Here is a 55,561-nt window from a genome sequence, read left to right as displayed (position 1 = left end):
CCGAGGCGAAGCCGCATGGCCTCGCTCAACAGATCGGTCACGTCCGGGTCGTTGACCACGGGCGGAACACCGCGGATGTAATTGACCTCGGACTTGGCGCGGTACAGGTCGGCGATCTCCTGGATCGCGCCGTGCACCAGGTCGGGCGCCTTCCGCCAGGCGGCCAGGTCCAGGCAGCGGACGGTGCCGGAGAGTTCGGCGTGCTGCGGGATGACGTTGCAGGCGTGCCCGGACTCGATGCGGCCCCAGGTCACCGCGAGCCCCGAACGGGCGTCGATGCGCCGGGCGACGAGCGCGGGAACCTCGGTGACGACCTTGGCGGCGGCAGTGACGAGGTCGGTGGTGAGGTGGGGGCGCGCGGTGTGCCCCCCGGCCCCGTCGAGCGAGACTTCGAGCCGATCACACGCGGAGGTGATGGCACCATGTCGCAGCCCGATCTTCCCGGCGTCGACGCGGGGATCACAGTGCACGCCGATGATGCGTCCCACCCCTTCGAGCACCCCCGACTCGATGGCGTCGGGCGCCCCGCCGGGCAGCACTTCCTCCGCCGGCTGGAAGATCAGCCGCACGGGCTGCGGCAGTTGCCCTTGCTTCGCGAGCTCGGCGAGGACGAGGCCCGCCCCGAGCACCACCGTGGTGTGCACGTCATGACCGCAGGCGTGGGCGCGGTCGGGCACGGTGGAGCGGTACGGGACGCCGAGCTTGGTGTCGGGGATGGGCAGCGCGTCGATGTCGGCACGCAGGGCGAGCATGGGGCGGACGCCGCCGCCACGCTGCTCCTCGTCCCCCACCCCGATGTCACAGACGAGTCCCGTGCCGATGGCGAGTACGCGGGGTTCGAGCCCCGCGCGCTCCAGCCGGGCCTTGAGCGCCGCGGTGGTGCGGAACTCCTGGTTTCCGAGCTCGGGGTGCATGTGCAAGTCGCGGCGAAAGTCGATGAGTTCAGCGCGGAGGTCTTGCGGGAGCGCACCGGGGAGTACGGCTTCCCCGGAAGCTTCCCCGGGGGCGTCCCCCGCTGCTTCCCCGGGCAGATCGGCCCCGGACCCTCGCTCGGACTCTTGCGACATCAGTTGGTTCACCCTCTGAAGGGTAGGGCGGCGCAGGGTCCAACTGACCCACGATCAACAAAAGTTCAGCCCGATAGGGTAAGAAAAAGTGGCCGGGTGGCGCATGGCCGCTAGTTGAGCTGGGTAGGATCTGGGGCTTCTCGGTGTGGGGCGAGGGGTGACTTCGGTGGGCCGGGGGCTTCGATGGGTACCGGGGCCATCCGGTGTCCCGAGGTTGGCGGTTCCGGGCCGGGAGTCAAGGGCGCTCCTGCGTCGCGTCGGCTACGCCGATTCCGCTGCGCTCCACCCTTGACACCCGTCCCTCCACCGCGCGAGGGAAGACGACCGGACGGCCCCAGGGGCGGGACTCTCGGGGACTCCCGTGGGTGGGGGCGGCGTGCGTGCCGGGTGCGGACCAGTCCGTCGCAGGGCACCCGGCGGCGGACGGGGTGCGCGGCCACTCCGGGGTGACTCCAGCTCTCGTCAAGCGGCTGCGGACCGGATCGTCGGGAGTGACCGACACGGATAGGGACACGCGGGCCGCTCCCGAGGCGAGTGAGGGCCTCATCAAGCAGGCGCAGACGTGCGGACTGGTTCGTCTGGGGTGGCCGCCACGCGCTGGGGGGTGCGGCACCTAATTCGCAGAAGGCGCGTTAGCCATCCCGCGCGCCCCCTGACTGCCAGAACACAACTTTCCCAAAGTAGGTCCCGGCCCAGGCGCCGAAGCCATCACCGGCCCCATCCCCTCAGGCCCTCCCCATGCGCCTGGGGGGCCGCTTGCAAAGAACTCCCACGCATCGCGCCCCCAAACCCCCTCCTCGCGGGACTTTCCTGCAATCCGCTGCAATCCGCCGTATCCATAGCGCGCTTCGGCCCCATTCCACGTAGCGTCCACCCCCTACGAACCGATCCGCACCCGCTTGACGAGACCCTCATCCATCCCCGGAGCGGCCGCGCACTTCGCCCACCCCGGGTGCGCTGCGACGAACTGGTCCGCACTCGGCACGCACACCCCAAGAAGGTGCCGGCCCTGGTCGAGAGTCCCGCCCCTGGGCCGTCCGGTCGTCTTCCCTCGCGCGGTGGAGGGACGGGTGTCAAGGGTGGAGCGCAGCGGAATCGGCGCAGCCGACGCGACGCAGGAGCGCCCTTGACTCCCGGCCCGCAACCGCCAACCTCGCGACACCGGATGGCCCCGGCGCCCATTCACCCGCCGGTGCAGCGCAGCCCCCGTGGTGCCGCGTAGCGGCATTCGACCCACAGCACCTTCCCCCGCTGGCCGGACAAGTCATCGCCCAGAGGGAATCCGCCCCACGCCGTGGCCCACTCCGCCACCAGGCGCAGCCCCCGGCCGCTCTCCGCTCCCGGGGACATGGGCCGCAAGCCCGTCGGCGGCCTGTCGAAAAGGGGCGGGACGTGCGGGTTCGTATCCCATACGCCGACCCGTACGCCACGCCCCTCGCGCCCTCCGGGCAGCCCCCGGAGGCGTAGAGCAGCGGGGCCTCTCGTGTGCCGGTAGGCGTTCGTCACCAGCTCTGAGGTGAGGAGTTCAGCGGGGTCCGTCAGCTCACCCAAGCCGTATCCGGACAACACCGCCCGCAGCGTGTGTCGTGCGATGCGGGGGGCTCGGGGGTCGTGCGGCAAGTGGAGGGCGTACGACCAGTCCTCGGGTGCGGCTGGATGGGGTGTGGGGGGAGCTAGCGTGACGGTGACCATGCGTGCCTCCGTGCGTTGTGCGGTACGCCGTGCGCGGTGCGCCGTGCGCGGTGCGCGGTGCGCGGTATGCGTGGACGGACTCGATCGGCCTCGGAAGCCTCGCCTCGGCGGTGGCAGTGCCGCGCGCCCTTGCGGGACGCGCGGTGCGCTTCCGCCTTGCGGGGCAAGGCCGTTGGAGCGAACACGCCTCACGGTAGGCCCAGCGATGGCCTATATTCCATCGCTAGATGGAAAGGGAGGCCATAGCCACTCGTGTGAGTGACCCGGTCGCCCCGCGTTCCGCCGTGAAGGGAGATTGATGCCGTCCAGCAAGACACCCACGCTGCGCCAGCAGCGGCTCGGCTCGGAGCTGCGAAAACTGCGTGACCGCGCCGGGCTCTCCACCGTCCAGGCCGCGGCCCTGCTCGGCGTCAACCAGTCACGCATCAGCAATATCGAGGCCGGCCGGTACGCCGTCGGTGCCGACCGTGTCCGCGCCATGGCCCGCAACTATGCCTGCACGGACGAGGCTTTTATCAACGCCCTCGCCGAGATGACGGGCGGCCGCACCCGTGGTTGGTGGGAGGAGTACGTGGGGCAGCTCCCGAACGCCCTGCTCGACCTCGCCGAGTTGGAGCACCACGCCGCCGCACTCCGCGTGGCCCAGGCTCTGCACATTCCCGGGCTGTTGCAAACACCCCAGCACGCTCGCGCGCTTTTCGGCGATGCGGTACCGCCCCTGCTCCCCCATGAGATCGAGCACCGGGTCTCGTACCGGATCAAGCGCCAAGCGGTGCTGTACGGGGACGCACCGCTTCGCTACACCGCCCTCATACATGAGGCCGCACTCCGCATGTGCGTCGGAGGCTCGGCTGTGGCCACGGAACAGCTCTCGCACCTCGTGGAGATGAGCGGCCTAGCCCACGTAAGCATCCTGGTCATCCCCTTCGGGCGGGGCGCATTTCCGGGATCGGGGCAAGGCATCGATTACGCGAGCGGCTCCGTCGCCCAACTCGACACCGTGCAGATGGATACTGAACACGGGAGCGAATTCATCGATGCGGCAGCGCAGTTGGACCGCTACGCGACTGTTCTGGACCGGCTCGAAAAGCTCGCCCTGACCGCCGAAGAGTCACGCGACCTCATCCAGCGCACCGCCCGACAAGCCTGAAGGACCACTCCCTCATGCCCGTTGAACCGACCGCCGCCTGGCAGAAGTCCTCGTACAGCTCCGAGGCATCCTCCTGCATCTACATAGCCCCCGGCCCCACCCCCACCATCCACCTCCGCGAGAGCGACACCCCGCAGGAGATCCTCACCACCGCCCGGCCCCAGCTCGCCGCACTCATCGCGGTGATCAAGGCAGGCTCCCCCGGCGTCACGCCGTAGCCGCGACCCCCTGTGTCGGTGCGGCAAGCGAGGCCAGACGGTGTACGTCCCTTGCCGTTCCCGTGACGCCTGACAAGAAGCCCTGGGCTCTCGGTGAGGCGTTTTCCGTGAGCCAGGCCGGGTCGATGTCGCAGACCGCGACGCGGACCTCCGTGCCCGCCAGGGCCAGGGGGAGGGTGTGGACCACCGTTGAGGGGAAGCTGAGGATCGTTCGGCCGATCGGGCCCCGTCGTGCGATCAGTTCCAACGGCAGGTCCGGGCGGACCACCTGGAGGCCCGTTTCCACCGCCAGGCGGTGGAGCTTCTCGGAGCTTTCGCGGCGGTGGGCGAAATAGCGTGTCGCGCCGTGGGCCGCGGACAGGGTGCGGACCGCTTCCAGGTAGCGGTCCGGGTCCACCACGCCCGTCTCCACGAGCGACGTGCCCACCAGGTCCGCGCCCTTCGACACCCGCGGCGGACCGAAGCGGTCCCGCGTCCAGGCGAAGGTGTTGGCCGTGACGACGACACCGTCCGGCGCCGACTCGATCGGCATGGACGAGAAGACCTCCACCGTCCGCTTGCCGCCGGGCGTCAGGCGGCGGCGGGCGGAGGACGAGACCGGGGCGAAGGCCAGGTCCCGCATGCCGGGGCGGCCGCCGCGCCGGTGCCAGCGCACCAGGCGCTCGCCGGCCGCCAGTTGGGAGATGAACTCCATCGTGGCCGTGCCGTCGTCCACGACCACCAGCGAGCGGGCCCGCGTGATCGTCAGGAGCAGTTGCACGTAGCGCGAGAACGGGTCGCCGATCACGATGCGGTCCGCCGCCCGCAGCGCGCCCGTCAGGCCGCCGATCGTCTGGAAGGGAGCAGCCGCGCCGCCGCGCGCCTCCTCCCAGCGGACGTTCAGGCCCTCGTCGCGGGCCAGCTGGGCCATGCGGCGCAGCTGGCCGCGGGTCATGGGGTCGTTCGGGGAGAGGACGACGACGGTGAGCCCTCCGGCCGGGCGGGCCGGGCCGATCCCCCCGCCGGCCGGGCCGAGCGCCCCCGCCGAATGCGCCCACTCAAGGACGTTCAGGAGCTGCACAGGGCTCTCTACGAACGCCAGGGTGGTGGGCGCCGCAGCGGTGGGGGCCGTCGGCCCGGTTCGGGGGCTCATCGTCGTATGACCGTGTCCTGTCCTGGTGGGTGGTCTCGCGCTCAGACCGCGACCGGCTCGCGGTCCGCCGCCTCGGCCGCGTCGGCCTCGGCGACGACGCCCGTGACGCGGCGGAGCTTCTTCATCGGGCCGAGCTCCGACTCGTAGACCTTCTTGACGCCGTCACCGAGGGAGGCCTCGATGGTGCGGATGTCGCGGACCAGGCGGGTCAGGCCCTGCGGCTCGACGGAGGCGGCCTGGTCCGAGCCCCACATGGCGCGGTCGAGGGTGATGTGGCGCTCGACGAAGGTGGCGCCGAGGGCGACCGCGGCGAGCGTGGTCTGCAGGCCCGTCTCGTGGCCGGAGTAGCCGATCGGGACGTTGGGGTACTCGGCCTGGAGGGTGTTGATGACGCGGAGGTTGAGCTCCTCGGCCTGCGCCGGGTACGTCGACGTGGCGTGGCACATCAGGATGTTGTCCGAGCCGAGGACCTCGACCGCGTGGCGGATCTGCTTCGGGGTCGACATGCCCGTGGACAGGATGACCGTGCGGCCCGTGGCGCGCAGGGCGCGCAGCAGCTCGTCGTCCGTCAAAGAAGCGGACGCGACCTTGTGGGCCGGGAGGTCGAACTTCTCCAGGAAGGCGACGGCCTCGGTGTCCCACGGCGATGCGAACCAGTCGATGCCGCGCTTGGCGCAGTGGTCGCTGATCGCGCGGTACTCGGACTCGCCGAACTCCACGCGGTGGCGGTAGTCGATGTACGTCATCCGGCCCCAGGGGGTGTCGCGCTCGATGTCCCACTGGTCGCGCGGGGTGCAGATCTCCGGGGTGCGCTTCTGGAACTTGACCGCGTCGCAGCCGGCGTCGGCGGCCACGTCGATCAGGGCGAGGGCGTTGTCAAGCTCGCCGTTGTGGTTGATGCCGATCTCGCCGGTGATGTAGACGGGCTGACCGGGTCCGGCCGTCTTCGAACCGAAGCTGCGCAGACGGGAGTTGGAGATCGTAGAGCTCATGGCAGGAACGTTCCTTACTTGTTGAGGGAGGGGCCGAGAATCCATGCGGCGATCTCTCGGATCGCGCCGTCACCGCCGGGGAGAGCGGTGACCGCACGTGCGGCGCCGCGCACGACGTCGTGGGCGCTCGCGACCGCCACGGGCCAGCCGACAAGGCCGAAGCACGGGAGATCATTGACGTCGTTGCCGACGTAGAGCACGCGCTCGGGAGCGATGCCCTGCTCCTCGCACCACTGCTTGAGTGCGAGGTCCTTGCGGTCGATGCCGTGCAGGACGGGAAGCCGCAGCTTCCGGGCCCGCGCGGCGACGACCGGGTTCTGTTCCGTGGACAGGATCAGCAGCGGGATGCCCGCGTCACGCAGGGCGGCGATGCCGAGGCCGTCCCCGCGGTGCACGGAGACGAACTCCCGTCCTTCGGAGTCGATCAGCACCCTGTCGTCCGTCTGGGTGCCGTCGAAGTCGAGTACGACCGCGTCGATGTCGTCGCGGGTCGGAAGGGCGTCGGCCCGGCCGGAGTCGAAGAGCGGCGCGAGCGCCCTGGCGCGGGCCAGGTCGTGCGGGTCGTCGATCTCCAGGACGCGGGCCGGGTCCGTGCGGACCAGTTCGGTACGCCCGAAGAAGCGGTGCTTGTGCTCGCGGAAGCCGGCCACGTCCATGGCGTAGACCGCGCCGGTCTCCAGGAGGTCCTGGGGGCGGTCCTGGCGGCGCGGGCGGAAGGACTTGTCGTGGTTGATGCCGTAGCCGCCGTCGGTGGCCGTGGAGCTCGCCACCTTCGTGGTGCCGCCCACCTCGCCGGTGCGGCGCGCGTCCAGGGCCTTGGGCTCGTCGTCGGCATCCCGCCAGACGAAGCCGTGGAAGGGCGCCACGGTCAGCGCGGTGTCCGCGCCGCCGTCGACGATCGAGCCGACCACGCCGTCGACGTCCTCACGGACGATGAAGGGGCTGGTGCACTGCACGAGCAGGACGACGTCCACGGAGGTGCCGTGCAGCGCCTCGTGGGCGTCCATGGCGTGCAGGACCGCGGCCTCGCTGGTCGCGGTGTCCCCCGCGATCGCCGCGGGCCGCAGGACCACCTCGGCGCCGGCCGAGCGCGCGGCCTCGGCGATCACGTGGTCGTCCGTGGAGACGACGACGTCCGTGACGAGCCGCGCTGCCAGGCACTCGCGGATGGCGCGCGCCACCAGGGGCACGCCGCCGACCGGGGCGAGGTTCTTGGCGGGCACGCCCTTGGAGCCGCCGCGGGCCGGGATGACGGCCAGGACGCGGCGTACGGGGGTTCCCGCTGGGTGGGGGTGGGACATGGGGGCTCCTTGGGGGCCGGGGAGAGGGCCTTGAGCAGGACGGAGGCCTTGCGGGGGGATCACAGCTCGCCCATCCGCCGGATGACGGGGGCCACGCGCTGCACCCCGTGCCGGTAGGCGCCGCGTGCCGCGCTGCGGACGGCCTGGCGCACGGGGCCGGGCTCGCGGTCCGCGGCGGGCGCGCCGGGCAGTGGGGCGCCGTCCGGGCCGAGGTGGTGGCGGGCCAGGATGCCGGGGAGGTATCCGGGAGCGGTGGTGAGGCTGTAGTACGGGGCGATCGCGGGCAGCGAGGGCCTGGCCAGCAGCGAAGCGACACGCTCACGTGCCGCGTCGAACGCCGTGGCGTACGTCCCGTCGGGCGCGACGCCCTGCCGTGCGACCCAATCCGGAGCAGCCTCGGGGCTGTGCCCGGCGTCGATCTCGTCCCAGGACGCCAGGCATCCGGAGCCGATGAAGTGGTGGTTGCCGAGCGCCTCGCGCACCCCGAGGTCGGTGAGGACCGCGGTGGGGATGCGGCGGTGCAGGGATTCGAGCGCGGCGGTGGAGCTGACCGTGACGAGCAGGTCGGTGCGGTCCAGGACCTCGCCCATGTTCCCGTACACGAGACGGCAGTTGGGCGGCAGGTCCTCGCCCTTGGCGAGCTTCTGGTAGGGCAGTTCCTCGATGTGCGTGGTGTGTTCGCCGGGCTTGCTGCGCAGCTTGATCAGGACCTCGCGGTCCGGGTGGAGCCGTGCGTGCTGGACCATGCGGCGCAGCAGGTACGTGCGGTGTGCGCGGCTGTCCGGCACAGAGGGCTGCGCGGCGAAGACGACCGTGTACGGGTCGTGCTGCCGGCCCCCGTCGAGATACGCGGCGCCGCCGAGGAACGGCAGAGCGCTCTCCACGACGCCCGACGCGTCGGCGCCAACTCCCTCGTACACGGCGCGGAAACGTTCCGCGTCCTGCCGGGAGTTGGCGAGGACGACGTCCGCGCCGTGGCGGAGGAGCAGACCGTCGGCGAGCTTCTCGTAGACGACGCCGACATAGCCGGTGACGACCACGGGGCGCCGCTTCCCGGACCCCGCCGACACCGCCACCCGGGCGAGCCCGTGCAGCACCGCCTGGACCGCGCCGCCCACGAGGGCGAGCACGATCACGTCGGGCGCGTCGCGCTCCACCTCGCGCAGGAATTCGACGGCGGTGACCTCGCGGAGGGAGTCCGCGCGCACCCCGACCTCTTCGAGCTGACGGACGGTGGGCGTGGCCCGGCCTCTCAGGAGGCGTCCGTCGAGGCGCATGTCCGCTGCCTCACCCGAATCCGCTCCCTCGCCGGTGGGGCGGTTCGCGATGAGGCGGCTCGCGGTGAGCGCACCCCATTTCCACCGGGTGTCGGAGTCGGCGAGCACGGTGATCCGTGTCGTCCCGCTGTTGCTTGCTGGCACAGCCAAGACGCTAGGAAGGCATTCCGATTGGCGGCCCAACTCAGGTGCAACAAACGGTTAACAGCACGCCGACGAATGGCGAATCGGCCCGGGAAATCACCGGTCAGCAGGCGGGTTAACCATTCCGCCATGCGTCGTTCACCTGGCATCTCACCTTCGGCCAAGACGAATGCCGGGCCGACACCTAACGTCACCCACGTGGTTAAGCTCTCCGTCATCGTGCCGTTCTACAACGTGCAGCAATACGCGCCCGACACCTTGAGGAGTCTGCGGGCGAACGCACGCGAAGACTTCGAATTCATTCTCGTCGACGACTGTTCGAAGGACGAGACTCCAGAGATCCTGGAGCGTGCCGCGCGCGAGCTGCCCGGTGCCGTCCATCTCCGACATGAGACGAACGGCGGTCTGGCGACCGCCCGCAACACGGGCCTTGACGCGGCGCGCGGCGAGTACCTCACCTTCCTTGACGGTGACGACTGGCTCGCCCCTGGTTATTACGCACGACTAGTCGCCGCCATCGAGCAGTTGGGCTGCGACTTCGTGCGTACCGACCATGTGCAGTGCACCGCTCGGGCCCGCTCCGTCCACCGTGTCCCGCACGGCAGACGCGGTGTCGTCATGCCGCCGCGGGACGTCATCCTGCCCGCCGACCGGTCGACGTCCGTCGACTACGCGTACGCCTGGGCGGGCATCTACCACCGGCGCCTGGCCGACCAGGGCCTGCTGCACTTCACGGACGGTCTGCGCACCGCGGAGGACCGGCCGTGGATCTGGCGGCTGCACCGCGAGGCGGAATCCTTCGCCGCGGTGGGTCTGCTCGGCGTGTTCTACCGGCGCGGGGTCGCCTCGTCACTGACACAGATCGGCGACGTACGACAGCTCGATTTCATTCGGGCATTCGACCAGGTGGTCCGTGAAACAGCGGCGGACCGGGACGCGGACAAACTCCTGCCGAAGGCAGTCCGTACTTACTGCGCGATCATTTCCCACCATCTGGGATCCATCGAAAGGTTCGAGCCACAAGTGGCGCGGAAATTGAAGTCACTGAGTGCGGCCGCCCTGAAGCGGATGCCGCAGGGCGTTCTCGACGACGCCCTCGACTCCATGGACATACAGCGGGCGACCCGCCTGCGCCGCCTTCGCCGGCGCCCGGTGTCGGCGGAGGTGGCCGCGTAATGGCGACGACGCAGATCTTCCTCGCGTCCACGCTGTACGGCACCGCCACGCTGGCCGCCGCGATCGACGCCGACCGCTTCGGCCCCGCCGACCGGCGGATCCTCCTGGTCAGCAACAACGCGGCGACGCCGGAGACGACCCCCGCCGTGGACGAGATGCCGGGATTCGACCGCCTGCGGGACCGGTTCGACGACGTACGGTCCTGGAACGAGGCCATCTCCCCCTTCCACCCGGGCGGTTGGGCTCCCCGCGCCGACGACATCCCGATGTGGGAGCGGTACATCCGGCTCCTGTGGGACCTCGGTGACGACGACATCGAGCTGGCCGTCGAGTCGATCCAGGTCAACCCGGCCCTGGCCCTGACGCAGATCTTCACGGGCGCGCCCGTGGACGTCTACGCGGACGGCCTGATGAGCTACGGCCCGACCCGCAACAAGATCGACCCGCTGGTCGGCACGCGCGTGCGCCGCCTCCTCCACCTGGACCTGGTGCCGGGCCTGACCCCGCTGCTCCTGACCGAGTTCGACGTCGAGCCGGAGATCGTGCCGACCGAGGCGTTCGTGAAGGTGCTCGACCGCCTCGCCGTCGGTGAGGACGAGGTGCCGGACCTGCACGAACCCGCCCTGCTCCTGGGCCAGTACCTCTCCGCCCTCGGCATCCTGACCGCCGAGGAAGAGGAGGAACTGCACGTACGCATGGTGCGCGGCGCCGCCGAACTCGGCCACACGCGCGTGGTGTTCAAGCCGCACCCGACGGCCCCGGCCCGCTGGTCGCGCATCCTTGAGAGGGAGGCGGAGGCGATCGGCGTGGAGCTGACCGTCCTGGACTCGCCGGTCCTCGCCGAGGTCCTGTACCAGCGGATGCGTCCCGCGCTCGTCATCGGCTGCTTCTCGACCGCGCTGCTCACCGCCTCCGCGCTGTACGGCCTGCCGGTCGCCCGCACCGGCACGGAGACCCTTCTGGAGCGGCTCGCGCCCTACCAGAACAGCAACCGCGTCCCGGTCACCATCGTGGACGCGCTGATCCCGGACCTCGCCGACAAGGGTGCCGTCACCGGGCGGCAGCCCGGCATGCCGGTCGCCGACCTGGGCGAGCTGCTCGTCGCCGTGGGCTTCGCCATGCAGCCGCAGATCTACCCGCGCCGCCGCCAGGCCGCCGAGCGGTATCTCTCGACGCACCTGACCCCGCACACGTGGCGCTACTTCAAGCGGCGCCGCCTCACGGCCCTCGCCCTGCCCGGAGCGCTGCCCACGCAGCTCTCGTTCATCCCGCGCAACGCGGCCGTACGCCGGGTCGCGCGCCGCGCCCGCTCGGTCCAGCGCTCCATCAAGCGGACCGCACTCGGATGACCTCTCCCACCACCACGCTCCCGAAGGAATCCCCGGGGGCGGACGCTCTCGCGCTCAGGATCACGACCCCCGCCGTCCGGCGCGCCCGCCCCCGCCTCAGGGCCCTGGACGGTCTGCGGCTCATCGCGGCCCTGATGGTCGCCGCCTATCACTACGGCGGACGTGACGGCGAGATCAGCGAGGCCTGGGGCAGCTCACCGCAGCTTCAGTTCCCCACGGCGCACGGCTGGTTCGCGTACGGCTGCCTCGGCGTGCAGATCTTCTTCGTGATCAGCGGCTTCGTGATCTGCATGAGCGGCTGGGGGCGTCCGCTGCGCGCGTTCTTCGCCTCACGCGCCTCGCGTCTGCTGCCCTCGTACTGGGCCGCGATCATCCTGGTGACGGCGGTCTTCGCGCTGCCTGTCGTGACGTACAAGGCGGTCTCGCCGAGCGACGCCCTGGTGAACCTGACCATGCTGCAGCAACCGCTGGGCGTGGACCGGGTGCTCGGGGTCTGCTGGACGCTCTGGGCCGAGCTGCGTTTCTACGCGCTGTTCGCGCTCTTCGTCGTCATGCCGGGCGCGAACCGGGCCCGCGTCATCCTGTTCTGCGCCGTGTGGACCCTGGCGGCGGTCATCGCGGAGGGTGTGGACGAGCCGCTGCTCGATCTCGTCCTCATGCCCGAGTACGCGCCCTTCTTCATCGGCGGCATCGGCATCTACCTCGTCCACCGGGACCGCAAGGACCTGACGGCGTGGGGCATCGTGGCGGTGAGCTGGCTGATCGGCCAGCACTACGCGGTGGACCGGCTCTGGCACGCGCCGAACCCGGACTTCTTCTCCTACCGCACGTCCTTCGGCATCATCGCGGTCGTGACGGCGGGCTTCGCGGCCGTCCTCCTCATCGCGCTCGGCGCCCTGCACCGGGTCGACTGGAAGTGGCTGACGGTGGCCGGCGCCCTGACGTACCCGTTCTACCTGGTGCACGAGCACCTGGGCTGGGTGACGGTGGCCGCGCTGCACCGGGGGCTCGGGCTCCCCTCGTACGCGACGCTCGCTCTGACCGTCGCGGCGATGCTGCTGCTCGCGTGGCTCCTGAACCGTTTCGTGGAGGAGCGGCTCACGCCGCTGATCCGCAACGGGCTCATGACCCGGAAGTGACGTCCCCCGTGGCGCCCGTGTCCGCCGCGGTGTCGGCAGAGCCGCCCGCCGACACCGCGCGGGCCACGTCCATGGCCTCGTCCATGACGGCCCCGGCTTCCCCGATGGCGTCCACCAGCTCCTGGACCAGCCGCTCCAGCGTCTCGCCTTCATCCATGGGGGCAAGAGTACGGACAGTTGACCTCAATCAAACTTGAGGTTCTACCTTCTGGGCATGGACACTTTCACGTACTCCCACAGCGACGAAGACCTCATCAACCAGCCCATCGGCTACTGGGCATCGGCCACGGGCGACGCCGTCGTCCACCACATCCGGACCATGCTGGCCGAGGCCGGGCTCACCCAGCCGCAGTGGTGGATCCTGAACCAGCTGCTCACGAGCGATGCCCGCGAGCGTGCGGAAGTCGTGGGAATCCTGCGCGGTTACCTCGACGTCGGCGACGGCAAGCTGGACCACGACATCGACGCCCTGCGCGACCGCGGTCTCCTGGCCGAGGAGGCCGACGGCCGCATCCGCATCACCGACGAGGGCCGCGCCGTCCGGGAAAGCGCCGCCGTGCGCCAGCAGAAGCTGCGCGCGGAGATCCACGCGGGCATCCCGGAGGAGGAGTACATCCGCACCCTCAAGGTCCTCCAGCGCATGATCCACAACGTGGGAGGGGCGGCCTGGCACCACTGAGCACCGCTCAGCGGTGGCCGGCTCTCAGCACTCACCCACTGGCGAGCGACAGCTTCGCCGCGAAACCGAGGAACAGCGCGCCCGCCGCCGAAGTGGCTCCCGCCGAGAGCCGCTTGCGGCGGCGGAAGGCGGCCGACAGCCTGGTGCCGCTGAATATCAGGGCGGTCAGATAGAGGACGCTCGCCAGCTGGGCGAGGGCGCCGAGCACGAGGAAGGACAGCGCGGGATAGGCGTAGCCCGGGTCGACGAACTGAACGAAGAAGGCGATGAAGAAGAGGATGGCCTTCGGATTCAGCAGGCTGATCACCAGGGCCCTGCGGAACGGCCGCTCGGCGGCGCCTTCCTGGGTCTCGGCGCCCGTCTCGGTCACCGGCTGCCGCCGTTCGCGCCACAGCCCCCAGGCAGCCCGCAGCATCCCGATCGCGAGCCAGGTCAGATAGCCGGCACCGGCGTACTTCACGATCCCGAACAGCAGCGCGTTGGCCTGCAGCAGGGAAGCCACACCGGCCGCTGACAGCGTCATCAGGACGGTGTCACCGCACCAGACGCCCGCGGCGGCGGTATAGCCGGTGCGTACGCCGCGGCGCGCGGCGACGGACAGCACGTACAGCGAGTTCGGCCCCGGCAGCAGAATGATCAGGGCGAGGCCCGCGAGATAGGTCGGAAGATCGGTGACACCCAGCATGGGGCGGAGTGTCGCACGCGCGTACGACATGAGGGATCAGGTGTCCGCACATCGGACACCGCGCTGCTTGTGACGTCAGTCAGACGACGGGCGGACGGGGGCGTGCGTCAGAAGACGTCCGACGGCTCGTACGCCCCCCACACCTCTCGCAGCGCGTCGCACACCTCGCCCACCGTCGCCCGCGCCCGCAGCGCGTCCTTCATCGGGTGGAGGACGTTGGCCTCCCCCTTGGCCGCCTCCTGGAGCGACGAGAGCGCCGCGTCCACCGCCGCCTGGTCGCGTTCCGACCGCAGCTTGGCGAGACGGGCCGCCTGCTGGGCCTCGATGGCGGGGTCGACGCGGAGGGGTTCGTAGGGCTCCTCGGCGTCCAGCTGGAAACGGTTGACGCCGACCACGACGCGCTCGCCGGAGTCGGTCTCCTGGGCGACGCGGTAGGCGCTGCGCTCGATCTCGCCCTTCTGGAAGCCGTTCTCGATGGCGGCCACCGCGCCGCCCATGTCCTCGACGCGCTCCATGAGTCCGAGCGCGGCGGCCTCGACGTCGTCCGTCATCTTCTCGACGACGTACGACCCGGCGAACGGGTCGACCGTGGCGGTCACGTCCGTCTCGTACGCCAAGACCTGCTGGGTGCGCAGGGCCAGGCGCGCGCTCTTGTCGGTCGGAAGCGCGATCGCCTCGTCGAAGGAGTTCGTGTGCAGGGACTGGGTGCCGCCGAGGACCGCGCCCAGGCCCTGGACCGCGACCCGGACCAGGTTCACCTCCGGCTGCTGGGCGGTGAGCTGGACCCCGGCCGTCTGCGTGTGGAACCGCAGCATCAGCGACTTGGGGTTCTTCGCGCCGAACTCCTCGCGCATCACGCGGGCCCAGATGCGGCGCGCGGCACGGAACTTGGCGACCTCCTCCAGGAGCGTCGTACGCGCCACGAAGAAGAAGGACAGGCGGGGGGCGAAATCGTCCACGTCCATGCCCGCGGCGACCGCCGTACGGACGTACTCGATCCCGTCGGCGAGGGTGAAGGCGATCTCCTGCGCGGGCGTCGCGCCCGCCTCGGCCATGTGATAGCCGGAGATGGAGATGGTGTTCCAGCGCGGGATCTCGGCCCGGCAGTACTTGAAGATGTCCGCGACCAGACGCAGCGACGGCTTGGGCGGGAAGATGTACGTGCCGCGGGCGATGTACTCCTTCAGGATGTCGTTCTGGATCGTGCCGGTCAGGGCGCCCGCGTCGACTCCCTGTTCCTCGGCGACCAGTTGGTACATCAGGAGCAGCAGGGCGGCCGGGGCGTTGATCGTCATCGAGGTCGAGACCTTGTCCAGCGGAATGCCGCCGAACAGGATGCGCATGTCGTCGATCGAGTCGATCGCGACACCCACCTTGCCGACCTCGCCCGAGGCGATCGGGGCGTCCGAGTCGTGGCCCATCTGCGTCGGCAGGTCGAAGGCGACCGACAGGCCCGTCGTGCCGTTCTCGATGAGCTGCTTGTAGCGGGCGTTCGACTCGACGGCCGTACCGAAGCCGGCGTACTGGCGCATCGTCCAGGGGCGGCCCGTATACATCGACGGGTAGACGCCACGCGTGTAGGGATACGCGCCCGGGGCGCCCAGCTTCACCTCGGGATCCCAGCCGTCGAGGGCCTCGGGGCCGTACACGGGCTCGACGGGCAGTCCGGACTCCGACTCACGCGTCATCGCTCTGTGCCTCCTGGCAGAGATCCTTCGTTACTTCTCCGGTATAGCGGTCATCCACCAGCATGCGGCAACGTGCAGGAGTGGTCACTCGCTGGGAACACTCTCGGTGAGTCTGTCGATCGGTGGAGCGATGGCGGGGGTCATTGTGCGCAAAGGTGCGATAGCCGTGGGAGCCGTGATGACGGTCGCCCTGGTGGCCGGCTGCAAGGCGCAGGCCGTCGACTCGGACGGTAAGGCGCAGCCGATCCGGATCTCTCCCACGAAGACGGACGCGGGCGGCGGCGGACAGGACAAGACGTCCGAGAAGCCGGGAACGGAGCGGGCCCCGACCCCGAAACCGCCCCCGAAGGCGCCGCCGAAGACCCTGCTCGCCCCGGGACAGCGCGGTGACCAGGTGCGGGAACTGCAGGCCAGGCTCCGCGAGGTCGAGTGGCTCTACGAGGACCCCTCGGGCACGTACGGCGATGCCACGACCACCGCGGTCAAGGGATTCCAGGAGAAGCGCGGGCTGCCCGCCACGGGCACGACCGACACCGTCACCTGGCAGCGGCTGCTCGGCATGACGCACGAGCCGACGAAGTACGAGCTCTACTCCGGGGGCGGCATCCCGCCCTCGAAGCCCGCCAAGGCATGCCTGACCGGTCGCGTCCTGTGCATCAGCAAGGAGAGCCGCACGCTGACCTGGATGATCGACGGCAAGACGGTCTCCACGATGGACGTGCGCTTCGGCTCGCAGGGCACGCCCACCCGCGAGGGCACCTTCACCGTCTACTGGAAGTCCCGCCACCACGTCTCGACGCTGTACGACTCGTCCATGCCGTACGCGTTGTTCTTCAGCGGCGGCCAGGCAGTGCACTACTCGACGGACTTCGCGGCGACGGGGTACACCGGCGCTTCGCACGGCTGTGTGAACGTACGGGACGAGCAGAAGATCGCGAGCCTGTACGCGCAGGTGAGGAAGGGCGACAAGGTCGTCGTCTACAAGTGACCGACCGGCGTCTGCGTCTTCAGGTGATTAATCAGCGTGGGCGGGATCGGGGGAACGTCTCCCGCCCACGCTGGTGGCACTGAGCCAAAGGTACGGGGGGAACCCCTGGCTCGTGCGCGGGCCGATGACCAGTCGGCTCACTTCTTACTGCGTCACTGCCTCAAAAAACGTCACACCCACGCTGACCTCGTTCTTTGAGCAGCTCAGGAGCCGGGCAGCACGGGCTGTGCGCTGTAGGAGGCGGTGGGGGTCGGCGTCGGCCGCGGGACGGGGGGCCCGACGACCGGCGGGACGGGCTTGCTGCCGCCGTTGCCCCAGTGGTCGTTGCCGCCGCCCGATCCGTCGCCGTCGCTGTTGTCGCCGTCGCCGCCCTTGTCGCCGTCGTCGTCACCGCCACCGCCACCGCTGCCGCCGCTGCCGCCGCCGTTGTGCTCGCGGTCGCTGCCCGATCCGTCCAGGACGCGACCGCAGAACTCGGTCACCCGCTGGGATCCCTTGGCCGCCTCCTCCAGGCGGCGCCTCTTCTCGCCCTGGAGTTCTCCGCTGCGGTAGTCGCGGCAGGCGGAGACCACCTTGCGGTACCAGTCCTTCGCCTCGTCCTGGCGCTGCGGGTCGCCGGAGCCGGGCTGCTTGGTGCCCGCCGTGCCGCCCTTGGACGCGCCCGCGGAATCCTCGGTCGCCCGCGGCGGGGCGCTGCTGCCGGGCTCGCGCGTGGGGTCATCGGGGGTGGTCGTCACGTCGTCGGGCTCGATGTCCGGGGTGCTGCTCGCCCCCTTCGACGGGGACGCGAGCGGCTCGGGCGAGGCGACGGAGGACGCGGAGGCCCCGGGGCCCGGCTGGTCCCGGTCGCCGAACGGCGAGGGCAGCACGCCCGTACCGGCCGCGACGGCGACCCCGCCGATCATGCAGCCGGCGAGCACGGCGGCGAGGCCGTAGCGCAGGGGGCGGGCCCAGCGGGCGGGGGGCGGCGGCGGCGCGGCCGAGCGGCCGATATGTACGGTTTCGCCCGCTCCCACGCGCGTAGAAGCCGCCCGGGGGCCACGGGCCTCCCGGAACGCCGCGAGCGCGGCGGCCTCACCGGGGAGCTCGGCGGAGACGTCGGCGGGTACGACGGAGCCCGCGCGGTCGTCCGGCGCGAGCGCGGCCAGGGCCTTGGCCAGCCGTGCGGCCTGTTCCTTGGTGTGAGGGTCGGTGCCGTCGATGGACTCACCGCTCAGCAAACGCTCCGCCGCGTCGCGGTCCAGCCACCTGTAGTCCTCGTCGGCCATCACATGTCCTTCTGCGCCCGCGAACGCGAATGCGTCACACCGGCGGATGTCACCGCGCGCCCGCGCCGCTCCCTCTGAGGGGGTACGGCGTCCAGCGCGCCCTCGCTCGACGGGCCCTCGGCGCCGAGCAGTTCGGCGAGCCGCTTCAGGCCGCGGTGGGCGGCGGTGCGGACCGCGCCGGGGCGCTTGCCGAGGGTCTGGGCGGCGCTCTTGGCGTCGAGGCCGACGACGACCCGGAGCACGACCGCTTCCGCCTGGTCCTGCGGGAGCTGGGCTATCAGGGCGAGGGCGTCGCCGGTGGCGAGGGACTCCATCGCCTCGTCGGCGGTGTCCGCCTCACCGGGCTTTCCGGTCAGCTCGGTCTCGTCGCCGCCTATCGCCGGGCGGCGGCCCCGCATGCGTATGTGGTCGAGGGCACGGTTGCGCGCTATGCGTGCGGCCCAGCCGCGGAACCGGTCCGCGTCGCCGCTGAACCGGTCGATGTCACGGGCTATCTGCAGCCAGGCCTCGGACGCGACGTCCTCGGCGTCCGGGTCTCCGACCAGCGTCCGTACGTAGCCGAGCAGCCGCGGGTGCACGGCGCGGTACACAGTCCGGAACGCGGTCTCGTCCCCGTCCTGCGCCGCAAGCACCGCGGCGGTCAGTTCCGCGTCGTCCCCCAGCACAACTTCTCCCTATGCGCCTACACCGGCGGCGGTCCTGCCCCCGCAGCCTGGCGCGAAGCAGCACGCTACGGGCTGAAGTGGGCTCACGTCCATGTTTGGTACAACGTGCAACTAGCGCGTGACAGTACGCGGTGTGACAGAAAACGCACGCGCGGCGCTGAAGGAAGTACGGGCCGCGTGCGGTCCGTCCGCGTGACGGCCGGGGTCTCTCCTGTGGGGGGTGGCGACCCCGGCCGTTCACCTTGGCGGAGCCCCAGAGGGGCGCCCCTTCAGGGGCGCGGGGAACTGCGCGACAAGCCCTCACGCACGTGCAGACAAACACGGCGGGCACGAGGCCCCTTCAGGGGCGCGGGGAACTGCGCGACAAGCCCTCACGCACGTGCAGACAAACACGGCGGGCACGAGGCCCCTTCAGGGGCGCGGGGAACTGCGCGCTCAGCCCCCACGCACGTGCAGGCGAAAGATCACGCGAGCCCCCCTCCCCCCGCCCCCCTCAACCGCGCCAGTCATCCCCGGGACGGACACACGGGGGATCCTCCGAGGACACCCCCTCGCGAGCCGAGCGAAACGCGGCGAGAGCCCGCCCCTGAGCCTCCACGTCAACACGCTCCGCGCGAATCGCCTCCGCCAGGAGCAGGACGAGGCGGGGCACTCCGGCGGCCACTCCGGCGGCCACCCCAGACCGCCGGATCACCCCGCACCCCCCAACTGCCGGGCAAGCCGCCGAAGCCCCCGATACGCAGCAGTCCGTACCGCCCCGGGCCGCTTGCCGAGCACCCTCGCCGCCGCACCCGCGTCCAGACCGACCACGACCCGCAACAGAACCGCCTCCGCCTGATCCCGCGGCAGCCCGGCGATCAGCGCGAGCGCCTCTCCCGTAGAGATCGACTCCAGCGCCTGCTCGGAGGTGCTGAGCGGTCCGGGAAGATCGAGCACGTCCTGGTCGAGGGCGGACGGCCGCGGCCGGACCTTCTGGCGCCGCAGGTGATCAAGGGCCCGGTGCCGCGCGATCGTCGCCGTCCAGCCGCGAAAGCCGGCACCGTCACCGCGGAACCGCCCCAGATCACGGGCGATCTCCAGCCACGCCTCGGCCGCGATGTCCTCCGCGGTCTCCCCGTCGTGGCCGACCAGACCCCGCAGATAGCCGACGAGCCCCGGCTGCACCAGCCGGTACGCGACCGCGAAGGCCGCCTCGTCGCCCTCCTGCGCCCGCGCGACCGCGGCGCCGAGCTCCTCGTCCCGCGCCCGTGCGCGACGGGGTTCCCCTCCTCGACCCACGCTTTCCCATCCGTACCGACGCGACACAGCTCACCGTGTCCGTGCCCCCACGCTGAGCTGCGCCAGAGCGGACAGAAATGTCACAGGTGATGGTCACGGATGCGGACGGCGTCTCAGACCTCGAACAGCCTCAGCCTCGAACGGCCTCAGACCTCGAACAGCCTCAGACCTCGAACAGCGAGCCGCCGCCCGGGCCCATGCCGAGCGCCTCTATGTCGATGACGAGGGAGGGGTCGGGGGCCTGCGCGGCGACCGGCTTGTCGTAGTCGGACATCCGCATCTCCATCAGCTCCTCGCCACGCTCCTGCGTCATGCCGACGATGTACGGCTTGTCGCCCGTCGCCAGATAGGCCGTCATGTCATGCCCGCCGTCCGTCGCGGCGAGCGGCGTGACCTTCTCCCCGTGCCACCGCCTCTCCGGCAGCGCGCGGGCGCCTTCCATGTCGGCGTCCGACCCCGAGCCGCCGAGCTGACCGAACGCCTTGTCGAGGTCGCACATCTTCGTCGGCGAGGCAACGCCCGAACGCGCGCCTCCCTTCGGGAGTTTCATGTACTTGCCGCGGGCGAGATCCGTCCGCTCCCTGGCCGTGGCCGCGATCCTCGGGCCACGCTCCACGGCGGCGTCACGGATCGCGTCGAGCGACGCGTCCGAGAAACGGATGTACGTGTCGCCGCCGCCGATCATCAGCAACTCACCCTGCTGCATGGGCCCCGAGTCGAAGGTGCCCGTGCAGTTGCTTTGGCGGTCCATGTGCACGGAGACCTCTTGGTGGCCCTTGGGGCTGTTCATCTCGACCCCGATGCGCACGGAGTCGGCGTTCTTGAGGAGCTCCATGGCCTCGCGTGCGAGCCGCCCGCCCCGCACCTCGTCGGCGGCAGCCGAAGGCTCCGCGGGCGTCCGCTCGACCAGCCCCTCGTACACCTTCCCCTTCGCACCGCAGGCCGCGAGCGCCCCCATGGCGAGGCAACACGCAACTCCCCGCACCCACCGGCGTCGTCTCTTCCCCACCCCTGAAATCCCCACCCCTGAAACCAAGGCCCCCACCCACACTCCTCCACACTCCTCGTTCACACCTGTCAGGTGACTCAGCGCAATGATCCGTCCATCTGTCACACCCCTGAGGTGCGGGATACGTCACGTCACATTTCACCCTCCCTCGTACAACCGTTTGACCCTTCGGGCAGTCGTACGCACTCGCTTTGGTCAACCGGGACAGCCGGCAATTTCGTTGAGGGGTGGGGCATTTGAGCCCGCGCAAACCGCGCGAAGCAGCGCGAAGCACGCACGCGTACAGACCGCTGAGTCTCAAGCGCAGGGCGTGGCTGACGATCGGGGCCGTCGTCCTTGGCGGCGCGGGGGCCGTCACGTACGCGATGGCGGATCCCTCGGCCGAGGGCCGCCCCGGCGGTGTCTCCCGCGACAAGCGCCCGGTGAGCGTGCACGACATCGCGCTGAAGGCGGACGGCGCCAAGGAGAGGGAGCTGCCGCGCACGTCGACGGAGCAGTTCTCGCTGCTCGGTGTCTCGTGGACCGGCGTGACGAAGGAGCTCGAGGGCACGGCCCAGGTCCGCACGCGTTCCGTCGAGAGCGACAAGTGGACCGGCTGGCAGCACCTGGACCTGGAGCTGCACCTGCCCGAGAAGGCCGAGGCAGGCATGCGCGCCGCGTCCGAGCCGCTGTGGGTCGGCCCGTCGGACGGCGTGGAGGTCCGCGTGGTCGCGGCCGACGGCACGGCGAGTGCCGCGCTGCCCAAGGGGCTTGAGGTCAACCTCGTGGACCCGGGCGTGACGTCCAAGGAGGCGGGCAACCCGGCGCTCGACGGTTCGGCGATGGCGCCGGTGGCGTTCGCCGAGGACGAGACTCCGGTGCCGCCGGCTCCCGAGCCGGAACCGAGCGCGCCCGACCCGACGGACGCCCCCACGGACGCCCCGAGCGAGGCACCCACGGACGCGCCCTCTTCCCCGGCCCCTTCGGACCCCGGCACGGAGCCGCCCACGTCCCCCGCCCCCTCGGGCTCTGCGTCCCCCGACCCGGAGCCCACGGTTCCGCCCGCTCCCCCGTCCACGGTCACCAAGCCGCCCATGATCAGCAGGGCGGGATGGGGCGCGGACGAGTCCCAGGTCGAGGATCCGCCGGAGTACATCGAGAAGGTCAAGGCGGTCTTCGTCCACCACACGGTCGGCACGAACGACTACAGCTGCGCCCAGTCGGCGTCCCTGGTCCGCGGCCTCATGACGTACCACGTGGAGACCGAGGGCTGGAACGACCTCGGCTACAACTTCCTCGTGGACAAGTGCGGCCAGGTCTTCGAGGGCCGCGGCGGCGGCACCGACCTGCCGGTGCGCGGCGCGCACACGTTCGGCTTCAACGGTGAGTCCGCGGGCATCGCGGTCCTCGGTGACTTCGAGGGCAACGAGAACCCGGCCCCGGGCGAGACGTACAAGAAGGCGGGCAAGCCGACCCGCGCCGCGCTGGAGTCGGTCTCCCGCGTCGCGGCCTGGAAGCTCGGCCAGTACGGAGGCGACCCGTCCGCCAAGGTCACGCTGACGGCGGCCGACGACACGGGCGTGTGGAAGAAGGGCGACACCCCCTCCCTCAACACGATCTCGGGCCACCGGGACGGCTTCGCGACCCTCTGCCCCGGCAAGAACCTGTACTCCAAGCTCGGCGAGATCCGCCGTCACGCGGCGAGCGCGGGCCGCAACTCGGCCATCCCCACCTCCGACTTCAACCGCGACGGCATCACGGACCTGGTGGCGGGCACGCCCAAGGCGTCCGGCGGCGTCGGCAGCCTGACGATCGTCCCCGGCGGCCTCGACGGCCCGGTGGCCGGCTCCAAGAAGACCCTCACCCAGTCCAGCCCCGGCGTCCCCGGCGCCTCCGAGGCGGGCGACAACTGGGCCGCGGCCACGGCGTGGGGCGACATCAACGGCGACGGCCACGCGGACCTGGCGATCGGCGCCCCCGGCGAGGACGACACCTCGAACAAGGACCGCGGCGCGGTCACGATCCTCTACGGTCCCGCCTTCGACACCGGCACGGACATGCAGCTGGCGGACGACTTCCACTACCCGGGCGCCAAGTTCGGCTCGGCCGTGGCGGTCGGCGACTTCAACGCCGACGGCAAGGCGGACGTCTTCTCGGCGTCCACCGGCACGGGCGGCACGTGGGCGGCGCGCTTCAAGGCGGGCAGCGAGGTGGGCGGCACGCTCACCTCGGGCGACACGGCCATCTCGTACGCCGATGCCGCGTCCGGCGACTTCAACCGTGACGGGTACGCGGATGTGGCGCTGAACTACCGCGACCAGGCCGGAGTCGGCAAGGTCCAGTGGTTCAAGGGCACGAAGTCGGGCCTGAGCAGGGTCGGTTCGCTCTCCGTCAAGGGCGGCCGCTCCCTCGCCGTCGGCGACGTGAACGGCAACGGCTACGACGACCTGGTCATCGGCCAGCCGTACACCGCGGAGTCCGGCGCGCACGCGGGCGGGCAGGTCACGGTGGTGCCCGGCACGTCCACCGGCTTCACGACCACCGGCCTCAAGACCATCCACCAGGACACGTCCGGAGTCCCGGGTGCTGCCGAGTCGGGCGACGCGATGGGCTGGTCGGTCTCGGCGGGCGACTTCAACCTGGACGGGTACGCGGACGTCCTGACGGGCGCCCCGAACGAGGACATCACGCGGTCGGGTGCGGCGAAGAAGGACGCGGGCACGAGCCTCCTCCTGAAGGGCACGTCATCGGGCCTGACAGGCACAGGCGCCCAAGCCTTCTCCCAGGACACCGAGGGCATCACGGGCTCCACGGAGTCCGCCGACCGCCTGGGCGCGTCGGTGGTCCTCGCCGACCTCTCGGGCTACGGCCGCGCCGACCTCGCCATCGGCGTGGACGGCGAGGACGAGGGCAACGGCACGCTCCTCCAACTGGACAGCGGATCATCGGGCGTCTCGACGTCGACCGGGGTCTACTACGGACGCACGCAACTGGGCACTCCGGCGGCGTCCCACTTGGGCCAGACGCTGACGCCGTAAGCAGTGCAGAAAAATCCCGCGGATACGCCGGTCGCACCGGAATCCGCGGGATTTTTCTGCGGTCAGACCTTGCTGCCCTTGCCGACCTTGTTCCCCCGCTCCCGCCGTGACACCACGGCCCGCAAAACCCGGCGGCCCTCCGTCGACACCGCCAGCGCCTGCCGTAGGCCGCCCGCGCCCGCGCCCCGGTTCGCCAGGAGTTCCAGGACCTGGACCTGGCGCCTCAACTCGGCGGCCACCAGGGGTGACATCCCCTCCGTGAGGCCCGCGCGGCGCGCGCTCAGGGCCGACGAGCGGGCGCCCCCGTCCGGCCCTGTGTCCAGCAGTCGGTGGATCTGCAGTGCGGCCACGGAGCAGGCGTCGGCCCACTCGCGGAGTTCGGCCGCGGAACGCCGGGAGGGCATCGCGCCGAGCATGCGGTAGGCGAGGGTGCTCGCCTCGTCGGCTGAGGGGTCCTCAAGGACGTCCGCGCCGCCCAGCCTCACCCGCGCCTCCGCGAGCGCCACGTCCCAGGCCCCGCCTTCCGCGAGGCTCCCCCACAGCGGGCGCAGCACCTCGTCATCACCGCCGAGCAGCGGCACACAGCGGTCGAGGCAGGCGAGCCCGCTCGCCGCCAGACCTCTCTCGTCGGCTTCGGCAATCAGCTCGACCAGACTCGCGCCGCTCATGTCGTACGCCTCCCGTCGGGGACCATGCATGTCCCCTACTGCGTGCGCGCCCCCGGTAACGTCACTGCGGCACCACGCCGAGCCGGTCCAGGAAGCGGAAGAAGAGCTCTTCGGCCGACGGTTCCGCAGCGGCGTTCAGCACGTCGAGCAGCGTGCCGGGCGCCACGGTCCGGCCCGACTCCGCCGCCCACGTCACCGCACGGTCCGCGGCGTCGCGCGGCTCCAGGAAGTAGTCGTCGAGGCTCAGGCCGTCGTCGCCGAGATACCCGGCCATCGCCTCGCGGGCCAGGCACGTCGTCCACACGCCGCTCTCCGGGGCCGCCGCCTCGACGACCACGCAGTCGCTGTCCATGACGTATCCGAAGAGGGCGGGCGAACCCGTCTCCAGGGCCAGGGTGTTCATGTTGCCGACGTCGCGCGTGCCGTCGCCGCCGGGCACTTCCCACACCTGCCAGCCGTCGTCCCGCTGGACGAGGAGGCTGAGCTCGTCCCGCACCCCGGCCACCGCCGAGAGCTCGACGAGCGGCCGCTCGCTTCTGCCCACGACGTAATAACCCCAGTAGCCCATGCCCGCGTCTCCCCGTGTACTCGACCCTGCTCGATCGCGCGCGTCGACCGCGCTCTTCTTTGGGCCGAATACACCACAGACATAGGCAAGTTCGCCACCAGAAGGCGGAAAACGGATCTCTTGGACGGAGGACCGGCTCAACCCACCCGGTCGGCCAGCTTCACGAACTCCGCCCAGGAGAGCTGCGGGTCGCGTGCGTCCCACAGCTTCTGGACCGTTGCCTTCAGCGGCATCCGGATGCCCTGCGCCACCTGCTCCTGCGTCTGTGAGCCGGCCAGGTCGCACCAGACCGCGAGGGAGCCGCCGAGGATCTGGTCGTCGTACTTCGCGTCCACCGGCTTCGTCCCGCGGATGACCAGCGGGGTCCACTGCTCGTAGATCCGCTGCCCGGTGGGATAGCGGAAGTCGTTGGGCTGGCCGAGGACGTAGTAGAGGTACTCGTCGTTGTAGTTGATCATCTTCCGGCCCTCCTTCAGGTACTCGGCCGGCTCCCTCGACCCGATCTCCTTGCCCGTCCAGTACGCGACGTCGATGTCGTCGTCGGCCTTCTCGACCCCGCCGCGGAAGAACCCGTCGTTCCACGCCCTGAGCCCGCGCTCGTAGGGACGCATGGTCTCGGCGCGGTCGTTGAGCCAGCCGGTCGCGAGATCCTGCACGCGGGCGTCGGGCCCGTACTTGTCGCGGGCCGCGGCGGCCAGCTGCGGATAGCTGGCCTCCAGGTTGCTGACCGTCAGGGCCTGGTACTCGTCGGCGCCGAGATGCCAGTAGCGCCCCGGGAAGAGGTCCGCGTACTCCTCCAGGAGGTCGTCGACGATCTCAGCGGCCAGCGGCTTGGAGATGTCGACCGCGCCGCGCGTGGCGACGCCACGGGTGTCGCGGAGCTGGAGGGAAGGGTGCGCCTTGATGACCGTGCCGAGGTGGCCCGGTGAGTCGATCTCCGGCACGACGGTGATGTGCCGGCTCGCCGCCAGCTTGAGGATGCGGCGGACCTGCGCCTTGCTGAGGTGGTCGCCCGAGACGATCTCGGGGTGCGATTCGGACTCGATGCGGAAGGCCTGGTCGTCGGAGAAGTGCAGGCCGAGCTGGTTGTACTTGAGGTCGCCGAGCTCGCGGATGCGGTCCTCGATCCACTGCGCGTCGAAGTGCTTGCGCGCGATGTCGAGCATGAAGCCACGCTGCGGCTTGGCCGGCTTGTCGCGCACGACGCCTTCGGGCGCGGTCCCGCCGCCGCGGACCTCCTGCTTCAGGGTGCGGGTCCCGTAGAAGACGCCCGCTTCCTCGGGCGCGGAAATCTTCACCCGCTGGGCCTTCACGGAGAGGCTGTACGACTCGTCCCTGCCGTCGGAGGCGTCGGCGTCGTCCGGGTCGAGCGCAAGCTGCACATCACCCCTGCGGGGCTTGGCGTCCCCCGCGTACGAGAGCTTCAGCTCGCCGGCGAGCAGCTTGCCCTCGTCGGCGAGATCTTCGTCACCGATGACGACGCGCCCGCCGCTCCCCGGTTTCCACCCCGGCCCGCGCGCCGCGCTGTGCTCGCGTACGGCGGGGATGGTGGCGGGGGCCTTGGAGAGGGGGTACGACTTCGTGGGCGAGGGGGTCGGGGCGACGGCGGCCTTGCTGTCGGACGGCGAAGCCGCGGGCGCACCCCCGCCCCCGCCCCCGGGCCAGACGGCCACGGCAAGCACTACGGCCCCGGCAACAAGCCCGGCGGAGGCAAACGCAAATCGCCGCTGCTGCTTCACCACTGACCACCTTCGACTGCCGGGCAAACGGGTGGGTGGGCAGGCGCAGACGGCCGCGCAGCGGCGGCACGGGGACCAGCCGCCGGGTGAACGGGTGGGTGGGCGGGAAACATCCGCCGCGCAGCGGCGGCACAGGAACCGGCCGCCAGGTGAACGACCGGTCGGGCAGGCGCAGACGGCCGGGCAGTGGCGGCACGGGGACCAGCCGCCGGGCAAACGGGTGGGTGGGCGGGAGACATCCGCCGCGCAGCGGCGGCACAGGCACCGGCCGCCGGGCAAACAACCGGTCGGGCAGGCGCAGACGGCCGGGCAGTGGCGGCACGGGAACCAGCCGCCGGGTGAACGGGTGGGTGGGCGGGAAGCATCCGCCGCGCAGCGGCGGCGTACAGACCCCCCCACCGGCCGGCGGGGACAAGACGAGCAGCGGGAGCACAGCAGGCAGCGGGGACAAGACGAACAGCAGCGCAGGCGGCAGTCATCCGGCCACGGTAAAACGGCCCCCGCACAGGTACCGTCCACCACGCGAAGCGAAACTCTCCCATCCGGGTGAAATTCACGCATCCGTCAGACAGCCCCCACCAAGCCTCGCTAGCGTTACGACAAATCCCCCACGCCTCCCTTGTCGCTGCCCCCTGCCCAGGAGCCCCCGCTGTCCCCGCACCGTTCACCGAGCCCCGTCCCGGAGCAACTGAACACAGCCGAGCCCGGCGCCGCCGAAACCGCGCTGCTCACCTGCTGCGGCAGCCACCTCTGGGCCCGCCGACTGGTCGACCACCGGCCGTACCCCGACCTGGAAGCGCTGCTCGCCGCGTCCGACGAAGCGGCGTACGACCTGCCGCCGGGAGACCTCGCCGAGGCCCTGGCCTGCGAACCTCTGCGTCCGGTCCTCCCCCGGCAGGGGACGTACACCGCGGCCCACACCGCCCTGCGCGCCGCGCACGCCGCGTACGAAAGCCGGTTCGGTCACGTGTTCGTCATCTGCCTGGACGACGTCCCGCCGACCCAGGCCCTGGACCATCTGCTCGCCGGAATCCGCGCCCGCCTCACCAACGACCCGGAGGAAGAGCGGGTCATCGCGGCCGAGGAAATGCGGAGGCTGGCCCGCGGACGGCTCGCCCGGCTCGTGCACGACCTGAATAGCCCGTACGTGCCTGTTTGATTGCCTGTTTGATCACACCTGGCTACCCCGCGCGAGCGAACCGACAACTCGTCGATACGATGACGAGCGGCCGGTGGACCGTACCCGGCCGGGCCCGTCCGACCACCCAAGCCGGCTGGCCCCAATCCCCGCTCCCGGAGGGTTCTGCCGTGCCGGCTGGAACGCTGTACCGCGGCCGGGAAGGAATGTGGTCCTGGGTGGCTCACCGAGTCACCGGCGTCCTCATCTTCTTCTTCCTGTTCGTGCATGTGCTGGACACCGCTCTCGTCCGCGTCTCCCCGGAGGCGTACGACGATGTCGTCAGCACCTACAAGACCCCCCTCGTCGCACTCCTTGAGTACGGCCTGGTCGCCGCCATCCTCTTCCACGCGCTGAACGGCCTGCGTGTCATCGCCGTCGACTTCTGGTCGAAGGGCCCGCGCTACCAGAAGCAGATGCTCTGGACCGTCGTGGGCATCTGGGTCGTCCTGATGGTGGGGGCGCTCTACCCGGTCCTCGGCCACGCCGTCCGCGAAGTCTTCGGGAGCTGACGCCAGACATGTCCGACACCACGCTCGAGAAGTCCGGCGGGTCCGGAGTGGGCCCCGTCGAAGGCGCCTCGCTCTATGACGCCGACAACCCGGCCCCCCTCATCGAGGCGCCGCGCAAGCGCACCTCCAAGACCCCGCGCTCGACCCGCGGCAACTTCGAGATGGCCGCATGGCTCTTCATGCGCCTGTCCGGCGTCGTCCTCGTCGTCCTGGTCCTCGGCCACCTGCTGATCCAGCTGGTGCTCGACGGCGGAGTGAGCAAGATCGGCTTCGCGTTCGTCGCCGGTCGCTGGGCCTCGCCGTTCTGGCAGGTCTGGGACCTGCTGATGCTGTGGCTCGCGATGCTGCACGGGGCCAACGGCCTGCGCACGGTCATCAACGACTACGCGGAGCGCGCCAACACGCGCCTGTGGCTCAAGGGCCTGCTGTACACCGCCACGGTGTTCACCATCCTTCTGGGCACGCTGGTGATCTTCACCTTCGACCCGAACATCCGCTAAAGCCGAGGCGAACCCAGTGAAGATTCACAAGTACGACACTGTCATCGTCGGCGCCGGCGGCGCGGGCATGCGCGCGGCCATCGAGTCGACGAAGCGCAGCCGCACCGCGGTCCTGACGAAGCTCTACCCCACCCGCTCCCACACGGGCGCGGCGCAGGGCGGCATGGCCGCCGCGCTCGCCAACGTGGAGGAGGACAACTGGGAGTGGCACACCTTCGACACGATCAAGGGCGGCGACTACCTGGTCGACCAGGACGCCGCCGAGATCCTGGCGAAGGAGGCCATCGACGCGGTCCTCGACCTGGAGAAGATGGGCCTGCCGTTCGGCCGTACGCCCAAGGGTGAGATCGACCAGCGCCGTTTCGGCGGTCACTCCCGCAACCACGGCGAGGCCCCGGTCCGCCGTGCCTGCTACTCGGGCGACCGCACCGGCCACATGATCCTCCAGACGCTCTACCAGAACTGCATCAAGGAGGGCGTGGAGTTCTTCAACGAGTTCTACGTCCTGGACCAGCTTCTGGTGGAGGTCGACGGCGTCAAGAAGAGCGCGGGCGTCGTCGCCTATGAACTGGCGACCGGCGAGATCCACCTCTTCCAGGCGAAGGCCGTGGTCTACGCCTCGGGCGGCACCGGCAAGTTCTTCAAGGTGACGTCGAACGCGCACACGCTGACGGGTGACGGCCAGGCGGCCTGCTACCGCCGCGGTCTGCCGCTGGAGGACATGGAGTTCTTCCAGTTCCACCCGACCGGCATCTGGCGCATGGGCATCCTTCTTACGGAAGGCGCCCGTGGTGAGGGCGGCATCCTCCGTAACAAGGACGGCGAGCGCTTCATGGAGAAGTACGCGCCGGTCATGAAGGACCTCGCGTCGCGAGACGTCGTGTCCCGCTCCATCTACACGGAGATCCGAGAGGGCCGCGGCTGCGGCCCCGAGGGCGACCACGTGTACCTGGACCTGACGCACCTCCCGCCGGAGCAGCTGGACGCGAAGCTTCCCGACATCACGGAGTTCGCGCGTACGTACCTCGGCATCGAGCCCTACACGGACCCGATCCCGATCCAGCCGACCGCGCACTACGCCATGGGCGGCATCCCGACGAACGTCGAGGGTGAGGTCCTGGCGGACAACACCACGGTGGTTCCCGGCCTGTACGCGGCGGGCGAGGTCGCCTGCGTCTCCGTGCACGGCGCCAACCGCCTGGGCACCAACTCGCTCCTGGACATCAACGTCTTCGGCAAGCGCGCGGGTGTCGCCGCCGCGGAGTACTCGGCGAAGAACGACTTCGTCGAACTCCCCGAGAACGCCGAGGAGCTCGTCGTCGCCCAGGTCGAGCGCCTGCGCGACGCCACGGGCAACGAGCGGGTCGCCGAGCTCCGCAAGGAGCTGCAGGAGACCATGGACGCCAACGTCATGGTGTTCCGCACTGAGCAGACGATCAAGACGGCGGTGGAGAAGATCGCGGAGCTCCGCGAGCGCTACCTCAACGTCTCGATCCAGGACAAGGGCAAGCGTTTCAACACCGACCTCCTTGAGGCCATCGAGCTGGGCAACCTGCTCGACCTGGCCGAGGTCATGGCGCAGTCGGCCCTGGCCCGCAAGGAGTCGCGCGGCGGTCACTACCGCGAGGACTTCCCGAACCGCGACGACGTCAACTTCATGCGCCACACCATGGCGTACCGCGAGGTAGGCGACGACGGCACCGAGTCGATCCGACTCGACTACAAGCCGGTCGTGCAGACCCGCTACCAGCCGATGGAGCGTAAGTACTGATGGCAACCCCGACCCTCGACAAGGAAGACGCCAAGCCCGAGGCCGGCTTCGCCGACTCCCCGTACATCACGGTCACCTTCCGCATCCGCCGCTTCAACCCCGAGGTCTCGGCGGACGCGACGTGGGAAGACTTCGAGATCGAGATCGACCCGAAGGAGCGTGTCCTCGACGCCCTTCACAAGATCAAGTGGGACATGGACGGGTCGCTGACCTTCCGTCGCTCCTGCGCCCACGGCATCTGCGGCTCCGACGCCATGCGCATCAACGGCCGCAACCGCCTTGCCTGCAAGACCCTGATCAAGGACATCAACCCGTCCAAGCCGATCACGGTCGAGGCGATCAAGGGTCTGACGGTCCTGAAGGACCTGGTCGTCGACATGGACCCGTTCTTCCAGGCGTACCGCGACGTCATGCCGTTCCTGGTCACGACGGGCAACGAGCCGACGCGTGAACGCCTCCAGTCCCCGGAGGACCGCGAGCGCTTCGACGACACCACAAAGTGCATCCTGTGCGCCGCGTGCACGTCGTCCTGCCCGGTCTTCTGGAACGACGGCCAGTACTTCGGCCCGGCGGCGATCGTCAACGCGCACCGCTTCATCTTCGACAGCCGTGACGAGGCGGGCGAGCAGCGCCTCGAAATCCTGAACGACAAGGACGGCGTGTGGCGCTGCCGCACGACGTTCAACTGCACGGACGCGTGCCCCCGAGGCATCGAGGTCACGAAGGCGATCCAGGAAGTAAAGCGCGCACTGATCACGCGCCGCTTCTGATCACGCCGCCGGCTGTACGTGGGCCCCGTTCCCGGTTTCACACCGGGGGCGGGGCCTTCGCTGCGTGCGAAATGAGCTTGAATCACCGCAATCCCCATTCCCGATGACTGCCTGTCGGCGCAATCCCGCGTGATCTCCTCGCAAGTCGCAGAGATAGCGTTTGGTTCGCTTGCGTAACCCCCCACCCCCACAGGGAGCCCAGAGTGAACCGCCCCACCCGTCTCGTGTCGACCGCGCTCGCCACATCTGCCGCCCTGTTGTTGACCGCGTGTGGTTCGGGAAAAGGCGACGACTCGTCCTCCGACAAGATCGAGGGGGCGGGTGACGGCGGGTCGAAGGCTTCCGCGAGCGCGTCGGCGAAGCCGGGCGGTACGGCGCGGCCAAAGATCAAGCTCCCGACCGAGTTCCGGGCGGACTTCGCGGGCTGGACGAACAGTGATCCGAAGCTGCAGGCGGTGCTTGACGACGGCAAGGAGGAGCTGCGGGCGAAGTACGCGGCGATCATCGAGGCCAACCCGGAGTCGGAAGCGGTGGCGTTCTACGACGCGGGCAGCTCACTCGCCACGGCCCGTAAGTGGATCAAGGGATTCGTCGAGACCGACGACAGCCTGATCGGCGAGATCAAGGCTTACGACCCGAAGGTCAACGTCAGCGGCAAGGACGCGGCCGTGTTCTTCTACTGCGTCGACGAACGCCAGTCGTCCACGAAGAACCGCAAGACCAAGAAGGTCACCGACACCCCCGACACTCCCGAGTCCGTACTCCAGTACCGGGCCAGGCTTACCAAGTCCGAGCAGGGAGTGTGGCAGACCGTCTCGCTGGAGACCGTCCCCGGCGGTTGCAAGTAATGCGGACCACCGCGAAGGCAGGCGCCGTCCTGCTCGCCACAGTTCTCGCCCTCGGCCTCTCCTCGACGGCCGCGTACGCCATCGGGGACAAGAACAACCAGAACCCGCCCGGGCCTTCGGGCGGCGCGCACAACAACACCCTGACCGCCGGGGTCGGCGCCACGAACATCAAGGTCAGCCAGGTCAGCGGCGGCAAGGGCGGCTCTTCCGCCAAGGGACTCGCCCCGGTGGACCCCAACTGGAAACCCCCGGCCTGCTGGTACGAGCCCGTGGCGACGTCCGAGGAGGTGAAGGCGGCGACGGACCAGCTCAAGAAGACCCCCAACGAGAACTTGGTACCCGTCACGCCCTCGCTCAGCTGGGGGCAGCAGCTGATGGTGGACTACTACGAAAAGGGCAAGCCCCAGAGCGACGGAACGAAGAGCTACACGAACTTCAACCTCGGCAAGGACGGCAAGTTCTGGCGCGGTGTCGTCAACCCGGACATGGAGGACGACCCGGGGGCCTACGACTGCGAGGAGACCCTCTTCTGGCAGGACGCCGGGACGCTCCCGAAGATCGACAACGCCCCCACGCCCGAGGTCCTCGCCTCGTACGCGTATGACAAGGTCAAGGTCCCGGACACCAAGGTCGAGCTGAAGCCGGAAGGCAGGTCGACGGTGAACCTGCCCACGTGGATCTGGCTGGACAAGGGCAAGTTCGAGGACGTCAAGGTCCGTGCGGAGCTCCCCGGCACAGGCTTGTGGGCGGAGACCACGGCCAAGCCGGTCAGCCTGCACCTGGAGCCCGGAACCGCTGACGCGACAGTGTTTCCGGCGTCCGGCGAGTGCAAGGTGAACGAGGACGGCAGCATCGGCACTCCCTACACGAAGGGCTCGTCCGACGAGGATCCGCCGTGCGGCATCGCCTACCTGCGCTCGACGGGCGACAGTGCGTTTCAACTGAAGGCGTCCATCACCTGGGAAATCACCTGGGAGGGTTCGGGCGGCACCGGCGGCGATCTCCCGAACGGCACGTTCGACGGGACGCAGGACGTCGAGGTTCAGGAGATCCAGTCGATCAACCGGTAGCCGGTCGAAAGGCCCACCCGTAGCCACCCGTACGGGTATCGGCTTCGCCAACCGGGTGACATGACCTGACAGGTCACGCCCGGCCGCTCGCGGTACGTCAGAACTCGACCTCGGAGATCTACTCTGACGAAATGTCAGACAACCAGTCGGTCGGCCTGTCCGTTGAGCAGCCCGTTCGTCAATCCGTTGACCAGTCGGCCGAAGACCGGTCGATCGAGTTGCTCGGCTTCGACAACGTCCTGTTTCCCGTGGGTGACCTCGGTGAAGCCGTTGCCTTCTACGAGCGTGCCGGGTTTCCCGTGACGCACCGGATCGATGAGATCGGGCTCGCGATCCTGAAGGTGGGCAAGGAGACGCCCGGGATTCTGCTGCGGGTGGAGGAGGGGGTCGAGCATCGGCCCACCGCGTGGGCCATGCCGCGGGTGTGGCTCGAGGTGGGGGACGCCCGTGCCGCCGGGCGGGCGCTGGAGGCCGCCGGGATCGAGGCGCTCGCGCCGCCCGCCTCCGTGGCCACGGGGTGGACCGTCGAGGTCGCCGATCCGTGGGGGAACGTCATCGGGTTCACCGACTACCGCAAGCGGCCCGAGCTGGCGCGGAGTTGAGCCAGGGGGCGCGCGTCAGTTCCAGCGCGCCCCGCCGTCCGCCTCCGCCACCACCATGATGCGGCGCAGCATGTCCGAGAGCTGCGCCCGCTCCTCCTTGGAGAGCAACCCGAGGAGGCGGTACTCCTCGTGGCCCAGTACGTCCATCGCGCCCAGCCAGATCGACCGGCCGGACGCGGTCAGTTCCACGTCCACCCTGCGGCGGTCCGCCTTCGACGGCGTGCGGTGGAGCAGGCCGCGTTGCTCCAGACCGTCCAGGCGGCCGGTCACGGAGGCCGGGGCCAGGTCCAGGTCCGCGGCCAGTTCGGAGGGGGTGGCCCGGCCACCGCGGCCGGCCAGTTTGTGCAGGGTGTCGAACTCGTGGCGTTCCAGGTCGAAGTCGACCAGGGACTGTTCGCGGACGCGGCGCAGATGGACCGTCAGCTTCTTCATGCGCGTGACCGCACCCTCGATGTCGGCGTCGAGGGCGGGCAGCACGGGGAGCCAGCGCTCCACGTGGTCGTCCGTCCAGTCGCGGGCTGCCGGTGCGCTCTCCCCCGGCTCCCCCGACTCCCCCGGCTGACCGTTCCCGTCCCGGCCCGTGCCCCCGCTCGCGCCCGCGCCCGCGTGACCCTTTTCGCGCCTCTTCGCCATACACAGCAGCCTACTTCGGCATCCTTCGCTTCCGTAAACTTCGGTTCCGTAGGGTTCGCTGACGAACATTTCGGTGACAGATATTTCGCTGGCGAATAGTTCGGTGCCGAAATATAGTACGCCTCATGCTGTCGCACCCCCTGCTGCGCAACCGCTCCTTCCGGCTCTTCTTCCTCGGCCGCTCCCTCTCCCTCATCGGCGACGCCGTCATCCCCGCCGCCCTCGCCCTCGCCGTGCTCCGCGTCACCGGATCCACCTCCGCGCTCGCGCTCGTACTCGGCTGCGCGATGGGAACGAAGTTGCTGTTGCTGCCCCTCGGGGGAGTCGTGGGCGACCGGTTCGATCCCCGTACCGTCGCCCTCGCCTCCGACCTGGTGCGATGCGCGACCCAGCTCTTCGTGGGCGTACAACTGCTCGGCGGCGATCCGCAGTTGTGGCACATCGCCGTCGCCGAAGCCATCGGCGGCGCCGCCTCCGCCTTCGGCATGCCGACCCTGTCGCCGCTCATCACGACCACGGTCGCACCGAAGGACCGGCACGCGGCCAACGCCGCCCTCGGCGTGGTCGGCAGCGGCGCCCGCCTCGGCGGCCCCGCCCTCGCCGGGCTGCTGATCCTGGTCGCGGGGCCCGGCTGGGCGTTCGTCCTGGACGCCGCCTCGTTCGCGGTCAGCGCCTGCCTCCTCGCGGCGGTCCGTACCCACCGCACGGCCGAGAAGCCCACCGCCGCACGCAGTTCCCTGCGCAAGGACCTCGTCGAGGGCTGGCACGAGGTCCGCAGCCGCGACTGGTACTGGACCAGCCTCGTCGCGCACTCCGCGTGGAACGGCGCCGCCGCCGTCCTCATGACCCTCGGGCCTCTCATCGCCATCCAGGAGCTGGGCGGCGAAGGCGCCTGGATCGCCATCCTCCAGGCAGGCGCCGTCGGCCTCCTCGCCGGCTCCCTGCTCGCCGGGCGCGCCAGGCCGAAACGCCCGATCCTCGTGGCCAACCTCGGCCTCGCGACGTACGCCCTGCCGCTGGCCCTGCTCGCCGCCGAGGCCCCCGCGCCCGCCGTGATCGCCGCCTACGGAGTCGCGCAGGCAGGCCTCGGCTTCCTCAGCCCCGTGTGGCAGACCTCGGTCCAGGCGGCGATACCGTCCGGCGCACTGGCCCGCGTCACCTCGTACGACTGGCTGCTGTCGTTGGCCGCGATGCCCGTCGCGTACGTGCTCGGGCCGCTCGCGGCGGACGCGTGGGGCACGGCGGCCCCTCTGTGGATCGCGGCGGCCGTGGTGGGGCTCGCGTGCGCGGGGACGGCGGTCGTGCCGGGAGTGCGCCGTTTCGAGGCGCACGCCACCACCACCGCCACCACCGCCATCACCCCTCAGGCCGCCCCCGGCGACACCGGCCGTTCGAAGAACGTCTCCAGCGAGACCGTCGCCTGAGTCCCGCTCACCCCGTCGATCGCGTACAGCCGCCGCAGCACGTCCTGGAGTTGTTCCGTCGTCCCCGTGCGGACCTTCACCAGGACGCTGGCCGCGCCCGCGATGACGTGCGCCTCCTGGATCTCGGGGATCGCGGCGAAGTCCGCCGCCCGGTCCCCCATCCACGCCGTCGAGTCGACCATGACGAAGGCGAGCACGCCCCGGTCCACGGCCGCCGGGTCGACGTCGATCGTCGTGCGGCGGATCACGCCGCGCTCGCGCAGTTTGCGTACCCGCTCGTGGGCCGCGCCCGCCGAGAGCCCCACCGCCTTGCCCAGGGTCGCGTAGGGCTGGGCGGCGTCCTCCTGCAGCAGCACGAGCAGTGCGCGGTCGGTGTCGTCCATCAGCTGCGCTCCCGCCATCCGTTCATCCCGTTCACCCCGTTGCTCAACCCCTAAGGCTCATCAGCAACTCTTGACGCGCACCATACCTCGTACTGCAATATTGCCGTACTACCGAATGATGTTCACTCATTGTGTGAGGCAGGGATCGTCATGTCTTCCCAGAAAGTCCCGACGTCGTACGAGGTTCTGGACGATCGCTTCCGCACGGGGCGGTGCGCCAACGGCGACGCCAAGCTGGAAGTGCTGTACGACGACTGCCGGTGGGCGGAGGGGCCGCTCTACCTGCCCGCATGGCGCCAGCTCATCTGGAGCGACATTCCCAACGACCGGCTGCTGCGCTGGGACGAGACGACCGGTGCGGTAGGTGTCTTCCGTTCGAACGCCGGATACGTCAACGGCAACACTCTCGACCGCGAGGGCCGCTTGATCTGCTGCGAGCAGGGCAACAGGCGCGTGACCCGTACCGAACACGACGGCCGCGTCACGGTTCTCGCCGACCGCTTCGAGGGCAAGCGGTTCAACAGCCCGAACGACGCCGTGGTCCGCTCCGACGGGTCGATCTGGTTCTCCGACCCGGACTTCGGGATCACCAGCGACTACGAAGGGCACCGCGCGGCCGCCGAGATCGATGGCTGTCACGTGTACCGGATCGACCCCGTGACCGGTGACGTGCGGCTCGTCGCCGACGGCTTCGAGGGGCCGAACGGACTCGTCTTCTCGCCCGACGAGCGGCAGTTGTACGTGTCCGATTCGCGCGCGTCCAGGATCCGGGTCCTCGACGTGAGCGAGGACGGGACGACGCTCACGGACGGCGCCGTCTTCGCCGAGTCGAAAGCCGGCTTCGACAACATCCGCTTCGACGACGAAGGCCGGCTGTGGGCCGCCGCCTTCCACGACGGGGTGCACTGCTACGACCCCGACGGCACCCTCATCGGGCGGATCACGGTCCCGGAGGCCGTCGCCAACATCGCCTTCGGCGGGCCGAGGAACAACCGGCTCTTCATCGCGGCGACGACCTCGCTCTACTCGCTGGTGATGTCGGTGACCGGACTGCCGAGGGTCCGGGCCCTGCGCCCCGGACCCACCGGCTAGTTCACCCGGTGCACTCGCCGGCTAGTTCACCGCGTCCATCTCCCCCACCGCGAGCTCCACGTCGTACACCAGCGGCTCGTCCGCGACCATGAGGTGCCGTGCGCGGGACGCGTAACCGTGGGCCGTGACGGCCAGCAGGTACGCACCCGCCGACGGGGCCGCGACGATGTACGAGCCGTCCGCGAGGGAGGTCACGCGGTCCAGCTGGCCGCCTCCCTTGGAGAGGAGGGTCAGCGTCGCGCCCTCCACCGGGTCGCCCTCCGCGGTGCGGATGAAACCGTGCACTACGGAGGCACCGCCTTCGCGCTCAGGCTCCCCCACGCGCGCGTGGGGGATGGGCACCGGCTCGTCCGGCCCTTCCTGCGGCTCCACCGCCAGGTGCGGGAGGCGCTTCTCCAGGCCCGCGGGGAGCCACCAGTTGGCGCGGCCGAGCAGATGCATGGCGGCCGGGACGAGGGCCGTGCGCAGGATGAACGCGTCCAGGGCGACCGCCGCGGCCAGACCGATGCCCGCCATCGCGCCCTCCATGTCGCCGCTCAGGACGAACGCGGAGAAGACGCAGATCATGATCAGTGCCGCGCAGTTGATGACCCTGCTGGTCTCGGCGAGGCCCACCCGCACCGCGCGTGCGTTGTCCTTGGTGTGCACCCATTCCTCGTGCATGCGGCTCACCAGGAACACCTGGTAGTCCATCGAGAGCCCGAAGAGCAGCGACAGCATGATGACGGGCAGGAAGGCGGTGATCGGCCCCTCCTTGCCGATGCCGAGGATCTCCGTGCCCCAGCCCCACTGGAAGACCGCCACCAGCACGCCGAAGGACGCCGCCGCCGCGATCAGGTTCATCAGGGCCGCCGTCAGCGGCACCACCAGCGAGCGGAACGCGACCAGCAGCAGGAGGAAGCCGAGCGTGATGATCGCTCCTACGAAGTAGGGCAGTCGATCGCCGGTCACCGCCGCGAAGTCCTTGAAGACGGCGGTGACGCCGCCTACATGGGCGTCGACTCCGGCCTGCGGAATCACGTCTCCCCGTAGACGGTCGATGAGCTGGTCCGTCTCCTCCGACTGGGGGGATGTCGTGGGGACCACGTTGATGACCGACACGCCGTTCGCGGGTGGGGCGGCCGCGACCCTCGCGACGCCTTCCGTGTCGCGAATGGTCGCCACCAGGCTCCCGGTGTCGGCTTCCTCGGCCACTACTTGGAGGGGGCCGTTGAACCCCGGACCGAATCCTTCGGCGAGCAGGTCGTATGCCTGCCGGGTCGTCGTCGACTCCTGGTGGTTGCCCTGATCGGTCGCGCCGAGCCGCAAGGAGAGCAGCGGCAGCGCGAGGAAGGCCATCACCACGAAGGCGAGCGCCGCGATCGAGCGAGGACGCTTTTGTACGTACGAGGACCAGCGCGCCGCGAGGCCGCTCGCCTCGGCGGGCTCCGGTCCCGTGGCGGCGAGATGGCGCCGCTGCCTGCGGCTGAGCACCCGGGGGCCAAGGAGGCCGAGGAGCGAGGGCAGCAGGGTGATGGCCGCGAGGACGCTCAGGACCACCGTCAGGGAGGCCGCGATGACCACGCCGTCCAGGAAGCGCATGTTCATCACCAGCATCCCGGCGAGGGCGATGCACACCGTGCCGCCCGCGAAGAGCACGGCGCGGCCGGAGGTGTTCAGGGCCTGCACCGCGGACTCCTCGGGCTCCATGCCGCGCAGGATGCCGCGCCGGTGCCGGGTGACGATGAAGAGCGCGTAGTCGATGCCGACGCCCAGGCCGATCAGCGAGCCGAGCAGCGGGGCCACTTCGGGGATGTCGGTGACGTGGCTGAGCAGCATCGTGGAGAGCATGCCGAGGCCCACTCCGAAGACCGCGATGACGATGGGCAGGGCCATCGCGAAGAGCGAACCGAAGGCCAGGAAGAGCACGACGGCCGCGGCCGCGATGCCGACCATCTCGGCGATGCCGGTGGGCGGCTCCTGGATGCGGGTGATCGCCTGTCCGCCCAGTTCGACCTGCAGACCGGCGCGTTCGGCGTTCTGCGCCGTGTCCACGACGTCCTGCACGAGCTCCTTGGGGACCGAGTTCGCCTCCTCGGCGAAGGTCACCTGGGCGTAGGCGATGCGCCCGTCCGCGCTGATCTGGGCCGCGCCCGCCTGCTCGGAGGCGTACGGGCTCGCGACCTCACCGACACCCTTCATGCCGGCGATCTCCTTGAGCGCCGGCTCGACACGGGAACGTACGTCCGCGTCACGGGCCGAGGCTCCCTCGTCGACGCGCCAGACGACCGTGTCGGTGTCTCCGGCGCTCTCCGGGAAGGCCTTCGTCATCAGGTCGTACGCGCGCTTGGAATCGGTGTCCGGCAGGGAGAACACATTCGAGTAGTTCGTTCCTGCCGAGGCCCCCGCGGCCCCCAGGCCGAACAGAGCCCCCACCCACAGCACAAGGACCACCAGACGGTGCCGATAGCACCACCGTGCCAATGCCGCCACGATCCACTCCTCCTTCGCGTTCGCCAGGTCCCCCGGGTCCGTGCTTCAGGAGCCTCAGCATCGGCGCCACCGCGCCGCGAAAGCGCCGCGCGGCCATGATTCTCAAGTAACTCCAAGGCACGGACCGGGTCTTCGTACAACGCCCGCGCCGATACTGAGGTCATGAGCCACGCCGAAGGCCAGCAGGGAACTGATGTCGGAGTGCGAACCGGCCCGGAGGTTCGGAACACTCCGGCCGGTTCGGGCGGTCCGGTCGGTGCGGACGCCGGGGCCACCGTGCTCGTCGTCGAGGACGAGCCGAGCATCGCCGACGTGCTCGCCATCGCCCTGCGCTACCACCGGTTCGACGTGATGGTGGCGGGCACCGTGCGCGAGGCCCTCGCCCTCGCCGGGCGCACGCGGCCCGACGTGGCGCTGCTCGACGTGATGCTGCCGGACGGCGACGGACGCGCCCTGGCCGGGGAACTGCGGGCCCGGTGCCCGGAGACGGCCCTGCTCTTCGTGACGGCGCGGGACGCGCCCGCGGAGGTCGTGGGCGCCCTCGGTCTCGGCGACGACTACATCACCAAGCCGTTCAACATCGACGAGGTCATCGCCCGCATCGGAGCGGTCCTGCGCCGCACCAGGGCGGGCGACGTGCTCCCCCAGCGGCCCCCGCTGCGCTATGGCGACCTGGAGCTGGACGAGACGGCCTACGTGGTGCGCCGCGCGGGCCGCACGGCGCAGCTCACACCCACGGAGTACGCGCTGCTGCGCTTCCTTGTGCGCAACGGCGGGCGTGTGGTGCCCAAGGAGCAGCTCCTGCGCCATGTCTGGCAGTACGAGCACCCCGCCGAATCGACCGTCGTGGAGACCTACATCAGCTATCTGCGGCGCAAGCTGGACGCGCTCGGCCCGCCGGTGATCACGACCCGGCGGGGCGTGGGGTACGGCCTCGCATGAGGCGTGCGCACCGCGGCATGAGTTCGCTGCGCGCCAAGCTCACGTGGGTGAACGTGGCACTCCTCGCTCTCGGCGTCATCGTGGCGACCGGCGTGAGCGTCATGGGCATGCGCCACTATCTGCTCGACAACGTGGACGCCGACCTGACGCAGTCGCGCGACTCGCTCCTGGACACCGGGCTCACCATGAAGGAGATCGAACGGCTCAGCGAGCTTGGCATCGCTCTCGACAAGCTCTCCCCCGGTGGCAAGGAGCGCGCGAGTGCCCTGCCGCGCGGGAACACCGTGTTCGTGGCGGTGGACGAGCGCGGTGCGCCCGTGGCCATCGGCACACTCGCCCCGACCGCGCGCCAGCGCGCCCTGGCAGCCGCCGTCGACGACGCCGAGGCGGTCGCCGGCCGGTCCGAGCCGCAGGACATCACCCTCGGCGGCGACGCCCACCGCATGGTGGGCGCGAAGCTCGCCGACGGCACGACGGTCCTGATGGCCGCGGACACGCAGGACGTGGAATCGGGCATCAGGAAGGCGCTCAAGCTGGACGCCGCCTTCGGAGTGGTCCTGTTGGGGCTGCTCGCCGTCCTCACGATGATCTCGGCGCATCACCGGCTGCGGCCTCTGGAGGACATGGTCGAGACCGCGTCCGCCATCGCCGAGGGCGACCTCACCCGGCGCGTCCCGTCGAGCCGCGCTCCGGTGATGGAGACCGAACAGCTGCGCCTGGCCCTCAACTCCATGCTCCACCAGGTGGAGTCCGCCTTCGAGACCCGTGAGCGCAGCTCGGCACAGCTGCGCCGTTTCGTGGCCGATGCCTCGCACGAGCTGCGTACGCCCTTGTCGGCGATCCGCGGCTACTTGCAGCTGTACGACAAGGGAATGCTCCGTGACCCGGCGGAACGCACGCGCGCGTGGAGCCGCGTCCTCGCCGAGACCGACCGGATGGGACACCTCGTCGACGAGCTGCTCACCCTGGCCCGCCTCGACCAGCAGCCGGAACTGCGCCTCACGAACGTCGACTTGAGCCGTCTCGTACGGGACGCCGCCGACGATCTACGGGTGCAGGAGCCGAAGCGTCCGCTCACGGTCTGCGCCGAAGGGGCGGTACTGATCCGCGCGGACGAGTCGGGGATGCGCCAGGTGCTCGGCAATCTCCTTGCCAACGTACGTGTCCACACGCCCGTCGACGCGCCGGTCACGCTGGGCGTGGAGCGGCAGGACGGGGTGGTGCGGCTGCGGGTGGCCGACCGGGGGCCCGGCCTCGCGGAGGCGGACGCGGCGCGCGTGTTCGACCGGTTCTTTCGCGCGGGCGGTGGCGCGGGCAGCGGGCTGGGGATGGCGATCGTGCAGGGGGTCGTCGCGGCGCACGGCGGCGAGGTGGGGGTGGAGACGGCGCCGGGGGCGGGGCTCACGGTGACGGTCACGTTGCCTGCGCGGACGGGCGGTTGAGGCGGGCCTGCGGTTGAGAAGTGCGGGCGGTTGAGGAGTGCGGGCAGGGTGGGGCCGCGGCTCAGAGGGGGGCGCAAGGGCCCTCAGGGGGCGTCTCAGGCCCTTACCAGCGCCCACACCGTCTTCCCGTGCCGCCCCCGCTGCCAGACGCCCCACGCCTCGGCCAGCGCGTCGAGCAGGCGCAGTCCGCGGCCGCCCTCCTCCAGGGGCCCCGCCTCCCGCAGCTCCGGTCTGGTCGGGCTCTCGTCGGACACTTCTATGAAGCAGTCCCCGTCTGCGAGCACCGTGACGGCGACCTCGAACTCCCGGTCGTGGACCAGGCCGTGGCACACCGCGTTCGTCACGAGCTCCGACACGAGGAGCACGGCGTCGTGCAGCGCCGCGCTCTCCTCCTTGTGCCCCCAGGCGGCGAGATGATCATGGACGCGGAGCCGGGCGAGCGATACGGATGCCGGATGCGGAGGCAGCCGGAAAGCCTGTCGTCGCAACAATGTTCCCCCTATGGCACACCAAAGCACCAAGAACTGCACACACTTCCGACACTTAATGCTGCGCAGAGGTAGTGCCCGGTGTCACACCGTCACCCTATGGCCCGGCTTTATCCGGCCAGGTTTGTCCTGCATCGAACCAATGCGCGATTACGCCTGGCGGGAGGCCAGTTCGACGACCGTGATGTCGGACGGCGCCCCTACGCGCACCGGCGGACCCCACGCGCCCGCGCCACGCGTCACGTACAACTGCGTGTCGCCGTAACGCTCCAGTCCCGCGAGGGTCGGATTCGCCAGGTCGGCGATGAAATTGCCTGGCCAGAGCTGTCCGCCGTGGGTGTGCCCGGAGAGCTGGAGGTCGACGCCGTGCTTGACGGCGTCGTGGATGACGACCGGCTGATGGGCGAGGAGCACGGAGGCCCGCGAACGGTCCCGGTCGCCCAGCGCCTTGGCGAAGTCGGGCCCGTGCCCCTCGCTCTCGCCCGCGATGTCGTCCACGCCCGCGAGGTCGAAGCCGGGCAGTTCGGTGCGGGCGTTCTCCAGGGGCCGCAGGCCGAGTTCGCGTACGTGGTCGACCCACTGCTCGGCTCCCGAGAAGTACTCGTGGTTGCCGGTCACGAAGTACGCCCCGTGCCGCGCCCGCAGCTGCGCGAGCGGTGCGGCGGCGGGACCGAGGTCCTCGACGCTGCCGTCGACCAGGTCACCGACGACCGCGATGAGGTCGGGCTGCGTTCCGTTGATGGTGTCCACCACGCGCTGCGTGAAGCCGCGTCCGAGAATCGGCCCCAGGTGGATGTCGCTGACCACCGCGATACGGAACCCGTGCGCCGCGCGCGGCAGCTTGGCCAGCGGCACGGTGACGCGCTTCACGCGGGGGCCGCTCAGGACACCGTAGGTGCCGTAACCGACCGTTCCGACGGCGACGGCCGCGGCGGTCCCGCCGACGATGCGGGAGACGAAGAGGCGGCGCGAGGGCGCGGTCGGCGCCGCTCGCTCCGGAGCGGGGGCGGGGGCAGGAGCGGGGGCGGGGTCGGCGTCGCCCTCCGGCTGGGCGGCCTCCTCCGTAGACGGGTCCTCCGTGGACCGGCCCTCCGTAGAGGTCGGCTTCGTACGCCGCCGCAAGAAGAAGGGCCGTACGAGCTCACCGACCAGAAGTGCGAGCACCAGGTAGATCGACAGCGCCATCCACATGAAGCCGGGCCAGGCCAGCACCTTCTGCAGCCAGAACGGCGCCCCGGCCCGTTCACTCGCGACCGCCGCGAACATCAGCAGCGGCCCCGCCACGAAGACCACGGCGCCCGCGCGCCGGGCGAGCCCCGGCCCGGACGTGGTGTCCCGCACCAGACGTCGCCAGGCGTACCACTGCATCGCGGCGAGGGCCGCGAGCGCGGCGATGCCGACCAGCACGAACAGGATGACCACGGTGGTGCGCCCCTCAGCAGTGCCCGAAGTGACCGGTCAGCTGTAGCGATCAGCTGAACCGAAAGCTATGACGTACGGCGCAGAGCACGGACTCCGCGCAACCCGATGGCCCCTACCACCGTCCCCAAGACAAAGGAGGCGACGGCGAGCGTCAGGTGCACCCAGAAGTACGCGGTCGGGTCGCCTGCGTCATCGAAGGCGAGCCCACTGCCGTCCTTCCACAGGTTCTTGACGAAAGTGATCCAGATGAACCAGCTCCACACACCGAAGGCGAGCAGGAACCAGGAGACCGGGCGGCTGAGCTTCATGCGTTCAGTATCGCGAGCCTCCCTTCCGCACCGCCGCCGGGGTGGGGAGTCAGGGCCGCCCCAGCCGCACGTGACACAGGCCACCTCGGCGGAGACGTCCACAGGGGCGCCCTGTACGTTCTCGTCCGTGCCTGCCGTAAAAAAGACCGCCTTGTTGGTCACTTCCGCCGCATTGCTCACCATGTCGACCACGGCTCCCGCGTGGGCGGACGACAAGCCGGGAGGCGAGAAGAAGCCCAAGCCGCCCGCTTCCATGTCGACGGTCGGGGGCGCCAGGCTCGGCGAGCCGGGCACCCAGGTGAGCCTGAAGGCGGGCGCTCCCGTCCTCCCCAAGGACCTGTCGGCGCGCTCCTGGATGGTGTCGGACGCCGAGACGGGCGAGGTCCTCGCCTCGCACAACTCGCACTGGCGGCTGCCCCCGGCGAGCACCCTGAAGATGCTCTTCGCGGACACGGTCCTGCCGAAGTTCCCCAAGACGCAGAAGCACGAGGTCGAGCTCTCTGACCTGGCGGGCATCGGCGCGGGCAGCAGCATGGTCGGCGTCAAGGAGAACGAGACGTACACCGTCCACGACCTGTGGCTCGGCGTCTTCCTGCGGTCGGGCAACGACGCGGTGCACGTCCTGTCGGCGATGAACGGCGGTGTGCCCGCGACCGTCAAGGACATGCAGTCGCACGCCGAGGAGCTGCAGGCCCTCGACACGCACGTGGTCAGCCCGGACGGCTACGACGAGAAGGGGCAGGTCTCCTCCGCGTACGACCTGACGCTGTTCGCCCGCTCAGGGCTGCAGAAGAAGGACTTCCGCGAGTACTGCGCGACGGCCACCGCCAAGTTCCCCGGGGAGACCAAGAAGGTCAAGAAGGGCAAGGACAAGGGCAAGAAGAAGCGCGAGTCCTTCGAGATCCAGAACACCAACCGGCTCCTCACGGGGGACTACGGTCTCGACCCCTACAAGGGCATCGCGGGCGTCAAGAACGGCAGCACCACGAACGCGGGCAACACCTTCACCGGGGTCGCCGAGCGCGACGGCAAGGTGCTGCTCGTGACCGTCATGAACCCCGACTCCGGTGAGCAGCACGCGGTCTACAAGGAGACCGAGCGGCTCCTGGACTGGGGCTTCAAGGCGTCCGGCAAGGTCGAGCCGGTGGGCGAACTGGTCGCTCCGAAGAGTGCCGGTACGGGCAGCGGCAAGGGGGCTCCCGGCGCGGGCAAGGGCGGGTCGGACTCGTCCAAGAACGTGGCGCACGCCTCCGACAAGGAGTCGGGCGGCGGCGCGGGCGTCGCGCTCGGGATCGCGGCCGGTGTCCTCGCGCTGATCGCCGCCGGGTGGTTCGTGATCAGCCGCCGGCTGCCGCTGCCGAAGAGCCGCCGCTGACCTCGCCGGGCTTTTCCTGTTCTTCTTCTGTACGTGCCTGCTTCCGCGTCGCCGTCCAGGCGGCGCAGAACAGCAGGAGTTTCGCGGTGAAGTTGATCCACAGGAGCAGCGCGACGGGCACTCCGAAGGCGCCGTACATGCTCTTCGCGGCGACGCCCTTGATGTAGCCGCCGAGCAGCAGCTTGAGCAGCTCGAATCCGGCCGCGCCGATCAGCCCGGCGGTGATGAGGTGGCGGCGCGGCGGTTGTACGTCCGGCAGCAGCGTCAGGACGTAGAGCAGCAGCAGGAAGTCCGCGAGGACGGCGATGGCGAACGCGATCACCTGCAGCAGCAGGCCGCCCCAGCCGTCCTCGGAGACCCCGAGGAGGTCGGCGCTCCAGCCGACGGCGCTCGACGCGAGGGTCGAGGCGACGAGGGACGCGAGGCCGGCGCCGCCGAGACCGACGAGCACCCCGGCGTCCTTGACCTTGCGCATCACGGGGTTCTCGTCGTCGTCGTCCAGCTCCCAGACGGCCCGCAGGCACTCCCTCATCGATCCGACCCAGCCGATGCCGGTGAAGAGCAGCAGGGCGCCTGCGACGAGGCCGACGGTGCCCGCGTTGGCGACCAGGGCGTCCAGGTTCAGCTGGTCGGCGATGCCGGGGACCTGTTTGGAGATGCTGTCCTCGAGCTTGTCCTGCTGATTCTTGGAGAGCGTCGCGGCGGCGACCGCCGCGGCGACGGTGATCAGCGGGAAGAGCGCGAGGAAGCTGATGAAGGTCATCGCCGCCGCGAGGCGCGTCCAGTGCACGCTGTCGAGCCGCTCGTACGCGCTCCACGCGTGCGTGCGCATCAGACGCTCCACCAGGGGCCCGATGCCGGGGAGCTTTTTCAGCCAGTCCATGATGCCTCCCTGCCCGTTGTGCGGAAGACCAAGGTCCGGGTACCCCAGAAACGCAGGACCGTGGCGAGTGCCATGCCCACACCCGCTCCGGAGATGGTGTCCGCGCGCTGTGAGGTGAGGCCGAGGCCGTAGTGGGACACCGCGATGCAGAGCAGCTGCACCAGGGCGCCTGCGATGTTGACGGCGAAGAAGACGCCGTACTGGCGCAGGCGCGAGACGCCCGCCGCCTCGCGCCGCCGGTAGGTGCCGAGCGCGTTGCCCGCGTAGGCGACCGTGCAGCCGGCCACGAAGGACAGCGCCTTGGCGGTGAGCGGGTCGAGGCCGGCGGGACCGCGCAGCCAGACGAAGAGGCCGAGGTCGACGGCGTACGCGCAGATCCCGGCGGTGGCGAAGCCGAGCAGTTCGGGGCCCATGGCCCGTAGCCGCTCCCTGAGGGCGCTCACCAGTCGGCGACCGCGAGGCCGTACATCGCGATCCACACCAGGCCGATGACGGCCAGCGCACGGTCGCGCAGGACGACGTCCTCGGGCTCGCCCGCCGTGCCCCGGTCGGCGAAGACGGCGTAGCGCAGGACTGCGAGGACGAAGGCGGCCATCGACAGCTGCCGCCAGGGCAGCAGGCCGTTCGCGGTACCGCCGCTCTCCATGGCCCACAGGCAGTACGCGAGGACGGCGACCCCGGCGGCGAGCTGCCAGACGAAGCGGAGGTAGCCGGTGGTGTATTCGGTGAGCAACGCGCGCGTGGCGCCTGCTTTTCCTGACATCTGCACGGCTTCGGAGTAGCGCTTGGCGGAGACCATGAAGAGGGCGCCGAAGCCCGTGGTGATCAAGAACCAGCGCGAGAGCGGGATGTCGAGGGCCAGCCCCCCGATCATCGCCCGCATCAGGAAGCCGGTGGTGACGACGGCGAGATCGACGACCAGGATGTGCTTGAGGCTGACGCAGTAGGCCAGTTGCATCACTACGTAGGCGCCGAGCAGGGCCGCGGTCAGGGGTGTGCAGAGCACGGCGGCGGCCACCGGTGCGAGCACGGCGAGCAGCCCGCCGACCGTGTACGCGACCGTCACCGGTACCTGCCCGGCGGCGACCGGTCTGCGGCACTTGGTGGGGTGGGCGCGGTCGGCCTCGGCGTCACGCGCGTCGTTGATGAGGTAGACGGCGGACGCGGCGGCCGTGAACAGGACGAACACCAAGACGAGTTGGATCAGCGAGTGGCGCGAGAAGAGCTCGCCCGCGGCGGCGGGGGCCGCGACGACCAGGACGTTCTTCACCCACTGGCGGGGGCGCGCGGTCTTCAGGAGGCCGAGCGGCAGGGCGAGGGTGCCGGTGCCGGTCGGCTGCGGCGGCTGGGGGCGTTCGAGCAGGGCGGTGCGGTCAGCCATGCGCGCGGCTCCCGTTCATCCAGGCGGAGCCCACGCGCGCGGTGAGGGCGCCGAGTGCCGCTCCGGCCGCCACGTCGCTCGGGTAGTGGACGCCGACGATCATCCGCGAGACACACATCGCGGCGGCGAGGGGCGGGACGACGCGGGCGCCCAGGGGGCTCAGCCCACCGAACGCGACGGTGGCCGCGGCGGCCGAAGTGGCGTGCGAACTGGGGAAGGAGTGCCGTCCCGCGGTCCTCACGAGGGGTTGTACGCCCCTGTCGCCGCCGGGACGCGGACGCCGTACGACGCGTTTGACGCCCATGCTGGCCAGGTGTGCGGCGGCGGTCAGTGCCGTGGCGCGCAGCCACACGTCGCGCCGTTCGCGGTCGACCGCGGCGCCCGCGAGCCCCGCGACGAGCCAGAGGGCGCCGTGCTCGCCGGTCCAGGACAGGGCCCGTGCGGCGGCGGCCACGCGCGCGTCGGAGCCGCAGTCGCGCAGGGCCGACAGCAGCCGGTGGTCCATGTCGTGCATGTGGCCTCCTTCTCCGGGGACTTCAAGGACCTGACCTCCCGACTCTTCTAGGCGACCTCTCAATATTTACGGCAATATACGACGACACTCCATCAATCACCCATTTCGGTGAGAGCTCTGACGAATGTGGGCAAACTGCCCTTGCTCGGACGATACGGTCACGCGTATGCCTGCCGACTCCGCTCCGCCCGCCGACCCCGCGACCGCGACGGCGCCCGAGGCCGCACCCCTGGCGCCGTACGTGTCCGTGTCGGGCTGGGGGCGCACCGCCCCGTCCACCGCCCGTCTGATCCGCCCCCGTTCGCCCGAGGAGGCCGTGGCGGCCCTCCAGGCGTGCGGGGAGCGCGGAGGCATCGCCAGAGGCCTTGGGCGGGCGTACGGGGACGCCGCGCAGAACGCGGGCGGCGCGGTACTCGACATGACCGGCATGGACCGTATCCACGCCATCGACGCGGACGCGGGCACCGTCCTGTGCGACGCCGGGGTCTCCCTGCACCACCTGATGGAAGTCCTGCTCCCGCTCGGCTGGTTCGTGCCCGTCACTCCGGGGACGCGCTATGTGACCGTGGGCGGCGCGATCGGCACGGACATCCACGGCAAGAACCACCACGGTTCCGGGTCGTTCTCGCGCCACGTGATGGCCGTCGAACTGCTCACCGCCGACGGCACCGTGCAGGCCGTCGAACGCGGCACTCCCTTGTTCGACGCGACGGCGGGCGGCATGGGCCTGACGGGCGTGATCCTCGCCGCGACGCTGCAACTGCAGCCGGTCGAGACCTCGTTGATGACGGTGGACACGGAGCGTGCCACCGACCTGGACGACTTGATGGCCCGCCTCACCGCCACCGACCACCGCTATCGGTACTCCGTGGCGTGGATCGACCTCCTCGCGCGCGGGGCGTCGATGGGCCGCTCGGTGCTCACGCGCGGCGATCACGCTCCCCTGGACGCCCTCCCGCCACGCGCGCGTAGAGCCCCGCTCACGTTCCGCCCCGGGCAATTGCCCTCCGCCCCGCGCTTCCTGCCCGACGGGCTGCTCGGCCGCAGGTCGGTGGGCCTCTTCAATGAGCTCTGGTACCGCAAGGCGCCCCGCTCCCGGGTGGGCGAACTCCAGAAGATGTCGACGTTCTTCCACCCTCTGGACGGCGTCCCGCACTGGAACCGCGTGTACGGCCGCGGTGGTTTCGTGCAGTACCAATTCGTCGTCGGGTACGGCAAGGAAGAGGCCCTGCGGCGCATCGTGCGACGCATCTCGGAGCGCGGCTGCCCGTCCTTCCTCGCCGTACTGAAGCGCTTCGGAGAGGGCGATCCGGGCTGGCTCTCCTTCCCGATGCCCGGCTGGACCCTCGCCCTGGACATCCCGGCGGGCCTGCCGGGTCTCGGCGCGTTCCTCGACGACCTCGACGAGGAGGTCGCTTCCGTCGACGGCCGCGTCTACCTGGCCAAGGACTCCCGCCTGCGGCCGGAGATGCTCGCCGCGATGTATCCGCGGCTCGACGACTTCCGCGCGCTGCGGGCCGACCTCGACCCGCGCGGCGTGTTCCGCTCGGACCTCTCGCGCCGCCTCGCCCTCTAGCAACTCCAGGAGTTGGTCCCATGAAGGACGCCTTCGGCACCCCCCAGTCCCTGCTCGTACTCGGCGGCACCTCCGAGATCGGCCTCGCCACGGCCCGCCGTCTGGTCGCGCGGCGCACCCGTACCGTGTGGCTGGCCGGGCGGCCGTCCCCGGGCCTGGAGAAGGCCGCCGAAGGCCTGCGTGACATGGGTGCGGACGTCCGCACCGTCGCCTTCGACGCGCTCGACTCCGAGTCCCACGAGGCCACCCTCGGGAAGATCTTCGCCGAGGGCGACATCGACATGGTCCTGCTGGCCTTCGGCATCCTCGGTGACCAGGCGCGAGACGAGGACGAGCCGCTGTCCGCGGTGCGGGTCGCGCAGACGAACTACACCGGGGCGGTCTCGGCCGGCCTGGTGTGCGCACGGTCGCTGCAGGCCCAGGGGCACGGCTCCCTGGTGGTGCTCTCCTCGGTCGCGGGCGAACGTGCCCGCCGCTCGAACTTCATCTACGGGTCGAGCAAGGCGGGCCTCGACGCCTTCGCCCAGGGCCTGGGCGACGCGCTGCACGGCACGGGGGTGCACGTGATGGTGGTCCGCCCCGGCTTCGTGCGCTCCAAGATGACGGCCGGCCTGGAGGAGGCCCCCATGGCGACCACTCCGGAGGCGGTCGCCGAGGCCATCGAGACGGGCCTGCGGCGGCGCTCGGAGACGGTGTGGGTGCCCGGCGCGCTGCGGGTGGTCATGTCGGCGCTGCGGCACGTGCCGCGGACGGTGTTCCGACGGCTTCCGGTGTGAGGCCGATTTCCGTATGAGGCTCTACGGGGGCGCCGGTCAGCGGGTGGGCAGCGCGCCGTGCGCCGCCGGGGCCGCCGCCTGCGGCGGCACGACCGGGCCGCCACCGCCGAAGGCGAACTCGCGCAGCTTGCGCCACACACCGTCCGCGCCCTGCTCGTAGAGCGCGAAGCCGGTGCAGGGCCACTCGGCCTCGTACTCGGAAAGCTCCGCGTACGCCCGGTCCATGGCCTCTTCGGAGATGCCGTGCGCCACCGTGACGTGCGGGTGGTACGGGAACTGCAGCTCGCGCGCGATGGGCCCGGACGCGTCCCGCACCCGCTCCTGGAGCCAGCCACAGGCCGACCCGCCCGCCACCACCTGGACGAAGACGACGGGCGACAGCGGCCGGAACGTGCCCGTCCCGGAGAGCCGCATCGGGAAGGGGCGCCCGGCGGCCGCGACGGCCCCCAGGTGCGCCTCCACGGCGGGCAGCGCCGCGGCGTCCACCAGGGTCGGCGGCAGCAGCGTGACGTGGGTGGGGATGCCGTGTGCCGCGGGGTCCCCGAAGCCCGCGCGCCGCTCCTGGAGCAGGCTGCCGTGAGGCTCCGGGACCGCGATCGACACACCGATCGTTACGGTCCCCACGTCGTACTCCTGTCGGTCGGGTGGCGGGCAGAGGGCGCTGTTGTGTTCGGCGTGGTGCAGGGGGGTGCGTGGCTCAGTGCTTGGCGGGCAGGAGGCCCACCTTGTCGTACGCCTGGGCGAGGGTCTCCGCGGCGACGGCACGCGCCTTCTCCGCACCCTTGGCCAGGATCGAGTCGAGCGTCTCCGGGTCGTCCAGGTAGGCCTGGGTACGGTCCCGGAAGGGCGTCACGAAGTCGACCATGACGTCGGCGAGGTCAGTCTTCAGCGCACCGTAGCCCTTGCCGGCGTACTTCTGCTCCAGTTCCGGGATACCGGTGCCGGTGAGCGTCGAGTAGATGGTGAGGAGGTTGCTGACACCCGGCTTGTTCGCGGTGTCGTACCGCACGACCGTGTCGGTGTCGGTGACCGCGCTCTTGACCTTCTTCGCGGTGGCCTTGGGCTCGTCGAGGAGGTTGATCAGGCCCTTCGGGGTGGACGCCGACTTGCTCATCTTGATCGACGGGTCCTGAAGGTCGAAGATCTTCGCCGTCTCCTTGAGGATGTACGCCGCCGGGACGGTGAACGTCTCGCCGAAGCGGCCGTTGAAACGCTCCGCGAGGTCGCGGGTCAGCTCGATGTGCTGGCGCTGGTCCTCACCGACCGGGACCTGGTTGGCCTGGTAGAGCAGGATGTCCGCGACCTGGAGCACCGGGTACGTGAAGAGGCCCACGGAGGCGCGGTCGGCGCCCTGCTTGGCCGCCTTGTCCTTGAACTGCGTCATGCGCGACGCCTCGCCGAAGCCCGTGAGGCAGTTCATGATCCAGCCGAGCTGGGCGTGCTCGGGGACGTGGCTCTGGACGAAGAGCGTGCAGCGCTCCGGGTCGAGACCGGCGGCCAGGAGCTGGGCCGCGGCGAGCCGGGTGTTGGCACGGAGCTCGGCCGGGTCCTGCGGAATCGTGATCGCGTGCAGGTCCACCACCATGTAGAACGCGTCGTGGGACTCTTGCAGCGCCACCCACTGGCGGACCGCGCCAAGGTAGTTGCCGAGGTGGAACGAGCCTGCGGTGGGCTGGATTCCGGAGAGCACGCGAGGACGATCAAGGGCCATGGAGCCATTCTCTCAGGTGTCTCTCATTGCTCGGAAACAGCCATGTGACGGGTGTGCCGCGATCTTGTCCCGCGGCCGTGTCCCACCTGCCCGGTTCCGGCCTTCACGAATGCGGCCCTCACGAATGCGGAACCGATCTCGTCCGGCCGGTGTATCAAGAGTGTGAGGGCACAGGGGGAGGTCCTGGAGGGGGGCCGCGTCGTCGACGAGGGTGCGGTGATCGCGCGTGTACGCGCCGGGGAGGCGGAGGCGTACGCGGAACTGGTGCGCGCCTTTACCGGCGTCGCGCTCAGGGCGGCCGTGGCACTCGGGGCGGGAGCGGACGCGGAAGACGTGGTGCAGCAGGCCTTTTTCAAGGCGTACTGCTCCTTGGGGCGGTTCAGGGACGGTTCGGCGTTCAAGCCGTGGCTGCTCGCGATCGTCGCCAATGAGACGAGGAACACAGTGCGTTCGGCGGTCCGGCAGCGGTCGCTCGTCGGACGTGAGGCGGCGCTCGCGGAGGCGGAGCCGCTGATACCGGAATCGGCGGACCCGGCGGTGGCGGCGCTGCGGGACGAGCGCCGGGCGGCTCTGCTCACCGCGCTCGACCGGCTGAGCGAGGAGCACCGCCTGGTCGTCACGTACCGATATCTCCTGGAGATGGACGAGACGGAGACGGCCGAGGCGCTGGGGTGGCCGCGGGGCACGGTCAAATCCCGGCTGAACCGCGCGCTGCGGAAGCTGGAGCGGACCATGCCGCAGGGGCCGGAAGGAGGTGACGGGCATGAGTGAGCGGGACGACGATCAGGACAGGCGGGGCGGCGGTGGCGACGGCGGTCGCGCCGAGCGGGCCGGTGGCAGCGGTGCCCGTCGGCTTCCCGAGGAGCTGCGGGCGCTCGGCCGGTCCCTCGATCCGCCGGGGGTTTCCGGCGAGACGATGGCCGAGCGGGTCATCGCGCAGATCATCGCGGAGTCGGTGCCGGCGCCGGTCGCCGAGCCGGCTGGGCTCGTCTCCCGGCTGCGGTCGTGGCTGCGGGCGCGCTGGCGAGTCCTTACGGCGGCGCTGTGCGGGCTCCTGACGGCGGCGGTGCTCGCGCCGCCGGTGCGGGCCGCGGTCTTCGAATGGTTCGACTTCGGCGGGGTCGAGGTGCGGTATGACCCGTCGGCGACTCCGCCGACCGAGGCGGGCGTGCCGGGTTGCGGTGCCGGGGTCAGTCTGGCCGAGGCCGAGCGGCGGGCTGGGTTCGTGCCCGCGGTGCCGGACGCGCTGGGTGCGCCGGACGCCGTGGCGGTGACGCGGGAGCCGGGCGCGCGCGTCGTGGTCACCCTGTGCTGGCGCGACGGGGGGCGGACGATACGGCTCGATGAGTTCGGGGCACGGCTCGACCCGAGTTTCAGCAAGAGGGTGACGGAGTATCCCGAGTGGGTCGAGGTCGGCCGTGAGACGGGGATGTGGTTCCCGCGCCCGCATCGACTCACGTTCTGGATGGTGGAGGACGACGGCGACCGGTGGACGCGCTCCGAACGCACGGCGGGTCCGACGCTCCTGTGGACGCACGGACCGAAGCTCACGTTGCGCCTTGAGGGCGTGGCGTCCAGGGAGCGGGCCCTGGAGATCGGGAAATCGGTCTCGATCCGGCCGGGCGAATAGGGAACCCGCAGGGCTCGGGCGGTGTACCAGAAGTGAGGCGGTGCGGACGGTCGTGCCGGAGATCGATTGGGGGATCGACATGCGGGTGCGAAGGGTGCGGACAGCAAGGGCAGTGTGCGGGTCGGTGGCGGGGTTCGCGGCCGCACTGGCGCTGGTGGTGGCGGGAGCGCCGCAGGCGGTGGCGGGCGGCTCGACGAGTGTCCTCGTGGTCTCACCGGGGAGCGGGGAGAGCACGGCGCTCTACGTCAGCGACAAGGAGTACGAGGAGCTGGAGGCCGGTCTCGGCCACCTCGGGGCCGACATAGGCAAGGGACAGCGCGAGCAGCCACCAGGGCTGGCCATGGGCGACGGCAGCCATCAGATCAACGTGACGTGGATGGTCCACGACGTGCGGCCGTGGCGGGTGGACCGGGCTTATCCGGTGGTGTCCGGAGCCAAGGACGGCGGGGACGGCAAGGAAGGCGGGGACGGCAAGGGTGCCGATGCGGTGTGGATCCACACCACGACGGACGTCGAGTCCATGAAGGGCGTCTGGCACAAGGCGAAGGACCCGGCCCACCTGACGGCGCTGTTCAAGAAGCTCGGGGTTCTGGGTCCGCCGACGGACAAGGGCAACCAGGCGATAGGGCCGGGGTCGGACTCGACCCCACCGCCGACGTCCTCCTCGAAAGCCGAAGACGGAGCCGGAGCCGGAGCCGGGCAGGCTGCCGCGAGTGGCGGGACCGATGTCTCGCCGGGTGACGGCGGCACGGACTGGTGGTGGGCGATACCGGGCGCCGCGGCGGGGGCCGCGGGGGCGCTGCTGCTGCGGGGACCGCTCGCCGGGCGCCGTCCCCTCCTTGCCTCGCTGCGCGGGCGGCGGCCTCATGAGGGCGGCCCGCGGCAGGAGTTGAGGGACCTGTGACTGTGAGGGCTGCGGCCGCCCCCGGCCGGTGAGCCGGCCGGCCAGGGGCGGTCCAGAGCAACTGTC

54 protein-coding genes (1 of these 54 only partly in view) are annotated in these 55,561 nt (G+C 70.5%); 26 read left to right on the top strand and 28 right to left on the bottom strand.

The window, feature by feature from the left end; genetic code table 11:
• Both AB0I66_RS18175 and AB0I66_RS18170 read right to left on the bottom strand, forming a co-directional pair.
• Positions 1–1,067: the 5' portion of a M20 family metallopeptidase gene (locus AB0I66_RS18175; RefSeq protein WP_363208864.1), read on the bottom strand. The gene continues 220 nt to the left of window position 1, outside the view; only the first 1,067 of its 1,287 coding nucleotides appear in the window; its start codon is at positions 1,065–1,067; its stop codon lies off the left edge, out of view.
• A gap of 1,182 nt (positions 1,068–2,249) precedes the next feature.
• The gene (locus tag AB0I66_RS18170; RefSeq protein WP_363208863.1) at positions 2,250–2,759 is read right to left on the bottom strand and encodes an ATP-binding protein; all 510 of its coding nucleotides are present in this window, start codon (positions 2,757–2,759) and stop codon (positions 2,250–2,252) included.
• Between the two features lie 298 nt (positions 2,760–3,057).
• Between AB0I66_RS18170 and AB0I66_RS18165 the strand changes: the two genes are divergently transcribed.
• The gene (locus AB0I66_RS18165; RefSeq protein WP_363208862.1) at positions 3,058–3,909 is read left to right on the top strand and encodes a helix-turn-helix transcriptional regulator; all 852 of its coding nucleotides are present in this window, start codon (positions 3,058–3,060) and stop codon (positions 3,907–3,909) included.
• 14 nt (positions 3,910–3,923) lie between these two features.
• Complete coding sequence (locus AB0I66_RS18160) at positions 3,924–4,127, top strand: DUF397 domain-containing protein (RefSeq protein WP_363208861.1); 204 nt, start codon at positions 3,924–3,926, stop codon at positions 4,125–4,127.
• Here the strand turns inward: AB0I66_RS18160 and AB0I66_RS18155 are convergent.
• Genes AB0I66_RS18155 through AB0I66_RS18140 form a run of 4 tightly spaced genes read right to left on the bottom strand, consistent with a single transcriptional unit; the run spans position 4,117 to position 8,973 of the window.
• Positions 4,117–5,259: a hypothetical protein gene (locus tag AB0I66_RS18155; RefSeq protein ID WP_363208860.1), complete on the bottom strand. Its 1,143-nt coding sequence runs from the start codon at positions 5,257–5,259 to the stop codon at positions 4,117–4,119. The two genes, AB0I66_RS18160 and AB0I66_RS18155, sit on opposite strands and share 11 nt — an antisense overlap.
• Positions 5,260–5,300: 41 nt before the next feature.
• Positions 5,301–6,251, bottom strand: coding sequence for an N-acetylneuraminate synthase family protein (locus AB0I66_RS18150; RefSeq protein WP_363208859.1), 951 nt, complete (start codon positions 6,249–6,251; stop codon positions 5,301–5,303).
• A 14-nt stretch (positions 6,252–6,265) separates the two neighbouring features.
• Positions 6,266–7,552, bottom strand: coding sequence for an acylneuraminate cytidylyltransferase (locus tag AB0I66_RS18145; RefSeq protein ID WP_363208858.1), 1,287 nt, complete (start codon positions 7,550–7,552; stop codon positions 6,266–6,268).
• Between the two features lie 59 nt (positions 7,553–7,611).
• Positions 7,612–8,973, bottom strand: coding sequence for a DUF6716 putative glycosyltransferase (locus tag AB0I66_RS18140; protein ID WP_363208857.1), 1,362 nt, complete (start codon positions 8,971–8,973; stop codon positions 7,612–7,614).
• A 198-nt stretch (positions 8,974–9,171) separates the two neighbouring features.
• On the opposite strand from AB0I66_RS18140, the gene AB0I66_RS18135 reads away from it, so the two are divergent.
• Genes AB0I66_RS18135 through AB0I66_RS18125 form a run of 3 tightly spaced genes read left to right on the top strand, consistent with a single transcriptional unit; the run spans position 9,172 to position 12,637 of the window.
• Positions 9,172–10,149: a glycosyltransferase family 2 protein gene (locus tag AB0I66_RS18135; protein WP_363208856.1), complete on the top strand. Its 978-nt coding sequence runs from the start codon at positions 9,172–9,174 to the stop codon at positions 10,147–10,149.
• Positions 10,149–11,498 carry an alpha-2,8-polysialyltransferase family protein gene (locus AB0I66_RS18130; RefSeq protein WP_363208855.1) on the top strand — a complete coding sequence of 450 codons (1,350 nt, stop codon included), beginning with the start codon at positions 10,149–10,151 and terminating at the stop codon, positions 11,496–11,498. Before AB0I66_RS18135 ends, AB0I66_RS18130 begins: the two co-directional genes overlap by 1 nt.
• Positions 11,495–12,637, top strand: coding sequence for an acyltransferase (locus tag AB0I66_RS18125; RefSeq protein WP_363208854.1), 1,143 nt, complete (start codon positions 11,495–11,497; stop codon positions 12,635–12,637). The genes AB0I66_RS18130 and AB0I66_RS18125 overlap by 4 nt, the downstream gene beginning before the upstream one ends.
• Here AB0I66_RS18125 and AB0I66_RS18120 read toward each other — a convergent pair.
• Positions 12,621–12,794: a hypothetical protein gene (locus AB0I66_RS18120; RefSeq protein ID WP_363208853.1), complete on the bottom strand. Its 174-nt coding sequence runs from the start codon at positions 12,792–12,794 to the stop codon at positions 12,621–12,623. The genes AB0I66_RS18125 and AB0I66_RS18120 overlap by 17 nt on opposite strands.
• Positions 12,795–12,851: 57 nt before the next feature.
• On the opposite strand from AB0I66_RS18120, the gene AB0I66_RS18115 reads away from it, so the two are divergent.
• Positions 12,852–13,316, top strand: coding sequence for a MarR family winged helix-turn-helix transcriptional regulator (locus tag AB0I66_RS18115; protein ID WP_363208852.1), 465 nt, complete (start codon positions 12,852–12,854; stop codon positions 13,314–13,316).
• A 31-nt stretch (positions 13,317–13,347) separates the two neighbouring features.
• Here AB0I66_RS18115 and leuE read toward each other — a convergent pair whose 3' ends face one another.
• Entirely contained in the window at positions 13,348–14,001 is a 654-nt protein-coding gene (gene leuE, locus AB0I66_RS18110; protein WP_363208851.1) for a leucine efflux protein LeuE, read from the bottom strand.
• Between the two features lie 107 nt (positions 14,002–14,108).
• On the bottom strand, positions 14,109–15,689 hold the full coding sequence (locus AB0I66_RS18105; protein WP_363208850.1) for a methylmalonyl-CoA mutase family protein: 1,581 nt from the start codon (positions 15,687–15,689) through the stop codon (positions 14,109–14,111).
• Positions 15,690–15,855: 166 nt separating this feature from the next.
• Between AB0I66_RS18105 and AB0I66_RS18100 the strand changes: the two genes are divergently transcribed.
• Positions 15,856–16,677: a L,D-transpeptidase family protein gene (locus tag AB0I66_RS18100; RefSeq protein WP_363208849.1), complete on the top strand. Its 822-nt coding sequence runs from the start codon at positions 15,856–15,858 to the stop codon at positions 16,675–16,677.
• A 203-nt stretch (positions 16,678–16,880) separates the two neighbouring features.
• On the opposite strand, the gene AB0I66_RS18095 is transcribed toward AB0I66_RS18100, so the two are convergent.
• From AB0I66_RS18095 to AB0I66_RS18080, 4 genes are all read right to left on the bottom strand, one after another.
• Positions 16,881–17,945: a hypothetical protein gene (locus AB0I66_RS18095; RefSeq protein ID WP_363208848.1), complete on the bottom strand. Its 1,065-nt coding sequence runs from the start codon at positions 17,943–17,945 to the stop codon at positions 16,881–16,883.
• Complete coding sequence (locus AB0I66_RS18090; RefSeq protein ID WP_363208847.1) at positions 17,945–18,610, bottom strand: RNA polymerase sigma factor; 666 nt, start codon at positions 18,608–18,610, stop codon at positions 17,945–17,947. Before AB0I66_RS18090 ends, AB0I66_RS18095 begins: the two co-directional genes overlap by 1 nt.
• Before the next feature lie 690 nt (positions 18,611–19,300).
• Positions 19,301–19,888 (bottom strand): RNA polymerase sigma factor, encoded by a 588-nt coding sequence (locus AB0I66_RS18085; protein WP_363208846.1) that lies wholly within the window; start codon positions 19,886–19,888, stop codon positions 19,301–19,303.
• Between the two features lie 163 nt (positions 19,889–20,051).
• On the bottom strand, positions 20,052–20,846 hold the full coding sequence (locus AB0I66_RS18080) for a hypothetical protein (protein WP_363208845.1): 795 nt from the start codon (positions 20,844–20,846) through the stop codon (positions 20,052–20,054).
• Between the two features lie 287 nt (positions 20,847–21,133).
• On the opposite strand from AB0I66_RS18080, the gene AB0I66_RS18075 reads away from it, so the two are divergent.
• The gene (locus tag AB0I66_RS18075) at positions 21,134–23,914 is read left to right on the top strand and encodes an FG-GAP-like repeat-containing protein (RefSeq protein ID WP_363208844.1); all 2,781 of its coding nucleotides are present in this window, start codon (positions 21,134–21,136) and stop codon (positions 23,912–23,914) included.
• Between the two features lie 62 nt (positions 23,915–23,976).
• Here the strand turns inward: AB0I66_RS18075 and AB0I66_RS18070 are convergent, their stop codons facing one another.
• From AB0I66_RS18070 to AB0I66_RS18060, 3 genes are all read right to left on the bottom strand, one after another.
• Positions 23,977–24,582: a hypothetical protein gene (locus AB0I66_RS18070; protein WP_363208843.1), complete on the bottom strand. Its 606-nt coding sequence runs from the start codon at positions 24,580–24,582 to the stop codon at positions 23,977–23,979.
• A gap of 61 nt (positions 24,583–24,643) precedes the next feature.
• A complete protein-coding gene (locus AB0I66_RS18065; RefSeq protein ID WP_363208842.1) occupies positions 24,644–25,150 on the bottom strand; it encodes a hypothetical protein in 507 nt (168 codons plus the stop codon).
• Positions 25,151–25,287: 137 nt separating this feature from the next.
• The gene (locus tag AB0I66_RS18060) at positions 25,288–26,832 is read right to left on the bottom strand and encodes a glycoside hydrolase family 20 protein (protein ID WP_363208841.1); all 1,545 of its coding nucleotides are present in this window, start codon (positions 26,830–26,832) and stop codon (positions 25,288–25,290) included.
• A 745-nt stretch (positions 26,833–27,577) separates the two neighbouring features.
• On the opposite strand from AB0I66_RS18060, the gene AB0I66_RS18055 reads away from it, so the two are divergent.
• The 8 genes from AB0I66_RS18055 to AB0I66_RS18020 all read left to right on the top strand — a co-directional run bounded on the left by AB0I66_RS18055 (position 27,578) and on the right by AB0I66_RS18020 (position 34,139).
• Positions 27,578–28,048 carry a 2-oxo-4-hydroxy-4-carboxy-5-ureidoimidazoline decarboxylase gene (locus AB0I66_RS18055; RefSeq protein ID WP_363209381.1) on the top strand — a complete coding sequence of 157 codons (471 nt, stop codon included), beginning with the start codon at positions 27,578–27,580 and terminating at the stop codon, positions 28,046–28,048.
• A gap of 149 nt (positions 28,049–28,197) precedes the next feature.
• Positions 28,198–28,578, top strand: a complete 381-nt coding sequence (gene sdhC, locus AB0I66_RS18050) for a succinate dehydrogenase, cytochrome b556 subunit (protein WP_076684883.1) — start codon at positions 28,198–28,200, stop codon at positions 28,576–28,578.
• 8 nt (positions 28,579–28,586) lie between these two features.
• The gene (locus AB0I66_RS18045) at positions 28,587–29,078 is read left to right on the top strand and encodes a succinate dehydrogenase hydrophobic membrane anchor subunit (RefSeq protein ID WP_363208840.1); all 492 of its coding nucleotides are present in this window, start codon (positions 28,587–28,589) and stop codon (positions 29,076–29,078) included.
• Between the two features lie 16 nt (positions 29,079–29,094).
• Positions 29,095–30,849, top strand: a complete 1,755-nt coding sequence (gene sdhA / locus AB0I66_RS18040) for a succinate dehydrogenase flavoprotein subunit (protein WP_363208839.1) — start codon at positions 29,095–29,097, stop codon at positions 30,847–30,849.
• A complete protein-coding gene (locus AB0I66_RS18035; protein ID WP_361837562.1) occupies positions 30,849–31,619 on the top strand; it encodes a succinate dehydrogenase iron-sulfur subunit in 771 nt (256 codons plus the stop codon). Before sdhA ends, AB0I66_RS18035 begins: the two co-directional genes overlap by 1 nt.
• Before the next feature lie 203 nt (positions 31,620–31,822).
• Positions 31,823–32,467: a hypothetical protein gene (locus AB0I66_RS18030; protein WP_363208838.1), complete on the top strand. Its 645-nt coding sequence runs from the start codon at positions 31,823–31,825 to the stop codon at positions 32,465–32,467.
• Positions 32,467–33,537, top strand: a complete 1,071-nt coding sequence (locus AB0I66_RS18025; RefSeq protein ID WP_363208837.1) for a hypothetical protein — start codon at positions 32,467–32,469, stop codon at positions 33,535–33,537. The genes AB0I66_RS18030 and AB0I66_RS18025 overlap by 1 nt, the downstream gene beginning before the upstream one ends.
• Before the next feature lie 131 nt (positions 33,538–33,668).
• Positions 33,669–34,139: a VOC family protein gene (locus AB0I66_RS18020; RefSeq protein ID WP_363208835.1), complete on the top strand. Its 471-nt coding sequence runs from the start codon at positions 33,669–33,671 to the stop codon at positions 34,137–34,139.
• 15 nt (positions 34,140–34,154) lie between these two features.
• Here AB0I66_RS18020 and AB0I66_RS18015 read toward each other — a convergent pair whose 3' ends face one another.
• Positions 34,155–34,772 carry a MarR family transcriptional regulator gene (locus AB0I66_RS18015; RefSeq protein ID WP_363208834.1) on the bottom strand — a complete coding sequence of 206 codons (618 nt, stop codon included), beginning with the start codon at positions 34,770–34,772 and terminating at the stop codon, positions 34,155–34,157.
• A gap of 125 nt (positions 34,773–34,897) precedes the next feature.
• Between AB0I66_RS18015 and AB0I66_RS18010 the strand changes: the two genes are divergently transcribed.
• Entirely contained in the window at positions 34,898–36,196 is a 1,299-nt protein-coding gene (locus tag AB0I66_RS18010) for an MFS transporter (protein WP_363208833.1), read from the top strand.
• Here AB0I66_RS18010 and AB0I66_RS18005 read toward each other — a convergent pair.
• Complete coding sequence (locus AB0I66_RS18005) at positions 36,136–36,579, bottom strand: Lrp/AsnC family transcriptional regulator (protein ID WP_363209380.1); 444 nt, start codon at positions 36,577–36,579, stop codon at positions 36,136–36,138. The two genes, AB0I66_RS18010 and AB0I66_RS18005, sit on opposite strands and share 61 nt — an antisense overlap.
• Before the next feature lie 150 nt (positions 36,580–36,729).
• Between AB0I66_RS18005 and AB0I66_RS18000 the strand changes: the two genes are divergently transcribed.
• Positions 36,730–37,671, top strand: coding sequence for an SMP-30/gluconolactonase/LRE family protein (locus AB0I66_RS18000; RefSeq protein ID WP_363208832.1), 942 nt, complete (start codon positions 36,730–36,732; stop codon positions 37,669–37,671).
• 21 nt (positions 37,672–37,692) lie between these two features.
• On the opposite strand, the gene AB0I66_RS17995 is transcribed toward AB0I66_RS18000, so the two are convergent.
• Positions 37,693–40,134 (bottom strand): MMPL family transporter, encoded by a 2,442-nt coding sequence (locus tag AB0I66_RS17995; protein WP_363209379.1) that lies wholly within the window; start codon positions 40,132–40,134, stop codon positions 37,693–37,695.
• 285 nt (positions 40,135–40,419) lie between these two features.
• On the opposite strand from AB0I66_RS17995, the gene AB0I66_RS17990 reads away from it, so the two are divergent.
• Together AB0I66_RS17990 and AB0I66_RS17985 are read left to right on the top strand one after the other, a co-directional pair.
• Complete coding sequence (locus AB0I66_RS17990; protein WP_363209378.1) at positions 40,420–41,085, top strand: response regulator transcription factor; 666 nt, start codon at positions 40,420–40,422, stop codon at positions 41,083–41,085.
• Positions 41,082–42,527: a HAMP domain-containing sensor histidine kinase gene (locus AB0I66_RS17985; protein ID WP_363208831.1), complete on the top strand. Its 1,446-nt coding sequence runs from the start codon at positions 41,082–41,084 to the stop codon at positions 42,525–42,527. Before AB0I66_RS17990 ends, AB0I66_RS17985 begins: the two co-directional genes overlap by 4 nt.
• Positions 42,528–42,622: 95 nt before the next feature.
• Here the strand turns inward: AB0I66_RS17985 and AB0I66_RS17980 are convergent, their stop codons facing one another.
• From AB0I66_RS17980 to AB0I66_RS17970, 3 genes are all read right to left on the bottom strand, one after another.
• On the bottom strand, positions 42,623–43,018 hold the full coding sequence (locus AB0I66_RS17980; protein WP_363208830.1) for an ATP-binding protein: 396 nt from the start codon (positions 43,016–43,018) through the stop codon (positions 42,623–42,625).
• 147 nt (positions 43,019–43,165) lie between these two features.
• Positions 43,166–44,437: a metallophosphoesterase gene (locus AB0I66_RS17975; RefSeq protein WP_363208829.1), complete on the bottom strand. Its 1,272-nt coding sequence runs from the start codon at positions 44,435–44,437 to the stop codon at positions 43,166–43,168.
• Between the two features lie 65 nt (positions 44,438–44,502).
• Positions 44,503–44,745 carry an SCO4848 family membrane protein gene (locus AB0I66_RS17970; protein WP_160506782.1) on the bottom strand — a complete coding sequence of 81 codons (243 nt, stop codon included), beginning with the start codon at positions 44,743–44,745 and terminating at the stop codon, positions 44,503–44,505.
• A gap of 127 nt (positions 44,746–44,872) precedes the next feature.
• Between AB0I66_RS17970 and AB0I66_RS17965 the strand changes: the two genes are divergently transcribed.
• Positions 44,873–46,120: a D-alanyl-D-alanine carboxypeptidase gene (locus tag AB0I66_RS17965; RefSeq protein WP_363208828.1), complete on the top strand. Its 1,248-nt coding sequence runs from the start codon at positions 44,873–44,875 to the stop codon at positions 46,118–46,120.
• On the opposite strand, the gene AB0I66_RS17960 is transcribed toward AB0I66_RS17965, so the two are convergent.
• The 4 genes from AB0I66_RS17960 to AB0I66_RS17945 are packed head-to-tail and all read right to left on the bottom strand — an operon-like array spanning position 46,083 to position 48,898.
• Complete coding sequence (locus AB0I66_RS17960; RefSeq protein WP_363208827.1) at positions 46,083–47,003, bottom strand: YihY/virulence factor BrkB family protein; 921 nt, start codon at positions 47,001–47,003, stop codon at positions 46,083–46,085. The two genes, AB0I66_RS17965 and AB0I66_RS17960, sit on opposite strands and share 38 nt — an antisense overlap.
• Entirely contained in the window at positions 46,991–47,416 is a 426-nt protein-coding gene (locus AB0I66_RS17955; protein ID WP_363209377.1) for a GtrA family protein, read from the bottom strand. Before AB0I66_RS17955 ends, AB0I66_RS17960 begins: the two co-directional genes overlap by 13 nt.
• A gap of 26 nt (positions 47,417–47,442) precedes the next feature.
• Positions 47,443–48,384 (bottom strand): decaprenyl-phosphate phosphoribosyltransferase, encoded by a 942-nt coding sequence (locus tag AB0I66_RS17950; RefSeq protein WP_363208826.1) that lies wholly within the window; start codon positions 48,382–48,384, stop codon positions 47,443–47,445.
• Positions 48,377–48,898 (bottom strand): phosphatase PAP2 family protein, encoded by a 522-nt coding sequence (locus AB0I66_RS17945; RefSeq protein ID WP_363208825.1) that lies wholly within the window; start codon positions 48,896–48,898, stop codon positions 48,377–48,379. Before AB0I66_RS17945 ends, AB0I66_RS17950 begins: the two co-directional genes overlap by 8 nt.
• A gap of 166 nt (positions 48,899–49,064) precedes the next feature.
• On the opposite strand from AB0I66_RS17945, the gene AB0I66_RS17940 reads away from it, so the two are divergent.
• Both AB0I66_RS17940 and AB0I66_RS17935 read left to right on the top strand, forming a co-directional pair.
• Positions 49,065–50,474 carry an FAD-binding oxidoreductase gene (locus AB0I66_RS17940; RefSeq protein ID WP_363208824.1) on the top strand — a complete coding sequence of 470 codons (1,410 nt, stop codon included), beginning with the start codon at positions 49,065–49,067 and terminating at the stop codon, positions 50,472–50,474.
• 20 nt (positions 50,475–50,494) lie between these two features.
• Complete coding sequence (locus AB0I66_RS17935; protein WP_363208823.1) at positions 50,495–51,250, top strand: decaprenylphospho-beta-D-erythro-pentofuranosid-2-ulose 2-reductase; 756 nt, start codon at positions 50,495–50,497, stop codon at positions 51,248–51,250.
• A gap of 36 nt (positions 51,251–51,286) precedes the next feature.
• On the opposite strand, the gene AB0I66_RS17930 is transcribed toward AB0I66_RS17935, so the two are convergent.
• Positions 51,287–51,874 (bottom strand): 2'-5' RNA ligase family protein, encoded by a 588-nt coding sequence (locus tag AB0I66_RS17930; RefSeq protein WP_363208822.1) that lies wholly within the window; start codon positions 51,872–51,874, stop codon positions 51,287–51,289.
• Positions 51,875–51,947: 73 nt separating this feature from the next.
• Positions 51,948–52,961: a tryptophan--tRNA ligase gene (trpS, locus tag AB0I66_RS17925; protein WP_363208821.1), complete on the bottom strand. Its 1,014-nt coding sequence runs from the start codon at positions 52,959–52,961 to the stop codon at positions 51,948–51,950.
• Between the two features lie 162 nt (positions 52,962–53,123).
• On the opposite strand from trpS, the gene AB0I66_RS17920 reads away from it, so the two are divergent.
• From AB0I66_RS17920 to AB0I66_RS17910, 3 genes are all read left to right on the top strand, one after another.
• Positions 53,124–53,732, top strand: a complete 609-nt coding sequence (locus tag AB0I66_RS17920; RefSeq protein ID WP_363208820.1) for a sigma-70 family RNA polymerase sigma factor — start codon at positions 53,124–53,126, stop codon at positions 53,730–53,732.
• Complete coding sequence (locus AB0I66_RS17915; protein ID WP_363208819.1) at positions 53,725–54,591, top strand: hypothetical protein; 867 nt, start codon at positions 53,725–53,727, stop codon at positions 54,589–54,591. Before AB0I66_RS17920 ends, AB0I66_RS17915 begins: the two co-directional genes overlap by 8 nt.
• A 124-nt stretch (positions 54,592–54,715) precedes the next feature.
• Positions 54,716–55,495 (top strand): hypothetical protein, encoded by a 780-nt coding sequence (locus AB0I66_RS17910; RefSeq protein WP_363208818.1) that lies wholly within the window; start codon positions 54,716–54,718, stop codon positions 55,493–55,495.
• The last annotated feature ends 66 nt before the right edge of the window (positions 55,496–55,561 follow it).

Source organism: Streptomyces sp. NPDC050439 (genome assembly GCF_040655335.1).
In the GTDB taxonomy this organism is placed as follows: domain Bacteria; phylum Actinomycetota; class Actinomycetes; order Streptomycetales; family Streptomycetaceae; genus Streptomyces.
This window is presented reverse-complemented; position numbering and strand designations above follow the sequence as displayed.

What these genes read in the sequence shown, in the direction of transcription:
- AB0I66_RS18170 (WP_363208863.1), bottom strand. Translation starts at nt 2,759, where the DNA reads ATGGTCACCGTCACGCTAGCTCCCCCCACACCCCATCCAGCCGCACCC.
- AB0I66_RS18165 (WP_363208862.1), top strand. Translation starts at nt 3,058, where the DNA reads ATGCCGTCCAGCAAGACACCCACGCTGCGCCAGCAGCGGCTCGGCTCG.
- AB0I66_RS18160 (WP_363208861.1), top strand. Translation starts at nt 3,924, where the DNA reads ATGCCCGTTGAACCGACCGCCGCCTGGCAGAAGTCCTCGTACAGCTCC.
- AB0I66_RS18155 (WP_363208860.1), bottom strand. Translation starts at nt 5,259, where the DNA reads ATGAGCCCCCGAACCGGGCCGACGGCCCCCACCGCTGCGGCGCCCACC.
- AB0I66_RS18150 (WP_363208859.1), bottom strand. Translation starts at nt 6,251, where the DNA reads ATGAGCTCTACGATCTCCAACTCCCGTCTGCGCAGCTTCGGTTCGAAG.
- AB0I66_RS18145 (WP_363208858.1), bottom strand. Translation starts at nt 7,552, where the DNA reads ATGTCCCACCCCCACCCAGCGGGAACCCCCGTACGCCGCGTCCTGGCC.
- AB0I66_RS18130 (WP_363208855.1), top strand. Translation starts at nt 10,149, where the DNA reads ATGGCGACGACGCAGATCTTCCTCGCGTCCACGCTGTACGGCACCGCC.
- AB0I66_RS18125 (WP_363208854.1), top strand. Translation starts at nt 11,495, where the DNA reads ATGACCTCTCCCACCACCACGCTCCCGAAGGAATCCCCGGGGGCGGAC.
- AB0I66_RS18120 (WP_363208853.1), bottom strand. Translation starts at nt 12,794, where the DNA reads ATGGATGAAGGCGAGACGCTGGAGCGGCTGGTCCAGGAGCTGGTGGAC.
- AB0I66_RS18115 (WP_363208852.1), top strand. Translation starts at nt 12,852, where the DNA reads ATGGACACTTTCACGTACTCCCACAGCGACGAAGACCTCATCAACCAG.
- leuE (WP_363208851.1), bottom strand. Translation starts at nt 14,001, where the DNA reads ATGCTGGGTGTCACCGATCTTCCGACCTATCTCGCGGGCCTCGCCCTG.
- AB0I66_RS18105 (WP_363208850.1), bottom strand. Translation starts at nt 15,689, where the DNA reads ATGACGCGTGAGTCGGAGTCCGGACTGCCCGTCGAGCCCGTGTACGGC.
- AB0I66_RS18095 (WP_363208848.1), bottom strand. Translation starts at nt 17,945, where the DNA reads ATGGCCGACGAGGACTACAGGTGGCTGGACCGCGACGCGGCGGAGCGT.
- AB0I66_RS18080 (WP_363208845.1), bottom strand. Translation starts at nt 20,846, where the DNA reads ATGGGGGCGCTCGCGGCCTGCGGTGCGAAGGGGAAGGTGTACGAGGGG.
- AB0I66_RS18070 (WP_363208843.1), bottom strand. Translation starts at nt 24,582, where the DNA reads ATGAGCGGCGCGAGTCTGGTCGAGCTGATTGCCGAAGCCGACGAGAGA.
- AB0I66_RS18065 (WP_363208842.1), bottom strand. Translation starts at nt 25,150, where the DNA reads ATGGGCTACTGGGGTTATTACGTCGTGGGCAGAAGCGAGCGGCCGCTC.
- AB0I66_RS18045 (WP_363208840.1), top strand. Translation starts at nt 28,587, where the DNA reads ATGTCCGACACCACGCTCGAGAAGTCCGGCGGGTCCGGAGTGGGCCCC.
- AB0I66_RS18035 (WP_361837562.1), top strand. Translation starts at nt 30,849, where the DNA reads ATGGCAACCCCGACCCTCGACAAGGAAGACGCCAAGCCCGAGGCCGGC.
- AB0I66_RS18025 (WP_363208837.1), top strand. Translation starts at nt 32,467, where the DNA reads ATGCGGACCACCGCGAAGGCAGGCGCCGTCCTGCTCGCCACAGTTCTC.
- AB0I66_RS18020 (WP_363208835.1), top strand. Translation starts at nt 33,669, where the DNA reads ATGTCAGACAACCAGTCGGTCGGCCTGTCCGTTGAGCAGCCCGTTCGT.
- AB0I66_RS18015 (WP_363208834.1), bottom strand. Translation starts at nt 34,772, where the DNA reads ATGGCGAAGAGGCGCGAAAAGGGTCACGCGGGCGCGGGCGCGAGCGGG.
- AB0I66_RS18010 (WP_363208833.1), top strand. Translation starts at nt 34,898, where the DNA reads ATGCTGTCGCACCCCCTGCTGCGCAACCGCTCCTTCCGGCTCTTCTTC.
- AB0I66_RS18005 (WP_363209380.1), bottom strand. Translation starts at nt 36,579, where the DNA reads ATGGACGACACCGACCGCGCACTGCTCGTGCTGCTGCAGGAGGACGCC.
- AB0I66_RS18000 (WP_363208832.1), top strand. Translation starts at nt 36,730, where the DNA reads ATGTCTTCCCAGAAAGTCCCGACGTCGTACGAGGTTCTGGACGATCGC.
- AB0I66_RS17985 (WP_363208831.1), top strand. Translation starts at nt 41,082, where the DNA reads ATGAGGCGTGCGCACCGCGGCATGAGTTCGCTGCGCGCCAAGCTCACG.
- AB0I66_RS17970 (WP_160506782.1), bottom strand. Translation starts at nt 44,745, where the DNA reads ATGAAGCTCAGCCGCCCGGTCTCCTGGTTCCTGCTCGCCTTCGGTGTG.
- AB0I66_RS17960 (WP_363208827.1), bottom strand. Translation starts at nt 47,003, where the DNA reads ATGGACTGGCTGAAAAAGCTCCCCGGCATCGGGCCCCTGGTGGAGCGT.
- AB0I66_RS17955 (WP_363209377.1), bottom strand. Translation starts at nt 47,416, where the DNA reads ATGGGCCCCGAACTGCTCGGCTTCGCCACCGCCGGGATCTGCGCGTAC.
- AB0I66_RS17950 (WP_363208826.1), bottom strand. Translation starts at nt 48,384, where the DNA reads ATGGCTGACCGCACCGCCCTGCTCGAACGCCCCCAGCCGCCGCAGCCG.
- AB0I66_RS17945 (WP_363208825.1), bottom strand. Translation starts at nt 48,898, where the DNA reads ATGCACGACATGGACCACCGGCTGCTGTCGGCCCTGCGCGACTGCGGC.
- AB0I66_RS17940 (WP_363208824.1), top strand. Translation starts at nt 49,065, where the DNA reads ATGCCTGCCGACTCCGCTCCGCCCGCCGACCCCGCGACCGCGACGGCG.
- AB0I66_RS17935 (WP_363208823.1), top strand. Translation starts at nt 50,495, where the DNA reads ATGAAGGACGCCTTCGGCACCCCCCAGTCCCTGCTCGTACTCGGCGGC.
- trpS (WP_363208821.1), bottom strand. Translation starts at nt 52,961, where the DNA reads ATGGCCCTTGATCGTCCTCGCGTGCTCTCCGGAATCCAGCCCACCGCA.
- AB0I66_RS17915 (WP_363208819.1), top strand. Translation starts at nt 53,725, where the DNA reads ATGAGTGAGCGGGACGACGATCAGGACAGGCGGGGCGGCGGTGGCGAC.